56 protein-coding genes and 2 tRNA genes (1 of these 58 only partly in view) are annotated in these 55,539 nt (G+C 70.4%); 25 read left to right on the top strand and 33 right to left on the bottom strand.

Annotation, left to right across the window (positions count from 1 at the left end; translation table 11 throughout):
- Window positions 1–1,547 carry the 3' portion of a glycogen debranching N-terminal domain-containing protein gene (locus D8Y23_RS03840; protein ID WP_128216847.1) on the top strand. It extends 415 nt beyond the left edge of the window, so 1,547 of the gene's 1,962 nt are visible here — the last part of the coding sequence; the start codon falls outside the window, past its left edge; the stop codon is at window positions 1,545–1,547.
- Between the two features lie 93 nt (window positions 1,548–1,640).
- Here D8Y23_RS03840 and D8Y23_RS03835 read toward each other — a convergent pair whose 3' ends face one another.
- Window positions 1,641–2,117, bottom strand: coding sequence for a YbaK/EbsC family protein (locus D8Y23_RS03835; protein ID WP_128216846.1), 477 nt, complete (start codon window positions 2,115–2,117; stop codon window positions 1,641–1,643).
- 118 nt (window positions 2,118–2,235) lie between these two features.
- Between D8Y23_RS03835 and D8Y23_RS03830 the strand changes: the two genes are divergently transcribed.
- Window positions 2,236–3,309: a Glu/Leu/Phe/Val dehydrogenase family protein gene (locus tag D8Y23_RS03830; RefSeq protein ID WP_128216845.1), complete on the top strand. Its 1,074-nt coding sequence runs from the start codon at window positions 2,236–2,238 to the stop codon at window positions 3,307–3,309.
- A gap of 57 nt (window positions 3,310–3,366) precedes the next feature.
- Here D8Y23_RS03830 and D8Y23_RS03825 read toward each other — a convergent pair whose 3' ends face one another.
- From D8Y23_RS03825 to D8Y23_RS03810, 4 genes are all read right to left on the bottom strand, one after another.
- Window positions 3,367–3,705, bottom strand: coding sequence for a histone-like nucleoid-structuring protein Lsr2 (locus D8Y23_RS03825; protein WP_128216844.1), 339 nt, complete (start codon window positions 3,703–3,705; stop codon window positions 3,367–3,369).
- A gap of 90 nt (window positions 3,706–3,795) precedes the next feature.
- Window positions 3,796–4,575: an acetolactate decarboxylase gene (gene budA, locus D8Y23_RS03820; protein WP_128216843.1), complete on the bottom strand. Its 780-nt coding sequence runs from the start codon at window positions 4,573–4,575 to the stop codon at window positions 3,796–3,798.
- Window positions 4,556–4,903: a histone-like nucleoid-structuring protein Lsr2 gene (locus D8Y23_RS03815; RefSeq protein ID WP_128216842.1), complete on the bottom strand. Its 348-nt coding sequence runs from the start codon at window positions 4,901–4,903 to the stop codon at window positions 4,556–4,558. The genes budA and D8Y23_RS03815 overlap by 20 nt, the downstream gene beginning before the upstream one ends.
- 201 nt (window positions 4,904–5,104) lie before the next feature.
- Window positions 5,105–5,950 carry a helix-turn-helix domain-containing protein gene (locus tag D8Y23_RS03810; protein WP_128216841.1) on the bottom strand — a complete coding sequence of 282 codons (846 nt, stop codon included), beginning with the start codon at window positions 5,948–5,950 and terminating at the stop codon, window positions 5,105–5,107.
- Between the two features lie 102 nt (window positions 5,951–6,052).
- Here D8Y23_RS03810 and D8Y23_RS03805 point away from each other — a divergent pair, with 102 nt between their 5' ends.
- From D8Y23_RS03805 to D8Y23_RS03790, 4 genes are all read left to right on the top strand, one after another.
- Complete coding sequence (locus D8Y23_RS03805; protein WP_240663762.1) at window positions 6,053–6,790, top strand: SDR family oxidoreductase; 738 nt, start codon at window positions 6,053–6,055, stop codon at window positions 6,788–6,790.
- Window positions 6,791–6,893: 103 nt separating this feature from the next.
- Window positions 6,894–7,937 carry an efflux RND transporter periplasmic adaptor subunit gene (locus tag D8Y23_RS03800; RefSeq protein WP_128216840.1) on the top strand — a complete coding sequence of 348 codons (1,044 nt, stop codon included), beginning with the start codon at window positions 6,894–6,896 and terminating at the stop codon, window positions 7,935–7,937.
- Window positions 7,934–8,704, top strand: coding sequence for an ABC transporter ATP-binding protein (locus D8Y23_RS03795; protein ID WP_128216839.1), 771 nt, complete (start codon window positions 7,934–7,936; stop codon window positions 8,702–8,704). Before D8Y23_RS03800 ends, D8Y23_RS03795 begins: the two co-directional genes overlap by 4 nt.
- The gene (locus D8Y23_RS03790; RefSeq protein WP_128216838.1) at window positions 8,704–9,990 is read left to right on the top strand and encodes an ABC transporter permease; all 1,287 of its coding nucleotides are present in this window, start codon (window positions 8,704–8,706) and stop codon (window positions 9,988–9,990) included. The genes D8Y23_RS03795 and D8Y23_RS03790 overlap by 1 nt, the downstream gene beginning before the upstream one ends.
- A gap of 78 nt (window positions 9,991–10,068) precedes the next feature.
- On the opposite strand, the gene D8Y23_RS03785 is transcribed toward D8Y23_RS03790, so the two are convergent.
- Entirely contained in the window at window positions 10,069–10,713 is a 645-nt protein-coding gene (locus D8Y23_RS03785) for an FMN-dependent NADH-azoreductase (protein WP_128216837.1), read from the bottom strand.
- Window positions 10,714–10,791: 78 nt separating this feature from the next.
- Between D8Y23_RS03785 and D8Y23_RS03780 the strand changes: the two genes are divergently transcribed.
- A complete protein-coding gene (locus tag D8Y23_RS03780) occupies window positions 10,792–11,142 on the top strand; it encodes a winged helix-turn-helix transcriptional regulator (protein WP_128216836.1) in 351 nt (116 codons plus the stop codon).
- A gap of 69 nt (window positions 11,143–11,211) precedes the next feature.
- Here the strand turns inward: D8Y23_RS03780 and D8Y23_RS03775 are convergent.
- From D8Y23_RS03775 to galU, 4 genes are all read right to left on the bottom strand, one after another.
- Window positions 11,212–11,287 (bottom strand) — tRNA-Ala (locus tag D8Y23_RS03775).
- Window positions 11,288–11,365: 78 nt separating this feature from the next.
- Entirely contained in the window at window positions 11,366–12,412 is a 1,047-nt protein-coding gene (locus D8Y23_RS03770) for a large exoprotein (RefSeq protein ID WP_128216835.1), read from the bottom strand.
- A 166-nt stretch (window positions 12,413–12,578) separates the two neighbouring features.
- On the bottom strand, window positions 12,579–13,202 hold the full coding sequence (locus tag D8Y23_RS03765) for a GNAT family N-acetyltransferase (RefSeq protein ID WP_128216834.1): 624 nt from the start codon (window positions 13,200–13,202) through the stop codon (window positions 12,579–12,581).
- A gap of 14 nt (window positions 13,203–13,216) precedes the next feature.
- Window positions 13,217–14,107: a UTP--glucose-1-phosphate uridylyltransferase GalU gene (gene galU / locus D8Y23_RS03760; protein ID WP_128216833.1), complete on the bottom strand. Its 891-nt coding sequence runs from the start codon at window positions 14,105–14,107 to the stop codon at window positions 13,217–13,219.
- Window positions 14,108–14,173: 66 nt separating this feature from the next.
- Here galU and D8Y23_RS03755 point away from each other — a divergent pair, with 66 nt between their 5' ends.
- Genes D8Y23_RS03755 through mscL form a run of 3 tightly spaced genes read left to right on the top strand, consistent with a single transcriptional unit; the run spans window position 14,174 to window position 15,516 of the window.
- The gene (locus D8Y23_RS03755) at window positions 14,174–14,767 is read left to right on the top strand and encodes a 5-formyltetrahydrofolate cyclo-ligase (protein ID WP_128216832.1); all 594 of its coding nucleotides are present in this window, start codon (window positions 14,174–14,176) and stop codon (window positions 14,765–14,767) included.
- A gap of 19 nt (window positions 14,768–14,786) precedes the next feature.
- On the top strand, window positions 14,787–15,065 hold the full coding sequence (locus D8Y23_RS03750) for an FmdB family zinc ribbon protein (RefSeq protein ID WP_128216831.1): 279 nt from the start codon (window positions 14,787–14,789) through the stop codon (window positions 15,063–15,065).
- A gap of 34 nt (window positions 15,066–15,099) precedes the next feature.
- Window positions 15,100–15,516 carry a large conductance mechanosensitive channel protein MscL gene (gene mscL, locus D8Y23_RS03745; RefSeq protein ID WP_128216830.1) on the top strand — a complete coding sequence of 139 codons (417 nt, stop codon included), beginning with the start codon at window positions 15,100–15,102 and terminating at the stop codon, window positions 15,514–15,516.
- Between the two features lie 82 nt (window positions 15,517–15,598).
- On the opposite strand, the gene D8Y23_RS03740 is transcribed toward mscL, so the two are convergent.
- Together D8Y23_RS03740 and D8Y23_RS03735 are read right to left on the bottom strand one after the other, a co-directional pair.
- Window positions 15,599–15,844, bottom strand: a complete 246-nt coding sequence (locus D8Y23_RS03740; RefSeq protein WP_128216829.1) for a hypothetical protein — start codon at window positions 15,842–15,844, stop codon at window positions 15,599–15,601.
- Window positions 15,841–19,548 carry an AAA family ATPase gene (locus tag D8Y23_RS03735; RefSeq protein WP_128216828.1) on the bottom strand — a complete coding sequence of 1,236 codons (3,708 nt, stop codon included), beginning with the start codon at window positions 19,546–19,548 and terminating at the stop codon, window positions 15,841–15,843. The genes D8Y23_RS03740 and D8Y23_RS03735 overlap by 4 nt, the downstream gene beginning before the upstream one ends.
- Window positions 19,549–19,747: 199 nt before the next feature.
- Between D8Y23_RS03735 and D8Y23_RS03730 the strand changes: the two genes are divergently transcribed.
- The gene (locus D8Y23_RS03730) at window positions 19,748–20,275 is read left to right on the top strand and encodes a methylated-DNA--[protein]-cysteine S-methyltransferase (RefSeq protein WP_128216827.1); all 528 of its coding nucleotides are present in this window, start codon (window positions 19,748–19,750) and stop codon (window positions 20,273–20,275) included.
- Window positions 20,276–20,435: 160 nt separating this feature from the next.
- Here the strand turns inward: D8Y23_RS03730 and D8Y23_RS03725 are convergent, their stop codons facing one another.
- Together D8Y23_RS03725 and D8Y23_RS03720 are read right to left on the bottom strand one after the other, a co-directional pair.
- The gene (locus tag D8Y23_RS03725; RefSeq protein ID WP_164878130.1) at window positions 20,436–22,052 is read right to left on the bottom strand and encodes a solute symporter family protein; all 1,617 of its coding nucleotides are present in this window, start codon (window positions 22,050–22,052) and stop codon (window positions 20,436–20,438) included.
- Window positions 22,049–22,399, bottom strand: a complete 351-nt coding sequence (locus tag D8Y23_RS03720) for a DUF485 domain-containing protein (RefSeq protein ID WP_205796809.1) — start codon at window positions 22,397–22,399, stop codon at window positions 22,049–22,051. The genes D8Y23_RS03725 and D8Y23_RS03720 overlap by 4 nt, the downstream gene beginning before the upstream one ends.
- Window positions 22,400–22,536: 137 nt before the next feature.
- Here D8Y23_RS03720 and D8Y23_RS03715 point away from each other — a divergent pair, with 137 nt between their 5' ends.
- Window positions 22,537–23,388 (top strand): helix-turn-helix transcriptional regulator, encoded by an 852-nt coding sequence (locus D8Y23_RS03715; protein ID WP_128216826.1) that lies wholly within the window; start codon window positions 22,537–22,539, stop codon window positions 23,386–23,388.
- A 126-nt stretch (window positions 23,389–23,514) separates the two neighbouring features.
- Complete coding sequence (locus D8Y23_RS03710) at window positions 23,515–23,796, top strand: Fe-S cluster assembly protein HesB (protein WP_128216825.1); 282 nt, start codon at window positions 23,515–23,517, stop codon at window positions 23,794–23,796.
- 60 nt (window positions 23,797–23,856) lie between these two features.
- Here D8Y23_RS03710 and D8Y23_RS03705 read toward each other — a convergent pair whose 3' ends face one another.
- The 3 genes from D8Y23_RS03705 to D8Y23_RS03695 all read right to left on the bottom strand — a co-directional run bounded on the left by D8Y23_RS03705 (window position 23,857) and on the right by D8Y23_RS03695 (window position 25,584).
- Window positions 23,857–24,723, bottom strand: a complete 867-nt coding sequence (locus tag D8Y23_RS03705) for a DUF4436 family protein (RefSeq protein ID WP_164878129.1) — start codon at window positions 24,721–24,723, stop codon at window positions 23,857–23,859.
- A gap of 34 nt (window positions 24,724–24,757) precedes the next feature.
- Window positions 24,758–24,833: transfer RNA gene (locus D8Y23_RS03700), tRNA-Arg, on the bottom strand.
- A gap of 16 nt (window positions 24,834–24,849) precedes the next feature.
- Window positions 24,850–25,584 (bottom strand): NRDE family protein, encoded by a 735-nt coding sequence (locus tag D8Y23_RS03695; protein ID WP_128216823.1) that lies wholly within the window; start codon window positions 25,582–25,584, stop codon window positions 24,850–24,852.
- 172 nt (window positions 25,585–25,756) lie between these two features.
- Here D8Y23_RS03695 and coaBC point away from each other — a divergent pair, with 172 nt between their 5' ends.
- On the top strand, window positions 25,757–26,959 hold the full coding sequence (gene coaBC, locus D8Y23_RS03690; protein WP_128216822.1) for a bifunctional phosphopantothenoylcysteine decarboxylase/phosphopantothenate--cysteine ligase CoaBC: 1,203 nt from the start codon (window positions 25,757–25,759) through the stop codon (window positions 26,957–26,959).
- 15 nt (window positions 26,960–26,974) lie between these two features.
- On the opposite strand, the gene D8Y23_RS03685 is transcribed toward coaBC, so the two are convergent.
- The 8 genes from D8Y23_RS03685 to D8Y23_RS03650 form a co-directional block, all read right to left on the bottom strand.
- Window positions 26,975–27,880 carry a DUF2510 domain-containing protein gene (locus D8Y23_RS03685; protein ID WP_164878128.1) on the bottom strand — a complete coding sequence of 302 codons (906 nt, stop codon included), beginning with the start codon at window positions 27,878–27,880 and terminating at the stop codon, window positions 26,975–26,977.
- Between the two features lie 64 nt (window positions 27,881–27,944).
- Window positions 27,945–31,379, bottom strand: coding sequence for an error-prone DNA polymerase (locus tag D8Y23_RS03680; RefSeq protein WP_128216820.1), 3,435 nt, complete (start codon window positions 31,377–31,379; stop codon window positions 27,945–27,947).
- Between the two features lie 48 nt (window positions 31,380–31,427).
- On the bottom strand, window positions 31,428–32,972 hold the full coding sequence (locus tag D8Y23_RS03675; RefSeq protein WP_128216871.1) for a DNA polymerase Y family protein: 1,545 nt from the start codon (window positions 32,970–32,972) through the stop codon (window positions 31,428–31,430).
- Window positions 32,972–33,700 (bottom strand): hypothetical protein, encoded by a 729-nt coding sequence (locus D8Y23_RS03670; protein ID WP_240663761.1) that lies wholly within the window; start codon window positions 33,698–33,700, stop codon window positions 32,972–32,974. Before D8Y23_RS03670 ends, D8Y23_RS03675 begins: the two co-directional genes overlap by 1 nt.
- An 85-nt stretch (window positions 33,701–33,785) precedes the next feature.
- Window positions 33,786–34,343, bottom strand: a complete 558-nt coding sequence (locus D8Y23_RS03665) for a cysteine hydrolase family protein (RefSeq protein WP_128216819.1) — start codon at window positions 34,341–34,343, stop codon at window positions 33,786–33,788.
- 58 nt (window positions 34,344–34,401) lie between these two features.
- Entirely contained in the window at window positions 34,402–34,899 is a 498-nt protein-coding gene (locus D8Y23_RS03660; protein ID WP_128216818.1) for an HNH endonuclease, read from the bottom strand.
- A gap of 339 nt (window positions 34,900–35,238) precedes the next feature.
- Entirely contained in the window at window positions 35,239–36,156 is a 918-nt protein-coding gene (locus tag D8Y23_RS03655; protein ID WP_240663760.1) for a M23 family metallopeptidase, read from the bottom strand.
- Between the two features lie 235 nt (window positions 36,157–36,391).
- Window positions 36,392–37,090 carry a metal-dependent transcriptional regulator gene (locus D8Y23_RS03650; protein WP_128216817.1) on the bottom strand — a complete coding sequence of 233 codons (699 nt, stop codon included), beginning with the start codon at window positions 37,088–37,090 and terminating at the stop codon, window positions 36,392–36,394.
- A gap of 96 nt (window positions 37,091–37,186) precedes the next feature.
- On the opposite strand from D8Y23_RS03650, the gene serC reads away from it, so the two are divergent.
- A complete protein-coding gene (serC, locus tag D8Y23_RS03645) occupies window positions 37,187–38,308 on the top strand; it encodes a phosphoserine transaminase (protein WP_128216816.1) in 1,122 nt (373 codons plus the stop codon).
- A gap of 93 nt (window positions 38,309–38,401) precedes the next feature.
- Here serC and D8Y23_RS03640 read toward each other — a convergent pair whose 3' ends face one another.
- Both D8Y23_RS03640 and D8Y23_RS03635 read right to left on the bottom strand, forming a co-directional pair.
- Window positions 38,402–39,019, bottom strand: a complete 618-nt coding sequence (locus D8Y23_RS03640; protein ID WP_128216815.1) for a DUF3027 domain-containing protein — start codon at window positions 39,017–39,019, stop codon at window positions 38,402–38,404.
- Entirely contained in the window at window positions 39,003–39,386 is a 384-nt protein-coding gene (locus D8Y23_RS03635) for a cold-shock protein (protein ID WP_128216814.1), read from the bottom strand. Before D8Y23_RS03635 ends, D8Y23_RS03640 begins: the two co-directional genes overlap by 17 nt.
- A 106-nt stretch (window positions 39,387–39,492) precedes the next feature.
- On the opposite strand from D8Y23_RS03635, the gene D8Y23_RS03630 reads away from it, so the two are divergent.
- The 5 genes from D8Y23_RS03630 to D8Y23_RS03610 all read left to right on the top strand — a co-directional run bounded on the left by D8Y23_RS03630 (window position 39,493) and on the right by D8Y23_RS03610 (window position 45,759).
- The gene (locus D8Y23_RS03630; protein ID WP_128216813.1) at window positions 39,493–39,759 is read left to right on the top strand and encodes a multidrug ABC transporter ATPase; all 267 of its coding nucleotides are present in this window, start codon (window positions 39,493–39,495) and stop codon (window positions 39,757–39,759) included.
- Between the two features lies 1 nt (window position 39,760).
- Window positions 39,761–41,482 carry a helicase-associated domain-containing protein gene (locus tag D8Y23_RS03625; protein ID WP_128216812.1) on the top strand — a complete coding sequence of 574 codons (1,722 nt, stop codon included), beginning with the start codon at window positions 39,761–39,763 and terminating at the stop codon, window positions 41,480–41,482.
- Window positions 41,483–41,530: 48 nt separating this feature from the next.
- Window positions 41,531–43,180 (top strand): DNA repair helicase XPB, encoded by a 1,650-nt coding sequence (locus D8Y23_RS03620; protein ID WP_128216811.1) that lies wholly within the window; start codon window positions 41,531–41,533, stop codon window positions 43,178–43,180.
- A 69-nt stretch (window positions 43,181–43,249) separates the two neighbouring features.
- Window positions 43,250–43,942 (top strand): response regulator transcription factor, encoded by a 693-nt coding sequence (locus tag D8Y23_RS03615; protein ID WP_128216810.1) that lies wholly within the window; start codon window positions 43,250–43,252, stop codon window positions 43,940–43,942.
- 74 nt (window positions 43,943–44,016) lie between these two features.
- Entirely contained in the window at window positions 44,017–45,759 is a 1,743-nt protein-coding gene (locus D8Y23_RS03610) for a sensor histidine kinase (protein WP_240663758.1), read from the top strand.
- A gap of 145 nt (window positions 45,760–45,904) precedes the next feature.
- On the opposite strand, the gene groL is transcribed toward D8Y23_RS03610, so the two are convergent.
- The 5 genes from groL to D8Y23_RS03585 all read right to left on the bottom strand — a co-directional run bounded on the left by groL (window position 45,905) and on the right by D8Y23_RS03585 (window position 49,910).
- Window positions 45,905–47,524: a chaperonin GroEL gene (gene groL / locus D8Y23_RS03605; RefSeq protein WP_128216808.1), complete on the bottom strand. Its 1,620-nt coding sequence runs from the start codon at window positions 47,522–47,524 to the stop codon at window positions 45,905–45,907.
- A gap of 174 nt (window positions 47,525–47,698) precedes the next feature.
- Complete coding sequence (locus D8Y23_RS03600; protein WP_128216807.1) at window positions 47,699–47,902, bottom strand: cold-shock protein; 204 nt, start codon at window positions 47,900–47,902, stop codon at window positions 47,699–47,701.
- A 131-nt stretch (window positions 47,903–48,033) separates the two neighbouring features.
- Entirely contained in the window at window positions 48,034–48,618 is a 585-nt protein-coding gene (locus tag D8Y23_RS03595; protein WP_128216806.1) for a LytR C-terminal domain-containing protein, read from the bottom strand.
- Between the two features lie 35 nt (window positions 48,619–48,653).
- Entirely contained in the window at window positions 48,654–48,908 is a 255-nt protein-coding gene (locus D8Y23_RS03590) for a DUF3263 domain-containing protein (RefSeq protein ID WP_128216805.1), read from the bottom strand.
- A 9-nt stretch (window positions 48,909–48,917) separates the two neighbouring features.
- Window positions 48,918–49,910, bottom strand: coding sequence for a DUF2332 domain-containing protein (locus D8Y23_RS03585; protein WP_128216804.1), 993 nt, complete (start codon window positions 49,908–49,910; stop codon window positions 48,918–48,920).
- A gap of 72 nt (window positions 49,911–49,982) precedes the next feature.
- Here D8Y23_RS03585 and msrB point away from each other — a divergent pair, with 72 nt between their 5' ends.
- Window positions 49,983–50,390, top strand: coding sequence for a peptide-methionine (R)-S-oxide reductase MsrB (gene msrB, locus D8Y23_RS03580; RefSeq protein ID WP_128216803.1), 408 nt, complete (start codon window positions 49,983–49,985; stop codon window positions 50,388–50,390).
- Window positions 50,387–50,956, top strand: coding sequence for a nitroreductase family protein (locus tag D8Y23_RS03575; RefSeq protein WP_164878127.1), 570 nt, complete (start codon window positions 50,387–50,389; stop codon window positions 50,954–50,956). The genes msrB and D8Y23_RS03575 overlap by 4 nt, the downstream gene beginning before the upstream one ends.
- A gap of 22 nt (window positions 50,957–50,978) precedes the next feature.
- On the opposite strand, the gene D8Y23_RS03570 is transcribed toward D8Y23_RS03575, so the two are convergent.
- A complete protein-coding gene (locus D8Y23_RS03570; RefSeq protein WP_128216802.1) occupies window positions 50,979–51,923 on the bottom strand; it encodes a DMT family transporter in 945 nt (314 codons plus the stop codon).
- 85 nt (window positions 51,924–52,008) lie between these two features.
- On the opposite strand from D8Y23_RS03570, the gene D8Y23_RS03565 reads away from it, so the two are divergent.
- From D8Y23_RS03565 to D8Y23_RS03555, 3 genes are all read left to right on the top strand, one after another.
- Entirely contained in the window at window positions 52,009–53,916 is a 1,908-nt protein-coding gene (locus D8Y23_RS03565; protein WP_128216867.1) for an alpha-amylase family protein, read from the top strand.
- 109 nt (window positions 53,917–54,025) lie between these two features.
- Entirely contained in the window at window positions 54,026–54,649 is a 624-nt protein-coding gene (locus tag D8Y23_RS16710) for a hypothetical protein (protein WP_164878126.1), read from the top strand.
- A 515-nt stretch (window positions 54,650–55,164) separates the two neighbouring features.
- Window positions 55,165–55,482 (top strand): hypothetical protein, encoded by a 318-nt coding sequence (locus D8Y23_RS03555; protein ID WP_128216801.1) that lies wholly within the window; start codon window positions 55,165–55,167, stop codon window positions 55,480–55,482.
- Window positions 55,483–55,539 lie beyond the last annotated feature (57 nt).

Here is a 55,539-nt window from a genome sequence, read left to right as displayed (position 1 = left end):
TGCGGCTCGGGCTCCACCCCGAGTTCGCCCTGCTCCACGAGGTGAAGTCCGGGCACGCCCGGCCGCAGCAGACCGAGGTCGAGATCGGCGCGGGGTCGGCGCGCGTGTCCGCCGGTCCGCAGCGCCTCGAACTCATCGCGGCCGGGGCCGACGTGGCATCCGTCCCGGGGGGTATCGAGGCGAGCTGGGAGGTCGAGGTCCCCGCCTTCGGTGAGGCGACGGTGACCTGGGAGCTCGTGCTGCACGACGACACGCTCGTCGTCGGGGGCGCCACCGCGCCTCCCCGGTGGGATGCCGCGGCCGTCGCGGCCCGGGCCTCCGACCCGCGCCTCGCCCGATGGCTCACCACGGCTCTCGGCGACCTCGACGCGCTGCGTCTCATGCTCCCCGACGATCCCGACGACGAGTTCTTCGCCGCCGGCGCGCCGTGGTTCTTCACGCTGTTCGGTCGTGACTCGATCTGGGCCGCGCGGCTCGCCCTTCCGCTCGACCGCGACATCGCGGCATCCACCCTCCGTGTGCTCGCGCGCCTGCAGGGAACGCTCGACGACGCGCAGACGGCGCAGGAGCCGGGCAAGATCCTGCACGAGCTGCGCTCGTCGTCGCTCGAGATCCCGAGCGAGGGCATCTCGCTGCCGCCGCGGTACTACGGCAGCGTCGACTCCACTCCCCTGTGGATCTGCCTGCTCGCCGACGCGCGCCGCGCGGGGATGCCGGCCGGCGAGGTGCGCGCGCTCCTCCCGGCGTTGCGCGCGGCGCTCGGCTGGATCCGCGACAGCGGCGACAGCGACGGCGACGGTTTCCTCGATTACATCGACCGCCTCGGCACGGGCCTGGCGAACCAGGGCTGGAAAGACTCCGGCGATTCGATCCAGTGGCGCGACGGGTCGCTCGCGGACGGTCCGATCGCGCTGTGCGAGGTGCAGGGGTACGCGTACGAGGCGGCTCTGGTCGGCGCGCAGCTGCTCGAGGATCTCGGTGACGAGACGGATGCCGACGACGTCATGTTCTGGCGCGCCTGGGCTGCCGACCTCAAGGAGCGCTTCGCCGCCGCCTACTGGATCGAGACCCCCGAGGGCCGTTACCCGGCCGTCGCCCTCGACCGCGAGAAGCGGCCGGTCGACACCCTCACGAGCAACATCGGTCACCTGATCGGCACCGGAATCCTGGATGCCGACGACGAGGCCCGCATCGCGGAACTGCTGCGCCACGAGTCGATGTCCAGCGGCTACGGCATCCGGACGATGTCCACGGGTGCGGCCGGCTACTGGCCGCTGTCGTACCACGGGGGCAGCGTGTGGGTGCACGACACCGCGATCGCGGTGCACGGGATGCGTCGCGCCGGACTCGACGAGGCCGCTCGCGCGGTCGTCGGCGAACTCCTGGATGCGGCCGAGGGCTTCGCCTACCGCGTGCCCGAGCTGCACTCCGGCGACCCGCGGGCGGAATCCTCGGTCCCGACGCCCTACCCCGCCGCGTGCCGCCCGCAGGCCTGGTCGGCCGCAGCCGCGGTCGTGTGCCTTACGGTGCTGTCGGGCCAGGACTGACCGCCCCTTCGGTGTCCAGGACACGCGGATGCCACAGCGGCGCGTCCGCGTGTCTTGGACACCGAGCCATCACACGCCGGCGTCCACGAGGCCTCAGGCGACCGTCGCGACCGTGCCGTCGGTGAGGCGAACGAGCTCGTCGAAGGTGAGTGGGAACACGGTGTGGGGCGTGCCGCCGGCGGCCCAGATCTGCGGGAACGCCGCGAGGTCCTCGTCGACGACGGTGGTCAGCGGTGCGGGGTGCCCGGTCGGCGCCACACCGCCGATGGGCTGCCCCGTCGCCGCGAGAACCTGTTCCGGACTCGCGCGACGGATGCCACCGCGCCCGAGGCGCGCGGCCAGAGCCGCCGTGTCGACGCGGTGCGCGCCGCTGGTCATCACGAGCAGCGGTTCGTCGTCGCTCCAGAACACGAGGCTGTTCGCGATGGCCCCGACCTCGATACCCAGCGCCTCCGCGGCCAACGCCGCGGTGTGCGCGGCATCCGGGAGGACGACGATCTCGCCCGCGATCCCCGCGCGCTCCAGCGCGGCGGCCACGAGACGGCTACGGGCGGGAAGAGACACGCTCATCGCGCCAGCATAGAGCGCTCGCCCGCACCGCACCGCCGGGTCACAATGGGAGTGGATGCCGCAACGCCGCGGCACCCACGACAGAGCCGCCCACAAGGCGACCGACCAAAGGAACGCGATGACCAACGCCCTCCCCCTGCCCGATTTCGTCCACGAGCGCGTGGAGGTGGTGACGGGACGCCGCAGCGGCCTGTTCATCTCCGTCGCCCTGCACTCCTCCGTGCTCGGCTCCGCTCTCGGCGGCGCGCGCCTGTGGACCTACCCGCACTGGAGCGACGCTCTCGGCGACGCCCTGCGCCTGTCGGCCGCGATGACGCTGAAGAACGCGGCGGCAGGCCTCGACGCCGGGGGCGGCAAGTCCGTCATCGGCCTTCCGCCCGAAACGGTGCTCGACGCCGACCGGCGCCGCGCCGCCTTCCTCGATCTCGGCGACGCCGTCGAGAGCCTGGGCGGGCTCTATCGGACAGCGGAGGACGTGGGTTCCACCACCGAGGACATGCTCGTGGTCAGCGAGCGCACGGCGCACGTGGTGGGCCTTCCCGATGCCGTCGGCGGTTCGGGCGAGCCTGCAGGCCCCACCAGCCTCGGCGTGTACGCGTCGCTCGTGGCGACGCTGGAGCGGGTCGTCGGTTCCGGCGAGGTGCGCGACCGCCGGATCACCGTGGCCGGGCTCGGCCAGGTCGGCGGCCGTTTGGCGGAACGCCTCGCCTCCGAGGGCGCGGTGCTCACGGTCACCGATGTGAACCCGGCCAAGCGGACGCTCGCCGCTCGACTGGGCGCCGCCTGGGTCGAGCCGAGCGAGGTGCATCTCGTGCCCGCCGACGTGTTCGTCCCGGCCGGCATCGGCGGCGTCCTCACGGACGACGTCATCGACGCGCTCGACGCTCGTGCCGTCTGCGGACCCGCGAACAACCCCCTCGCCGAGCGCGCGGGTGCCGAGCGCCTCGCCGCCCGGGGCGTGCTGTACGCCCCGGACTTCGTGGTCAATGCGGGGGGTGTGATCTACCTGGACTTCGTGGCCAAGCAGCTCGGCTCGCGCGAGGCGATCATGGACCGCGTCGCCGGAATCGGCGACACGCTGCGCCAGGTCTTCACCGAGGCCGAGACGCGCGGTGTCACGCCGCTGGCCGCCGCCGAGGGTCTCGCGGCCGACCGCCTGCGCGTCGGGGCCTCATCGACCGCCCTCGTCTAATCGTCGTTCGGACATGAAGAAACCCCGGATGCCACGCATCCGGGGTTCTTCTTCGGCTCAGTGCGCGGCGTCGTACGCTTCGAGGACCGTGGCGGAGATACGGCCGCGAGAGTTGATGGAATAGCCGTTCTCTTCGGCCCACGTACGCACGTCACCGAGATCGCGGCCCGAATCCGAACGCGGCTTGGTCGGGCGACGAGCTCCCGACGGAACGGAACCGAGAGGACGACCGGCCGACACGAAAGGCTCGAACGCCTCGCGGAGCTTCTTCGCATTGTCGGATGAGAGATCGATCTCATAGGCGCGCCCCTCGACCGAGAAATGGATCGTAGTGCCGTCGTCGATGACGGACCCGTCGAGGTCGTCGATGAGTTGCGTGATCTGCTTTTTCGCCATGGTGTGATTGTAGAACGTTCGAACGAAAAGATTACCTAGGAAGTCGACGACTTCACCCGAGAAATAACCCCGCTCGCATCGTCAGTCATTCTACGAAGATCGCTCCGCGCCACCTTCGACCGCGACGATGCGGTGATCCTCGCCGTGAGTGAGTTCGGTCGACAGGAAATGCTCATCCAGCGGAAGTCGAAGCGAGAACTGCGAATATCCGCACACGCGCAGAACGGCCGCGCCGATGTCGAGGTCGAGAACGTGTCCGCCCACTCGACGATCGTCGCTGAGAAAGTGCAGGTGCAGGCCGGCCACAGAGATGCCCTGATAGATCCGCGGCATCCAGAATCCGATCAGTGTTCCCGAACAAGAACGCGTCTCGGTCTCGATCTGCTCCGCCGCGACCTCCGCGAGGGGACGCCCGGGCCCGTGCTGCTTCGCGGTCACGCGCGTGCGGACCCGTGTCAGAACTCCGTCGATCCGCACCGCGTGGAAGAGGTTCCGGCTCGCCAACCGTTGCTCCACCGCCGCCGTGAGGCCGTCCAGACCGAGACCCGCCATCGGCTCGCCCGGAACGTCCCCCATCGGACAGACCTCGACGAACGGCAGCGTCTCGTCGTGACGCATGCGCCGGGGCTCGGCATCCACGGTGCACTCGAAGGCTTCCCCGTCGATGAGGATCACCTCTCCACCGAGGCCCTCGCAGCAGCCGATTCCGGTGTCTCCCCAGGAATCGAGCTCGGAAACAGGAATACCCGAGCTGTAGACGCCGCCCATCAAGGCATCCAGCACCGCGAATTGCCGGACGGCGCCGGGGAGTACGGGAGCCCTGCCATCACTCGACGGCAGGACCGCACCGTCAGGAATTGGCGGCCCCATAGGCCTCGAGAACCGACGCGGGGATACGACCGCGGTCGCTCACGGTGTGCCCGTTCGCGCGTGCCCATTCACGGACGGCGGCCAGGTCGATGTCGCTCGACCGCCGCGGGGAACGGCCACGCCGAGGCGCGGAACCCGACCGATTGACAGCGCGGGCGGCGTCCACGAACGGGGCGACGGCCGCGTAGAACTTGTCGGCGTTCCGATCGGAGAGGTCGATTTCGTACGAGCGGCCTTCGACCGAAAAAGTGATCTGCTTTCCGTCGCCCTCTTCGAGGACGTTTCCGTCGAGATCGTCTACCAGATGCGTGATGTGCTTAATTGCCATGGTGACAGAACTCTACACCTCGGACGTATTCGCTCCGCGGTCGTGAGAGCTGTGATATCGCAGCCTCACAAGGGGCTGGCAATACCCGCCTATACACGCCCGTCAGAAGCAGCAATCCCCGGGACGCCTTCGCCTCGTGCGGCCCCTCCGGGAGAGCTGTCGCGTGAATCTCTCCCGCATTGCGCGTGGCATCCCGCGGTTTCACTCCGGCGAGAAGCGCTGGACGCCCAGGACGCCGAGCAAACGGATCTTCTCCTCCGCCTCGCTCCGCGGTTCAGGAGTCAGCACCAGAAGCGCCTGGCTGCGGTCTTCGGTGAAGAGCACCTGGCAGTCGACCTCGATGGCGCCGAGTTCACGGTGCACGAGGACCTTGTGGTCGGCGAAGCGTTGCGCGACCTCCTGCCGCTCCCACAGGGTGCGGAACTCCTCGCTGCGCGGGAGCAACTCGGAGACGAGCTCGCCCGCCGTGGACGACGCGCCGAGGACGCCGTACGCGGCGCGGAGTCCCGCGACGATCGCGCGGCTCTGACGTTCGCGATCGTCCGCCGGGTAGATCTCGCGATCGACGTGCGGCGTCACGAACCACCGCCACGCCTCGAACCGCGCCCAGCCGCGAGCTCCGACGTGGTCGCCGAGCAGGGCGATGCCGAGGGCGTTCTGCGCCAGCGTCTCGCCGACGTGCGAGATGATCAGCGCCGGCGTGTCCCCCAGGCGCGCGAACACGCGCTGCAACGCCGGCGACACGTGGTCGGCGCGACCGAGCCGATCCGGCACGGCGTGGCCGGCGAGGCGGAAGAGGTAGTCGCGTTCGTCGCTGGTCAGCCGCAGGGCTCGGGCGAGAGCGGCGAGCACGGTGGTGCTGGGCTGCGGACCCCGTTGCTGTTCCAGGCGCGTGTAGTAGTCGACCGACATCGCCGCCGCGGCCGCCACCTCCTCGCGCCGCAGGCCCGTCGTCCGCCGCCGCGGCCCCTCCGTCAATCCGACGTCGCCGGGCCGCAGCGCCTCCCGGCGTGCGCGCAGGAAATCCGCCATTCCGCTTCGGTCCATGCCTCCATCCTGCGGGCGCGGGGTGGGCGGCATCCAGGGATCGCCAGTCCCCCGGACGGACCGGACCTGGATGCCACCTTCCGCACCTCGAAGACTGGCCCCATGAACATCACCGGAAACACCATCTTCATCCCCGGCGCCACGAGTGGGATCGGCCTCGCTCTCGCCGAGCGTCTGGTCGCAGCCGGCAATACCGTCATCGTCGGCGGCCGCCGTCAGGAACTCCTCGACGAGATCGCCGGCACGCACCCAGGTATCGACACCGTCCGCATCGACACCGCCGACGCTGCATCCATCGCGGAGGTGACGCGCGAGGTGGTCTCGCGACACCCTCGGCTGAACGTGCTCGTCACGATGGCGGGGGTCATGCGGGTGGAGGACTGGACCGTCGGCCCCGATGTCCTGGCTACGGCCGAGGAGACGGTGACGACCAACGTCCTCGGACCGCTGCGTCTCATCGCTGCCCTGCTTCCCCATCTCCAGGAGCAGCCGGATGCCACGATCATGACCGTGTCGTCCGGCCTCGCTTTCGTGCCGCTGCGTGCCACCCCGACCTACAACGCCACGAAGGCGGCGATCCACATGTTCAGCGAGTCGCTGCGCCTGCAGTTGGAGGGCACGTCGGTATCCGTGCTCGAGCTCGAACCGCCCTCGGTCGCCACCGACCTGCTCCCGGGCCAGCGCGAGAGCGCGTTCGCGATGCCGCTGGATGACTTCGCCGACGAGGTCATGACGATCCTGCGGGAACAGCCGGATGCCACGGAGATCCAGGTCGAGCGGGTCGGGTTCCTTCGCACGCGGAGGCGCGCGGCGTCTACGCCGAGACGGTCCGCGCGGTGAACGCCGCCGACCCCCACTGACCCCGCAGCGTCCCCCGGGCGGGGAGCGTCGGGCCCATCCCCTAGGGTGAAGGGAGACGACGATCACCGTTCCGGGGGGCTTCATGGGGATCGCACGCACGTGGATCTTTCCGATCCTGCGCATGCTGCTGGTGGCGATCATCGCCGCCGCACTGATCAAGCTGGCGTTCTTTCCCGATCGGCCCGCCGAGGCCGATCCGGCGCAGCCGACCGGGACCATCGTCGAGCCGACGGTCGCGGTGATGACCGGCACGATCACGAACGATGTGGTGATCACAGCCGCGGTGTCGGCCGATCCGGCGGTGCCGCTGAAATCGACCGCGGCCGGCACGGTGAACAGGATCTTCATCGCCCAGGGCGCGACCGTCGCCCAGGGCGACGTGATCTTCGACGTCAAGGTGCCGATCGAGCGCGACCCGGCCGACAGCGTGGATGCCGAGGGCAAGCCGAAGCCGGCGATCTTCCGCTACGAGGACGTCGAGGCGCCCATCGCGGGAACGCTCAGTTCGCTGTCGGTCATCGAGGGGCAGGAGCTCGCGGTCGGGGCCGCGGCCGGTAACGTCGCTCCGCCGTCGTTCTCGGTCTCGGGAAGCCTCGAGCCCGCGCAGCAGTACCGTCTGCTGAACCGCCCCGGCGAGGCATCCGTCACGATCACCGGAGGGCCCGCCGCCTTCACGTGCACGAACCTGCGCATCACGACCCCGCTGGCGGGGGAACAGGCCGACACGGCCCCGACGTCCGGCGACACCGGCTCCGCGGGCGGCGCGGCCGGTTCCGGCACGACCGCGACGTGCGCGGTGCCCGGCGACGTCACCGTCTTCGCCAGGCTCGCCGCCGAGATGACGATCTCGGGAGGCATCGCCGAGAACGTGCTCGTCGTCCCGACGACCGCCGTCCGCGGCGCCGCGCAGAGCGGCACGGTGTGGGTCTCGACCCCGGACGGCGCGGCCGAAGAGCGCGCCGTGGCTCTCGGGCTCACGGACGGCAGCCAGGTCCAGATCACCGAGGGGCTCACCGAAGGTGAGCAGATCCTCGAGTTCGCACCGGGCGCCATGGCCGGCGCGACGGACGGGTGCACCACCTACCCCGACGGCTCCATGTACTGCGAATCGGTCCCGCTGCCGTGAGCCTGCTGGAGCTGCGCGAGGTCACTCGCACGGTCCTCCCGCCGGATCAGCCCGCGCTGACGATCCTCTCGGGAGTGGACCTCACGATCGAGCCGCGCGACCACGTGTCGATCGTCGGCCGGTCCGGTTCGGGCAAGTCGACACTGCTGAACCTCCTTGGCCTGCTCGATCTGCCCACGAGCGGCGAGATCACGTTCGACGGTGACCCGGTGCGCCGGCTGTCGACCGCGCGCCGCGACCGCCTCCGAGGCGCGGCGATCGGATTCGTCTTCCAGCAGTTCAACCTGTTGCAGGGGCGCACAGCCCTCGAGAACGTCACGATGCCGCTGCTCTACTCCAGCGGACGCACGTTCTGGCGACGCACCAGGATCGCCGCCGAGATGCTCGACCTCGTCGGTCTCGGGCACCGCCTGCACAGCCTGCCGGACCGCCTGTCCGGCGGCGAACAGCAACGCGTCGCGATCGCTCGTTCCCTGGTGCGCGGGCCCCGCCTGATCCTCGCCGACGAACCGACCGGCGCGCTCGACCTCGACACGGGGCAGAGCGTCATGGAACTCATCGACGAGGTCGCCGAGCGCACCGATGCGGCCCAGGTGATCATCACGCACGACCCCATGATCGCCCGGCGCGCCCGGCGGCACTTCCGCCTCGATCGCGGCATCCTGACCCCCGTCGACGACCCGACGCTCGAACCGCGCACGCGGCGCGAGGTGCGGGAGATGGCGCCGACCGAGGACGCGGATGCCGACGTCGAGGAGGCCCGCTGATGCGCGCGCTGGCGAGCCTCGTCGGCGCCCTGCTCGAGGCATGGCAGGAGGTGCGGGTCCATCGCACGCGCGTGCTGCTGTCGCTCATCGGGGTCGCCGTCGCGGTGTGCTCGCTGACGACCGTGGTCGCCCTCGGCGCGATCGTGCAGCAGGCGAACCAGGAGATGAGCGAGCGGCAGAGCGGCCGTCCCGCGAGCCTGAACGTGTCGGCCTTCCGTCTGGACGGCGAGATCGACCCGCAGCGGATGGATGCCGCCTGGAACGACGTCGTGCAGCGCTACGACATCGCCTACGCGACGCGCGCGCAGCAGACGTCGCAGATGGTGCCGTTCGTCGGCGGCGTCGCCCAGGTCGCGACCCAGGCGGTCGATCAGCCCTACGGCGAGATGCACCGCGTCCGGATGCTCGAGGGCGAATGGTTCACGCCGATGGATGCCGAACAGCTGGCGCCGCGGCTCATCGTCAACGAGATCTTCTGGGACCGGATGGGTCGCCCCGACCTGTCCACGCACCCGGTCGTGGCACTGGGCGGACAGGCGGTGCCCGGCGCGGCTTCCGGGATCGCCCCGGGGGGAACGACCGCGGTCGTCGTGGGCGTCACACCGTCGCTGACGTGGGAGACCGAGCCCTCGATGTTCATGCTCGCCTCCCAGGCGCAGGCCGTGCAGGACGCCGCGATCGGTCGCGGCGGCGCGGACACCGCCGCGGGCGCGCCGTACGGGGGTGCCCCGCAGTCGCAGTACGAGATGTGGGTGCCGCCCGAGCTCGCCGATCAGCTGACGACGCTCGTGACCCGTGACCTCGCCGCCGCCCTGGGCGAGGGCACGGAGGTGAACATCAGCCGCCAGGACTGGGCGACGTACGGCGAGGATCCGTTCCTGGTCACCAAGATGGTCGTCATCGGCATCGCGGTGCTCGTACTGCTCCTGGGCGCGCTGGGATTGGTCAACATCGCGCTCGTGACCGTGAAACAGCGCGTGCGCGAGATCGGCATTCGCCGGAGCTTCGGCGCGACCGCGAGCCGGGTGTTCTTCGCCGTCATGATGGAGAGCGTCGTGGCCACGGTGGTCGCGGGAGCCGTCGGGGTGATGGCATCCATCCTCATCGTCCAGTCGCCGTGGCTGCGCGACCAGATCGGTCAGGGGATGGTGAGCGACTTCCCACCCTTCCCCGTGGATGCCGCGATCACCGGGCTCGTCGCGGCCACCGCGGTCGGTGCGCTCGCGGGCCTGCTGCCGGCTCTCGTCGCGGTCCGGGTGAAGGTGATCGACGCGATCCGGTACTGACCGGTCGCGTGAGGCGTGAGGGGTCAACAATCGTCGCTTCTGGTGGCTCGAGGCGACACATTTCGACCCCTCACGCGTTCAGGGGCGGGACTTCGCGAGCTCGCGACCGTACGTCACGGCGTCGCTCTCTGCCTTCAGCTTGAGCGCGAGGGCCGTGTCGGTGAAGGCATCCAGCGCCGGGTTGACCCCGACGAGCGTGAACGGCCGCTCGACGACGCGCAGGTCGAGACCCCAGACGTCCTCGAGCACGCGGCGCAGCCAGCCGGTCGAGTGGTCCCAGCCTTCCTTGGGCGTCCCCGGCGCGTAGTTGCCGCCGAGCACGGTCACGAGCGTCGCGGGCTTGCCGCGAAGGGCCGTACCCTGCGGGTCGATGCGCGGGTCGGTGTAGGCGAGGTCGAACCAGGTCTTGAAGTGCTGCGAGACGCCGTAGTTGTACAGCGGGACGGCGAACAGCAGCGCCTCGGCACCGATGAGCTCGTCGGCGAAGGTCGTCGCCAGGGCCTGCGCGGCACGCTGCCCCTCGGAGCGATCCTCTTCAGCGACGAACTTTCCCGTGACGGCGTCAGCCCAGGCGGTGGCGGGGACCGGGTCGGTCGCGAGATCGCGACGCGTGACACCCGCGTCGGGGTGCGCCGCGACCCACTCCTGCTCGACGAGGTCGGCGAGAGAACGGCTCGCGCTCGAGGCGGGGAGGATGCTGGCATCCAAGCGGAACAGCGACATGAGACTCCAATCAGAAAGTGAGAGTCACTCGTAAAAACAGAGCGGCTAGCCAGACTGTAGCACGCGTACGATAGGGGCATGCCCGAGAGCACGGATGACGAGGTGCACCACTGCGATGCCGCGGTGACGCTCGCCTTCTCGGTGCTCGGTAAGCGCTGGAACGGCATGATCCTGTCGTCGCTGGGATCGGGCGCCACGACGTTCGTGGGCCTGCGTCGGGCGGTGTCGGGGATCAGCGACGCGGTGCTCTCCGATCGTCTCGCGGAACTCGCGGCGACCGGTCTCGCCGTCCGCACCGTCGACGCGGGCCCGCCGATCTCGGTGTCGTACGAACTGACCGACGCCGGCCGCCGCGTGCTCCCCGTGCTGGATCAGCTGGGCGCCTGGGCGCGGGAGAACCTGGCTCCCGCCGGCGCCTCGCGCCCCTGACCGAACCGTCCCGGGGCCGAGCGGAAACGACGACGGCGCCTCTCCCGAGGGAGAAGCGCCGTTCCGATGTGGTGGACCTGAGGGGATTCGAACCCCTGACCTCCTCGATGCGAACGAGGCGCGCTACCAACTGCGCCACAGGCCCGGACAACTCGACAACACTATCACGCAGCCCTCGCACACACCGACGCGTGCCACCTCCCGGGCGTGCCGCAACCGGTGCTTACTGACCCGACGCGCGACGCTCGAGGAGCTGGCGCACGTGGTCTTCGATCTCGGCGTCGTCGACGTACCCCATCGCGGTGTACGGCGAGACGGCCGCGGGACGGGCGACCTCGATCGGCGTGGGAGCCTGCGACTCGGCGATCTCGCGCGCGACCTGCTCGCGAGCGGCTGCGCGCAGCGCCTCGCGGGCGAGCTGCTCGTCGACGACGGCCGCGGCACGTGAGCCCGCCGACGCCACGAGGGGCCGCGGCAGCTCCCGGGGAGTCCACGTCGGGCGCGGAGCCGGGGCGGCGGCACCGAAGTCCTGCACCACGACCGGGGCGCGTTCGACCGCGACGGCCACCGGCCGGGCGGTCGCCCGAGCCGCAACACGCGCCAGACGCTGCAGCACGACGAGCGCGAGAACGACGGCCACTCCCCCCGCCACCAGCAGAACGGGTGCCGCACCGAGGAACACCTGGATGCCACCGGCCACCGCGGCCGCGAGCCCCAGGCCCGCGAAGATGGTCGTCGCGAGACGGAACCGGCGACGCGCACGCGCCCGTCGGAGTTCAGGGCGGGCGACGGCGGCCGCGCGTTCGGCGTGAGCCCTTTCCACGGCCGCGGCCTGCTCGGCGCGCGTCTTCTCCAGCGCCGCGGCGCGCTCGGCCTTGGCCACCTCGATGGCAGCCGCGCGTTCGGCGCGGGCGAGTTCGAGGGCGGCGGCGCGCTGCTCATTCACGAGGTCGCGGTCACGGGCGGCCTCCAGACGAGCAACCTCGAGCCGGGCCTTCGCCTCGGCCAGGTCGGTCTGCGCCTTATGCGCCTGCACCTGGCGGGCGAGCTTCTGCTGCTGGTGGGCGGTGCGAGCCGTGAGCTCGAGGTGCACCTCGCGCGGAGTCTCCGCCGTCTCGGCGAGCACACGCAGCGCCTGGTTCAGGCGCACGGCGTTGCGCTCCGCCGACGTGTAGCGATGCCGGCTCTGCCACGACGGCAACAGGTACACCAACCACAGCGCGACCGCGACGAAGACGATCACCCCGCCGCCGAGAACCTGTCCACCCATGGCACCACGGTAGGTCACGGCGGGGTCACACCTCGGCATCCCCCCGCGTGTCGTGCGCGTGGATCGCGAGACTGCACCTGATCGGCGAAACCGCCGCAGTCCGCGGGCATCTCGCCCGCCGGATGCACTCTCGGCGTCGGAGCAGTCTCGAGCTCGGTGGCGCGGACTAGAGCCGATCCGCCGGAGGGATGCGCGCGGCGTCGGGCGGCACCTGGCCGCGCTCCCAGCGGTCGAGGACGCCGTGCGGCACCTCTTCGCGGACGAGGGCGAAGGCGTAATGGTCGCGCCAGTCACCGTCGATGTGGATGTAGCGCCGGCGCAGTCCCTCGTAGCGGAACCCGAGCTTCTCGACCACGCGCAGACTCGCGTGGTTCTCGGGACGGATGCAGATCTCGACGCGGTGCAGATTCAGTTCGGTGAAGCACACGTCGGTGGCGAGAGCGACGCCGATCGTCGTGATGTTGCGACCCGCGTACTCCTCCGCCACCCAGTACCCGATCGTCGCCGAAGCCAACGAGCCGCGCGACACTCCCCATACGTTCAGCTGACCGGCGACCTCGTCGTCCCACTCCATGACGAAGGGAACGCCGAGGCCGTCGCGATACTGCTGAAGGAGACGCCGGATACCCAGGCGCATGTCGAACGAGACGGGCCCGTCGGGGCTCGTCGCCTCCCACGGCCGCAACCACGAGCGGTTGTCGATCAGCTGCTGCTGGAGGACACGCGCGTCACGATTGCGGATGAGACGGATCGACACCTCGCCGCGCCGTCGTGGGACGGAAAGATCCATGGCATCCCGTCGGGTCAGAGACCCGCCGCGAACTCCTTGAACCACGGGCGAAGGGCCGGACCCAGGTCTTCCCGGTCGGACGCGAGCTGCACGATCGCCTTGATGTAGTCGACACGGTCACCGGTGTCGTACCGACGACCGCGGAAGACGACGCCGTAGACGCCGCCACCATCGCCGCCGCCGGTGGCGAGCTCTTCGAGCGCATCGGTCAGCTGGATCTCGCCGCCCTTGCCGGGCTCGGTGTGCTCCAGGATCTCGAACACGTCGGGGCCGAGCACGTACCGGCCGATGATGGCGAGGTTCGAGGGAGCATCCTCGGCCTTGGGCTTCTCGACGAGCTGCGTCACCTTCACGACGCCGTCGTCGTCGGTGGGCTCCACCGCGGCGACACCGTAGAGGTGGATGTGCTCGGGGTCGACCTCCATGAGGGCGATCACCGTTGCGTTGCGCTTGGTGTACTCGTCCATCATCTTCGTCAACAGCGGGTCGCGCTCGTCGATGAGATCGTCGCCGAGCAGCACCGCGAACGGGTGGTCGCCGACGTGGCTGCGGGCGCGGAGCACCGCGTGACCGAGGCCCTTGGGTTCGCCCTGACGCACCATGTGCACGTCGGCGAGGTCGGACGAGTGCTCGACCTTGGCGAGCTTGTCGTGGTCGCCCTTCTCACGCAGCTTCGTCTCTAGCTCGGGCATCGAGTCGAAGTGGTTGGCGATGTTGTTCTTGTTGCGGCCGATGATGATGAGGACGTCCTGGATGCCGGCTCCGGTCGCCTCCTCGACGACGTACTGAATGGCGGGCTTGTCGACGACCGGCAGCATCTCTTTCGGCATGGCCTTGGTGGCCGGGAGGAAGCGAGTACCGAGTCCTGCGGCCGGGATCACGGCCTTGAAGGGCTTGTTAGGCATGCGCATACCCTACTGGTGTCGTGCGACAGCGCTGTTACCCATCCCGCACGCACATACACTTACTGCATGCCCGACAGCATCGAGCAGGCCAAGCGTGCTCTGCGTGCGGATCTGCGTGAACGACGCCAGATCGTGTCGGCGCACGGGCGCGAGGCGGCCGAGGCCGGCATCAAAGAGCAACTCGATGCACTCGTCGACCGGCTCGGCGCGCGCAGCATCTCCTGCTTCCTGTCGACGACCACCGAACCGGGCACGCACGCCTTCGTGGCGGGTGCCGTGGCGCGTGGCATCCGGGTCCTCCTTCCCATCACGCGCGAGGACGGGCTCCTGGACTGGACGGTGGCGACACCGGATGCCGAGATCGCCGAGGGTCTGTTCGGACTGCCCGAACCGGTCGGCGACGTGCTCGGACCGATCGCGGTCAACGACGTCGACCTGCTCGTGATCCCGGCCGCCGCGGTGGACCGCCGCGGCATGCGTCTCGGCTGGGGCCGCGGCTACTTCGACAAGACCATCGGATCCATGGAGAAGTGCCCGCCCGTCTACGCCGTCATCTTCGATTCCGAGTTCCTCGACGACGTGCCGCGCGACGTGCACGACCAGCCCGTCACGGGCGTCGTGACGCCGACACGCACGTTCGCGATCGACTCCGCAGCCTGACCACCCGAAGGACACGCCCATGCCTACCTACGCCTACGCCTGCAAGCAGTGCGGTCACCGTTTCGACGCCGTCCAGGCGTTCTCCGACGCAGCTCTCACCGAGTGCCCCGAATGCGGTGGCGAACTGCGCAAGCAGTACGGGTCGATCGGCGTGACCTTCAACGGCTCGGGCTTCTACCGCACCGACTCCCGCGGGTCGAATGGAGCCGCCTCCGGCGCGGCATCCGGCGACTCGAGCGGATCTTCGACATCATCGAGTTCGGAATCGACGAAGACCGCGTCCGCCCCGGCATCCTGACTCTTCGGCGACGCGGCGGAAAGGGAGCCACGTCGTGATCAAGGGATTCAAGGAGTTCATCCTCCGCGGAAACGTCATCGACCTCGCGGTCGCCGTCGTCATCGGCGCAGCGTTCACGGCGGTGGTCAATGCGATCGTGAGTGCGATCATCAACCCGATCGTCGAGATCTTCTACGTGGCCGACGAGAACGGCGAGTTCGGACCGAGCATCACGGGTCTGTACGGGCAGACCGTGACGTTCCCGCTCGGCTCGCTGCTCACCGCGGTCATCAGCTTCTTCGCGGTCGCCCTCGTGGTGTACTTCGCCTTCGTCTTCCCGATGAACCGCTGGAAGGCGCGCGCGGCGGCCCGGGCGGGCGTCGTCGAGCAGACCGACGAGCCGAAGCTCCCCACCGAGCAGGAGCTTCTCGTGCAGATCCGCGACCTGCTGGAGCGTCAGCCGCGCGCCTGATCGCGAGCCGCGCTGAAGAACGCCCCCGCTTCGAGACACGCCACCATACGGCGCTTCTCGCAGCGGGGGCGTTTCGTGTCGTTCAGTAGTGCGGCGGGACGTCGCGCAGCAACTGGGCGTCGTTCGGGCCGGATGCCACCGGGGCGGCGGGCCGCTCCCGGGTACGGTCGTCGGCGGGTGCGGGCTCCGCGCTGGTCCCCGGCGCCGGCAAGAGGCGTGCGCGCCGCGCTCCACGCACCCGCACCACCGGCTGACGTGCTCCGGCGGGCGCCTCCCGGTCTTCGGCGTCGGGACCGGTGGCATCCGGAGTCGAGGCCACCGCGCTCACCCGGGCAGGTCGAGGGGCTCGGTGCTCGTGCCCGGCGCCGCGGCGTCGTCCGGCGCACGCCCGAGGAGCTCGGCGATCTTGGATGCCACGCCCGCGGGGTCGCTGTAGAGATCGAACGCGTGCACCCGCACGTAGTGCCAGCCGAGCCGGCGGAGGATCTGCGGACGCAGCCGCAGGGTCTCGCGGAGGGACTCGCCGATCGTCTCGGGGTCGCTCTCGGCCACGACCGCCTTGCCGCGGTAACGCGCCACGAGCGGGAGCAGACCGCGGTAGTCGAGGTCGACCTCCACTCCGAGACGGCGGAGTTCGCGGGCGAGCGCACGCGTGAGCGGGTCGGCGAGGTCCTCCAGGCGGGACTCGCGGCCTCGGCCGGCGAGGTTGCCGAGGATGCCCATGAGCGTCGCGGCGCCGTGTTCGAGACGACCGTCGTCGAAGGCCGACGGACGGATCGACGAGACGATGACCATCGACCGGCGAGCCCGGGTCATGCCGACCGTCAGCAGACGCTCTCCGTCGGGGGTCGAGAGGTCGCCGAAGTCGCTGAGCACACGGCCGTGACGGGTGAGACCGAAACCGAGCGAGAACACGACGCGGTCGCGGCTCTCGGCCACGGACTCCTCGAGGGTCAGCACGGCGAAGGGCTCGGCGGCATCCCGCGAGATGAACGCGGCGACGTCGGAGCGTCCCGCGAGCGCCGCCTCCACCGCCGCACGCACGCGCTCGGCGTGCTTGCGACTGGCGGTGACGATCATCAGCGACTCGGTGGCGCGGTTCACCGCGTGCTCGACGACCAGGGTCACGACACGGGCGACCTCGGCATCCGGACTCTCGACCGCGCCGCTGACCGGGTCGGGCGCGCCGACGCCGTTCTCGACGTAGTCGACGCTGAGGCTGCCGCGTCCGAGGTACGAGCCCGCCCAGGGAAGGGACACGATCTCGCCGCCGTAGAACGCGTCGTTGACCAGCTGCGCGAGGTCTTCGCCGCCCGCGCGATAGCTGCGCGTGAGCGTCTCGACGGGGAACAGCTCGGCGATCCGCTCGAAGACGGACACGGTGTCGAAGAGGACGTCGTCCGCGTCATCGGCGGCCGTCGGGGAGAGCGAGGCGCTCACACGGAACGGTGTGGGCTTCTGGACGACGGGATCGCCGAACAGCACGACCTGCCGGGCGCGCAGCAGCGCCGGAACGGCCTCGGTCAGGCACAGCGCAGCCGCGTCGGCGACGATGACCGCGTCGAAGGCGAGGTCGGTCGGAACGTCGGGGACGTCGTACGGGGATGCCAGCCACACCGGTGCGAGCGTGCGCAACAGGGTCGGAGCGGCATCCGCGATCTCCTGCGCGGTGTGCAGACCGTCCTTGAGCGCGGACTTCAGCGCCGCCGCCTCGTCCGGGTGATCGACGATGCCGATGCGCCACTGCTTCGCGAGTTCGGCGGCCAGCAGGGGTCCGGCCGCGGCCGCGTGCGCCTCGTCGACGAGACGGAAATCGCGCTCGAGGCGGTCGACGACGCTCGTGTTGGCCCCGAGGAGCGCCCGATCGGTGCGCAGCAGGTGCTCGAGCGCCGACTGCCACCAGGCGAACTCGAGTTCGTCGCCGACCCGGTCTTCCGGGACGTGCCGCACCGACAGCTCGACGAGGAGCTGCTCGAGACCGAGGCGCGCGAGTTCTCCGCGCAGCTGCGCGCGCTCGACGAGATTGTCGAAGAACGTCGACTCCGCCGCCAACCCCGCGAGCGTGCGGACGAGCACCTGCACCGGCAGCGTCGCGAGGCGCTCGGAGCCCTGCCGCCCCAGGATCTGGTCGAGTTCGCCGAGCATCGCATCGACCCGCTGCCAGCCGACGTGGACGTCGGCCAGGCCCAGCGGCACCTCGGGCGTGACGCCCGCGTCCACGACGCGTTGCCACTCGGTGCGCTGCTGCTGGATCCGCACGAGCGCCTCGTACATGTCGGGCACGTGGACGCCGGGCCGCACGTACTCCTTCGACAGCCGGCGCAGACGCCGACGGTTCGGTCCGCTCATCGCGGACGAGTCCCGCCGCGGCGAGTGCGCGTCGATGAGCTCGCCGAGCGGTCGCTCGAACACGGTCGGGCTGAAGCGATCCAGCGACTCGCGGATGCCCTGCAGCAGCTTCAGGTACGCGCCCAGCTCGGACACCGTCTGGAAGGGCCGCATGCGCGTCTGCGCGATGAGCTCGTATCCGCGTTCGAGGAGGCGCGGAACGTCCTGCGCGTGCAGCTTGCCCGCGAGGTCGTGGGCGGCGCGCGCGTCTTCGGTGCGCGTGAAGCTCACGCCGTACCAGGGCGAGTCGTCGGGGCCGAAACGGAACTCCCCCAGGCGCGCCGCCGTTGCCAGCGCCTTGGCCGCCGCGTCGCGGCGTCCGGCGAGGCGTTCGAGCGTCGCGAGATCGAACCGGGCGGTCGTCGAGGGCGCCGGAGAGATGGATGCCAGTGCGGTGAGCGCCCGCAGCACGTCGAGCGCCGAAACGCCCAGCGCCAGGTGCGGCTCGGTGACGGCGGAGCGGTAGTCGCGCAGCACCGACCGCAGGCGGACGAGAGCGTCGTCGATCTCGGAGACCTTGGGCTGCTCGGCCTTCTCGTTGCGACCGATGGCACGGATGAGATCGCGGCGCACGTGGGTCGGCGACACCGCGAGTCCGGTGAGTCCCACACCGGCGAGGCGGTGGCGGATGCCGTCCAGCGTGGAGCGGCGAGCGCTGACGACGAGGACGCGCTTGCCCGCGTGCACGCACTGACCGATCGCGTTGATGATCGTCTGCGTCCCGCCCGTGCCGGGCAGGGTGTGGACGGCGAGAGAGTGACCGGCCGCGATCCGGGCGAGGACCCGTTCCTGCTCGGCATCCGCGTCCAGGAGAAGGGTGTCGGCGGCGGGCGTGCGCTCGTCGGGGCTCGTGACGACCGGGTCGGACGGACGCACGGTGACGCGCGCGCGATCGTCGGGGTGGCCGGCGAGCGCGTTCAGCAGGGCGACATCGAGGTGCTGCGTGTCGCGCGCCATGCCCGATCCGACGTCGGCGAACGACGAGATGATCAGACGGGGGTGGACGACGAACGTGGGCACGTGCGTGGTGAGGCGACGCAGGTGGTCGATCACCGGTTGCGGCTTGAAGACCCCTTGGTCGTACGCGAGGCTCGCGAGCGCGGTGCTGTCGATGGGGATGCCGAGGTGGGTGCGGAAGGCGCGGGCCAGCTCGGGGTTCATGACGAACGCGCCGTGGAGCTTGAGTTCGAAGTCACCGTTGTGACGGCGGATCGCGAGCGGCCTCAGCAGCACCGGGGCGGACCACTCCACTCCCCCGATCTTCCAGCCGGCCAGGCCCACCGCGAGGTGGACGGGCTCGAGGCCACGGGCCGTGCGCAGCTCGACGTTCTTCGCCGTGATGCGCTCCGCGGCGATGCGGGCGGTGCGCAGGGCGACCTCGTCGCGGAACAGATTCGACAGGAGCGTCGCTCGACCGGTGATGAACTGCGGCAGAGAACCGGGGTGGGCCTTGGTGATGTCGATGCCGGCGTCACGCGCGTCGTCGAATCGCAGCAACGTCGATCGCCCGCCGAGGGCAGCCGCCTCCGCGCGGATCCGGTCGCGTTCGGGGTCGGCGACGTGACGAACCACGATGCCGGGCTCCGACAGTCGCAGCTCGCCCGGATCGATCGACGTCGGAACGTCGCCTTCGGCGCCCGTCACGACGCCGTCCTCAGCTCGCCACACACCTGCCAGACTAAGCCGGGCACCTGCAGAAGGCGTGCAGCGGACCCGAGTTTCGCTCGATTGCGCGACACGCCGGACGATCGGCCCTTCCTCCCCCGAGGCGCGATTGCGGGGACCGTCCACCGATCGGCCGGAAGCCGCCGCGGCGGGCGCGACGCGTGATGAGGATGAAGGAATGAGCACAGTCACCAGCACCGTCTACGACGGCCCCTTCGCCCCGATCCTGCTGACCTTCGTCGACGACGCCCTCGTTCATCTCGATGTCGCGCACGACGGCATCGATCTTGCTCGCGCAGCGATCGCGCAGCGCCTGGGCGTCGTTCCCGACCCCGATCCGGCGCCCGCGAGGGACGCGACGGTGCAGCTCGACGAGTTCTTCGCGGGCCGGCGGCGGGTGTTCGAGATCCCGCTCGACTGGCGCCTGGTCACCGGCTTCACGAGATCGGCGCTGGAGGCGGTGCGACGCATCCCCTACGGCGAGGTCGCCTCGTACGGCGAGGTCGCGATCATGGCGGGGTCCCCCGGGGCGGCGCGCGCGGTCGGAACGGCGTGCGCGATGACGCCGTTCTCCATCGTCGTCCCGGTGCATCGCGTCGTCCGCGCCGACGGGTCGATCGGGGAATACGGCGGGCATCCCGAGGTGAAGCACTTCCTGCTCGACCTCGAGAACGAGGCGGCCGACCGGTTGCGGACTCCGGCGTAGCGGCGTCCGCGGCGGGGCGGGGCGACGGGCGCGGCGGTTCGGGTCGCGGCGGCCGCGGCGGGGCGCGTGCCGGCTCGCCCGCTCGGCGACGACGCACGGCCACCTCACGCACGTCGCCCGACCCGGCTGGGGCCGGATCGGGCGACGACGGTGGGTCAGGTCAGTGACTGGATGCCTTCTCGGCCCCGAACCCGGTGAGCGAGCGCACGTCCATCTCCGCGGCCTTGCGCGGGTCTTCCTTCCGCCGCGACGTGATCGATCCGAGCCACCCGAGCACGAACCCGAGCGGGATGGAGACGATGCCGGGGTTGTTCAGCGGCCAGATCGCCACGCCGGTGTTCGCGAACACGCTCGTGGGTCCGCCCCAGAACACCGGGGAGAGGAGGATGAGCACGAGCGCCGAACCGAGCCCGCCGTACATGCTCCACACGGCACCGCGGGTCGTGAACCGTCGCCAGAAGAGCGAGTACAGGATCGTCGGAAGGTTCGCGGACGCGGCGACCGCGAAGGCGAGCGCCACGAGGAACGCCACGTTCTGCCCCTGCACGCCGATGCCGCCCAGGATGGCGAGCACACCGATCACGATGACCGTGCGCCGCGCGACCTTGACCTCACCGTCGGGCGGCACGTTGCCCTTCTTCACGACGTTCGCGTAGATGTCGTGCGCGAACGACGCCGCCGCCGTGATCGTCAGTCCTGCCACGACCGCGAGGATCGTCGCGAACGCCACCGCCGAGATGAACCCGAGCAGGATCGGTCCGCCGAGGGCGAGGGCCAACAGCGGCGCCGCCGCGTTCACTCCACCGGGAGCGGCCAGGATGGCCTCCGACCCGACCAGGGCGCCGGCTCCGTAGCCGAGCACGAGGGTGAGGAGGTAGAACAGACCGATCAGCCAGATGGCCCACACCACCGACCGGCGTGCTTCCTTGGCCGTGGGCACGGTGTAGAACCGCATCAGCACGTGCGGCAGACCCGCGGTGCCCAGCACCAGCGCGAGCGCCAGCGAGATGAAGTCCCACGGGTTGGCGCCGTACTGCAGCCCCGGGGCGAGAATCGCCTCGCCCTTCGGCGACGCCGCGACGGCCTGCTCGAGCAGGGTGTTGAGGCTGAAGCCATTGATCGCGAGGACCCAGATCGTCATGACCACGGCCCCGCCGATGAGCAGGAACGCCTTGACGATCTGCACCCAGGTGGTGCCCTTCATCCCGCCTATGAGCACGTAGACGATCATGAGGACGCCGACGACCGCCACGACGATCGATTGGCCGAGGCGCTCCGTGATGCCGAGGAGGAGCGAGACCAGACCGCCCGCACCGGCCATCTGCGCGAGCAGATAGAAGAAGCAGACGGCGAGGGTCGTGATCGCCGCAGCCATGCGCACCGGCCGCTCCTTCAACCGGAACGACAGCACGTCGGCCATCGTGAACTTCCCCGTGTTGCGCATCAATTCGGCGACCAGCAGCAGCGCCACCAGCCATGCGACGAGGAACCCGATGGAGTACAGGAACCCGTCGTACCCGTTGATCGCGATCGCGCCGACGATCCCGAGGAACGACGCCGCCGACAGGTAGTCGCCGGCGATCGCGAAACCGTTCTGGGGTCCCGTGAACGACCGGCCCGCGGCGTAGTAGTCCGCGGCAGTCTTGCTGTTGCGACTGGCGCGGATGACGATGAACAGCGTCACCGCGACGAACGCCCCGAAGATGGAGATGTTCAGGACGGGGTTGTTCTCGACCGTCTGCACGGCGGCGTGCACGGTGCCGAAGACCTCGTTCACGACACACCCCCCTCGGCGCGCTCGAGCTCGACGCGCAACTGCTCCGCACCGGGGTCGAGCCGGCGGTTGGCGTACGCCACGTAGCCCATCGTGATCGCGAAGGTCGTCACGAACTGCCCGAGTCCGAACACCAGGCCCACCGTGACCGCCCCGAAGACGGGCTGAGCCATGAAGGCCGGCGCGAACGACGACAGCAGCACGTACACGAAGTACCAGACGAGGAACGCCACGGCCATGGGGAAGACGAAGGTGCGCTGGCGCCTCTTCAGTTCCCGGAACGGGGCGGACTCCTCGACCGCGATGTAGTCGACGCCCCGCGGGGCACCGTCGATCCTTCTATCCGTCATGTGGCCTCCTTGCCTCATGAGACCGGTGCCACGCAGCACCGGAGGAGAAAAACGCCGGGTCGGAGAACCTTCCCGATGGTAGGGTCGACGCTACGAAAGGCGGCGACGCAGCCGTCACCCCCGGAAGTAGGTAGTTCGTGGGAGCACCGTCCGCACTCCGTGACGACGCGACGCTCGTGTCGCGCGCGGTGACCGAGCTCGCCCGCCGTACGCACTTCCCCGTCGCATTCGGCGGACTCGAACACGACGGCGCCGTGCACGTGTCCACGGTGGTCGGCGCCCGCACGCGCAGCATCGACGGGCTCGTCGTCCACGCCGAGCGCGGACTCGGCGGTCGCGCCCTCGTCGAAGGGCGCCCGCGCCTCGCCCTGGACTACCGCACGGCCCGAACGATCACGCACGATTACGACCGCGCCATCCTCGGCGAGGGCATCGCGACGCTGTTCGCCGTGCCCGTCCTCGTCCGCGGCAGCGCGCGCGGCGTGCTGTACTGCGGCTCGTGGGCCCAGGCACCGCTCGGCGAGCGCGAAGCGCGGCCGGCGTTCGACATCGCCGGCGAGCTCGGAACGGAGCTACGCGTTCGCGACGAGGTCGACCGTCGCCTGGCCGCCACCACCGCCGGCGACGACGGCCTGAGCGCGGGAGCCCGCGAAGAGATCCGTCAGAGCTACGCCCAATTGCGCAGCATCGCCGCGACCGTCGACGACGCGAGCGTGCGGCGCCGACTGGAAGAGCTGGAGTCCCGCCTCGCCGCGCTCTCCGGCGACACGGCGACCGAGCCCCAGGGAGCCGGCATCCACCTCTCCCGTCGCGAACTCGACGTCCTCGCGTGCGCGGCCGTCGGGGCGACGAACGGCGAGATCGCGGCATCCCTGCACCTTCGTGAGACCACCGTGAAGTCGTATCTCGCGTCGGCGATGTCGAAGCTGGATGCCTCGACCCGGCACGCCGCCGTGGCGCGGGCCCGTCGAGTCGGTCTGCTGCCGTAAGCCGCGGAGGGGGCGGCCTGAGCGGTCCGTGAGAATCCCCTGGCAATGGCGCCGTGAGGTTGAGACCGCGACGGATTCTCGGAATCGTGGCTGGCCCCTGACGTCGACACAGAAGGAGAGTCACCCATGCTGACGCTCACCGAAGAGGCCACCACCGCCGTCAAGACCATCGCCGCCCAGCTGCCGGACGCCGCCCAGGGCGGTGTGCGCATCGAAGGCGCAGGCTCGCCGGAGTCGCAGTTCCGCCTGTCCGTCGTGGACGGCCCGGAGCCGCAGGATGCCGTCGTGGAGAACTCCGGCGCGCGCGTGTTCCTCGACGCCGACGCCGCCGAGGTGCTCGACGACCGCGTGCTGGACGCCCAGATCGACGGGCAGGGTTCGGTGCAGTTCGCCGTCACCCAGGCCTGATGTTCCCCGACGATGCCCCGGCCGCGCGCCGGGGCATCGTCGTGTGCGGGGGCGAGGAACTCAGACGGGGCCACGCCGCAGCCACGCGACGACGAAGATCACGAGGCCCGCAACCAGAGCGGCGAGCACCCACAGCACGATGAGGTAGTCGATCCACGAGCCGATCGGGGGCGACCCGGGCAGGAAGTTGCGCAGCGGGATCGTCGCGAACAGCATGGCGCCCATCCAGCCCAGAGTCGTCACCTCGACCTTGCGGCGCCCCCGGAGCACGACGATGGCGACGACCAGCACGAGCGCGGGGATGATCACCATCAGCGTGAGCAGCACGATGCCGAAAGCGATGGTCGAGCCCGAGCGCGCGACGGTGATGTCCACCGCGACGAGCCCCTCCCCCAAGGGCGTCTCGGTCACCGCGATATCCCATCCGGGGATGCCGCGCTTCGCCGGCTGCACCGTCGTCGGCAGCGGCATCGAGTCACCGTTGGCATCGTCTTCGAGCGCCGTCATGATCGACCGCACCGCATATCGGTCGAACGGCCAGTTCTCGATCTCGCCGTCCATCACGAGCGACGTCTGGATCGGCGAGATGAGATCCCCGTCACCGTACTCGGTCGCCGTCGATCCGGCGACGGCCGACACGAGCACTCCGAACGGGCGGAGCGCGACGAGGCCGTTCGTCACCGTGCCGTCCTCGCCCTGCGTCGGCACGATCGACACGGTGAAGCGATTGGTCGTGGCATCCATCTTCTCGGGAGTGAGCGAGAGCGCGACCGTATCCCCCGACGTCTCGCCCCCGGTGCTCGCGACGACGTCGCCGCTGCCGGCGTACAGCCCCACGACCGTGGCATACAGGGCCGCGAACAGCACGATGCTCGTGACGGACCACAGGATCGGACGGCGACGAGACGACCTGGGACCACTGCTCACGGGAGTCAGTGTGGCAGAGCGACGGGGGACGCTGTGGTGCCCCCGACAGGATTCGAACCTGCGACGCCCGCGTTAGGAGTGCGGCGCTCTATCCCCTGAGCTACGGAGGCGGGGCTGCCGTCCAGCCTACTGCGGCACCACCGGTGCACTCGCGCGCAAGCGCTCACCCAGGGCCGGGTCCCACTCCCCCGGCTCGGACAGCACGGCCTCGCGCACGTCGACGCCGTCGGCACCGACGGTCGCGGCGCACACGAGCAGGGACTCCAGGACGAGACCGCCGTGCGCGTCGCGCCGGAGCACCGAAGCGGACGGATCCGCCGTAGATGCCGCGACCACCTCGAGCCACGGGCCCCACCACTCATCGTCCTCCGCGATGCCCGCACGGCGGAAGTCCTCGAGCCAGCGGCCGATGCGCGGAGTGCCGAGGTCGTCGGGCGCGTGATGGGCGATCATGTGGGTGCCCGGGGCGAGCCGGGTGCGTCGGGCCGTGAGACCGTCCCATTCGACGACGGTGGCGCCGTCGGCATCCACCTCGACGAGGTTGAATCCGCGGGTCGTCGGTGTCTCCGGAAGAGACCCCGCGACGGACTGGAGGGGGATGCCACCCCGGCTGACGACCTCGTCGTCGGAGCGCTCTGAGAGGTCCTCGCGATTCAGGAGCACGGCGAGTCGTCGCGCGGCCGGGTCGACGGCGAGCCACGCCCCGCCCGCGCGGTCGTCGCGGACTCCGTGGACGCCGGGCTGATCGGGCCACCATCCGCCGAGACCCCGCCAGGGGCGGTTCCGATCCTCGTCGCGCACGGCCAGCATCCGGACGGGTCGGCCGCTCTCACGCGGGACGTCGATGACCACGGTGCACATTTCTCCCACGCTAGCGCCGCTCGAGCCGGGGTGGGGGCGCGGCATCCGGCATCCGTTTCGAGAACAGGGGATGCCACGAAGACAGGCCGATCTGTCGCGAATCACCCTGTTTCGGGCGCGGCGCCTGTTCTCACAACGCCGTCGCGCGGCCCCCACCTGGGAGACTGGGGCCATGTTCGTCGTCGTGGGAGTCACCGGAGGCATCGCCGCCTATAAGACCGTCGGCCTCGTCCGGCTGCTCGTGAAGGCCGGGCACGACGTGCACGTCGTCCCCACCGATGATGCCGTGCGCTTCGTCGGCCTGCCCACGTGGGAGGCGATCAGCCGCAACCCGGTCACGACGTCCGTGCACGACGACGTCGCCCGCGTGCGGCATGTGGCGCTCGGCCAGTCCGCCGACCTCGTCATCGTCGCCCCGGCCACGGCCAACACCCTCGCGGCGATGACCGCGGGGCTCGCCTCCGACCTGCTCGGCACGACGCTCCTCGCCACCACCGCGCCGGTCGTCGTCGCTCCGGCGATGCACACCGAGATGTGGCGGCACCCCGCGACCGTCCACAACATGGAGGTGCTGCGCGCCCGCGGCGTCCACGTCGTCGGCCCGGCCGACGGCGCACTCACCGGCGGCGACAGCGGACCCGGGCGAATGTCGGAGCCCGACGAGATCGTCGCGGCCGCCCTCGCGCTCGTCGAACGCCCGCGCGACCTCGCGGGCCTCTCGGTGCTCGTCAGTGCGGGCGGTACCCGCGAACCGATCGACCCGGTCCGATTCCTCGGCAACCGATCGAGCGGGCGGCAGGGCGTCGCCATCGCCCGCGCTGCGGCCGACCGAGGTGCGACCGTCACGCTCGTCGCCGCGCACCTCGATGCCGATGTCCGGCCCGATCCGCGGGTCGAGGTCATCTCGGTCGGGACGGCCGACGACCTCGGACGGGCGATGGATGCCACCTCCCCCGCCGCCGACGTCGTCGTCATGGCCGCGGCGGTGGCGGACTACTCCGTCGCCGCGGTGTCGGAGCACAAGATGCGCAAGCAGGATGCTCCCGGTGGCCTGACCCTGGAACTCGTCGAGAACCGTGACATCGTCGCGGGGCTCGTCGCCGCGCGCCGCGTCGGCCAGACGATCGTGGCGTTCGCCGCCGAAACCGTCGACGACGACGAGGAACTGCTCCAGCGCGCCCGCGCCAAAGCCGCGCGCAAGGGCGTCGACGTGCTGGCGGCGAACGCCGTCGGATGGACGCGAGGGTTCGAAACCGTCGACAACGCCCTCACGATCGTCGGACGTGACGGAGACGTCGTGGCGGTGGCATCCGGGTCGAAGGACGACACCGCGCACGCGTTGCTGGACGCGATCCTCGCGGTGCGCTCCCGCTGAGCGAGAGCCTCTGGGTCAGTACCCGTAGGACTGCAGTTCCTCGATCACCGGGATCATCGCGGTGAACAGCATGACCACCCAGATGGAGACGGCGACGATCGTGATGATCGTGACCGCGATCCATCCCCACACCGGGCCGAGGCCCTTTCCGGTCTGGCGACGCAGGACGACGGCGCGGCCGATGATGTAGACCGCGCCGCTGGAGAGCAGCAGCACGAAGAAGCCGAACGCCCAGTGGAAGGGATTCTGGATGCCACGGGCCCGCAGCTGACGCCAGTCGAGATACGAGAACAGGACGATGAGGCCCGCGAGGACGAAACTGGCGATGGAAGCACCGGCCGTCACCGCGAGCGACGACGACGCGGCGTAGGGCGCCGCCTCGGGGAATGCGGAGGCGTAGAGCGACTCCTGGACGTAGGTGTTCCAGTCGAAGAGGAACAGCACGGCGAGCGACAGCAGCGGAAGCGCGACGACCAGCCAGATCCACACGGTGCCGGTCGGGATGTCGCGGCGAACGGGGGCGGCCGTCGGCGCGGCAGGGGCCGTCGGGTAGGCGGTTCCGCCGGGGTACGCGGCGGCCGGTGCCGGGGTGCCGGGGTAGGCGGGTGCCCCCGGGGAGGCGGGAGCGGCGGGCGCGGCGGAGGCACCGAGGCTGGGCTCGGCACCGAAGGAAGCCGGGGCCTCGGGCACCTCGGGCAAGTCGGGAGCGGCGGGCGCAGCGGACGCCTCGGGCGCGGCGGAGGCCTCGGGCACGGCGGGAGCGGCGGGGGCCTCGGGCACGGCAGGGGCCTCGGGAGCGGCGGGAGCGTCGACGCGCGCGCGCACCTCGTCAGTCCACGCGGTGCCGTTCCAGCGGCGGAGCCCGCCGGTTCCGGCGGGGTCGGGGTACCAGCCCTCGGGCGGCGTGGGCGTATCGGTCATGTCGTTCCCCCTGTGATGCGTCGGCATAACGTGTGTGCCCCGAGTCTAGTGACGGCCACCGACGTCACCGGAAGTCCCGCGAGGCGTGCGCCACCCCCACGCGCAGATCGGTGAACCCGTCCGCGACGACGTTCGTGACCCCCTCGACCGACCTTTCGAGCATGCCGCGGACGATGAGCGCGGGCGACTCCCGCACGATCCGTCGATACCGGTTCCACACCCCCACCGAGCACACGATGTTCATGAGGCCGTGCTCGTCCTCGAGGTTGAGGAACGTGATCCCGGATGCCGTGGCCGGCCGCTGCCGATGCGTGACGAGTCCCGCCACCTCGACGCGACGGTCGCTTTCGGCCGTGCGCAGCTCGTGCGAGGTCAGCACGCCCCGCGCATCGAGAGCCGAGCGGAAATGGGTGAGCGGGTGGTCGTCGGCGGAAAGGCCCGTCGCCCACAGGTCGGCGGCGAGTACCTCGTAACTCGACGGGTCGGTGAACAGCGGCGGCTGCACGAACGCCACGGAGTCGGGAAGGAACTCGGGCCGGTCCAGCGCCGCCGACCCCGACAGCCAGATCGCTTCGCGTCGCGAGTGCCCGAGGCACTCGAACGCCCCGGCCGTCGCGAGCGCCTCGAGTTGAGCGGTCACGAGACCGGTGCGGCGGACGAGGTCGCGCAGATCGCGGTAGGCGCCCCCGCGCTCGCGCTCCGCGACGATGCGGTCGGCGACCTTCACGCCGATGCCGGTGACGCCCGCGAGCCCCATTCGCACCGCGAACGCCCCGTCGCGGCGGTGGGCCTCGGTCTCGTCGGGGGCCGAGCGGTCGAAGTCCCCCGTCGGGGGCTGGTCGGCGCACGCGCACGCGTCGAGCCCGGTCGCGGGGCGCCGGCGGTCGGCATCCGGCTCCCCGGTCTCATCGTCGAGCGGCTCGAGCCCGGCCTCGACGCCCGAGCGCCGGAGGTCGGGGCGTCGCACACGCACCCCGTGTCGACGAGCATCGGCGGTGAGCGTTGCGGGCGAGTAGAACCCCATCGGCTGCGCGCGGAGCAACCCCGCGAGGAACGCGGCCGGGTAGTGGAGCTTGATCCACGAGCTGGCGTAGACGAGCAGCGCGAACGACAGCGAGTGCGACTCGGCGAATCCGAAGTTCGCGAACGCCTGGATCTTCGCGTACAGCTCGTCGGCCACCGCCCCCACGAGCCCGTTCTCGGCCATGCCGGCGTAGAGCTTCTCGCGCAGCGAGTCGATGCGCTCGAGCCCGCGCTTCGATCCCATCGCGCGTCGGAGCAGGTCGGCGTCCTCGGCGGTGCAGTTGCCCACCGCGACGGCCATCTGCATGAGCTGCTCCTGGAACACCGGCACGCCCATCGTGCGCTCGAGCACGGGCCGCAGCCGCTCGTGCACGTACGTGATGGGCTCCTGCCCGAGCTTCCGCCGCACGAAAGGGTGCACGGCGCCGCCCTGGATCGGCCCCGGTCGGATCAACGCGATCTGCACCACGAGGTCGTAGAAGCGCCGGGGCTGCAGGCGCGGCAGGAGTCCCATCTGGGCGCGCGACTCCACCTGGAACACGCCGATCGAGTCGGCGCGGCAGAGCATGTCGTACACCGCCTTCTCTTCCTTGGGCAGGGTGGACAGCTCCCACCGCTCGCCCGTGGCATCCCGGATCAGGTCGAAGCAGTACTGCAGCGCCGCGAGCATGCCGAGCCCCAGCAGGTCGAACTTCACCAGCCCCATCCAGGCGGCGTCGTCCTTGTCCCACTGGATCACGGTGCGCTTGTCCATCCGTGCGTGCTCGATCGGCACGACCTCGCCCACGGGACGATCGGTGAGCACCATGCCGCCGGAGTGGATGCCGAGATGCCGCGGAGCTTTCAACAGCTCGGAGGCGAACTCGATGACCTCGTCGGGGATGTCGTGGTCGGCACCCGTCTCGAGCGTCGCGCCCCACCGTTCGACCTGCTTCGACCACGCGTCCTGCTGACCGGGCGAGTGCCCCAGGGCGCGGGCTATGTCGCGCACGGCGTTCTTGGGGCGGTACTGGATGACGTTCGCGACCTGCGCCGCGCGGTCGCGGCCATAGGTCTCGTACACCCACTGGATGATCTCTTCGCGGCGATCGGAGTCGAAGTCGACGTCGATGTCGGGCTCTTCGTCGCGCAGGCTCGACAGGAACCGCTCGAAGGGCAGCCGGTAGAAGATCGAGTCGACCGCGGTGATGTTGAGCAGGTAGCAGACGGCGCTGTTCGCGGCCGAGCCGCGCCCCTGGCACAGGATGCCGCGCCGCCGCGCCTCGGCGACGATCCCGTAGACGATGAGGAAGTAGCCCGGGAAGTCCTTCATCTCGATCACCTCGAGCTCGCGCTCGATACGCCGCCGGTCGTCGTCGGAGAGGTTCGGATACTTCCGCGGCACGGCCTCCCACACCAGGTGCCGGAGCCACGACATCGGCGTATGCCCCTCGGGAACGGTCTGCTTCGGAAGCGCGGGCTTGGCCCGGCGCAACGGGAACGCGAGCTCGTCGGCCAGCGAGACGGTCCGCGCGACCGCGCCCGGATACCGGGCGAACCGCGCTGCCATCTCGGCCCCCGAGCGCAGGTGGGCGCCGGCGTGCGCGGGGAGCCAGCCGTCGAGCTCATCGAGGCTGCGGTTCGCGCGGACCGCGGCGACGGCCGCGGCCAGCAACTCCTTCTTCGGCGCCGCGTAGTGGACGTTGTTCGTGGCGAGCACGGGAAGGCTCCGCTCGGCGGCGAGAGAAGCGAGCAGGTCGTTGTGGGCCGAGTCCAACGGACTCCCGTGGTCGATGAGCTCCACCTGCACGGACTCGGGTCCGAACAGATCGACCAGGCGGTCGAGCGCGCGAGCGGCTCCCGCCGGACCCTCGGATGCCAGAGCCTGACGCACCGCCCCCTTCCGGCATCCCGTGAGCACCGCCCACTGCGGATCGGTGCGACCACCGGCGCGCTCGGCCAGGTCGGCGAGATCGTAGACCGGTCGCCCCTTCTCGCCACCCGCGAGCTGGGCGTGGGTGATCGCAGCGGCGAGCCGGTGGTACCCCTCTTCGCCGCGGGCGAGCACGAGCAGGTGGGAGCCGGCGGGATCGGGCTGACCGTTCTGCGGCCCCGGGAGCCCGAGCGAGAGTTCGGCGCCGAAGACGGTGCGCACGGCGCGGGCCTCGGCCGCCTCAGCGAACCGGACGATGCCGTAGAACCCGTCGTGGTCGGTGAGGGCGAGCGCGTGAAGGCCCAGCTTCTCGGCCTCTTCGACGAGCTCTTCGGGCGAGGAGGCCCCGTCGAGGAAGGAGTACGAGGAATGGGCGTGCAGCTCGGCGTACGGGACAGCGTCGGCGGGACGCGCGATCGTGGGAGGAACGTAGGGTCCGCGTTTGTGCGACCAGGCGGGGCTGTCGCCGCCGTCACCGTTCGCCGGAGCGGAGACAGGCCTGCGCGTATCGCTCAGCGCCCGTTCGAGTTCCGACCACTTCACCGGCGGGTTGTGGAAGCCCATCAGCGCTCCCCCATCCGCCGCGTCGCGGGAGTCGAGGCCGGGCGCCCGTCAGTCATAACGCCCCTCCGCTCGCCACTCCCCCTCTTCGACGACGAGCAACCACGCACCGCCGTCGGCGTCGACCACCTGGAAGCGGTGGGCGCTGCGCCGTCGCAGCGGATCCCACCCCCGTTCGCTGATCGGCCAGGGACCTGCCCATTCGCTGATCCGCACCCGCCGCCCCCCGGCCTCGAGGATCGCCGGCGGGGCGCTCAGCGCATCGCGCTCCCCCACCGTCACCGACGCCCCCGCGATGTCGGTGACCTCCACCAGCCGCGGCTCGGGATACACCGTCGCCGGCAGCGGGTCGGGGAGGCTTCCCGGCCATGGCCGGGCTCGGTCTTTCGCCGTGACAGCCCGATCTCCCCACGGCACCAGCACCTGCCGCTCGGCCAGCCACCGCCCGCCGCCCACGACCGGGGTGACGACGGCGCGATGGCCGAGCATGGCCTGCACACGAGAGAGCGCGTGATGCACTCTCTCGTCGGGGCCGGCACCGAAGAGCCCCTTGGCGTGATGCGCGGCGTCATCGACCGCCTCGGGTTCGATGGTCACCCCGGCGACCCCGCTGCCGAAGATGCCGCGCCCGTCCTCAGCCAGCTGCCACCGCACGCGGTCGACCACGGCGCCCGCGTCGAACGACCCGGGGTGCAGCCACACGCGTTCGCTGCGCTCTCCGCGTTCGCCCGAGAGCACCACGCGCAGCTCGGTGCACACCAGGTTCTGCTCTCCCAGGCGCGCGATGAACTCCTCGGCGGCGATGCGCATGCCGAAGGCGATCTGGTCGGCGAGCTCGAGCGGCGGCTCGAAAGCGACCTCGCGGCGCAGCTCGGGCGGGGGCGTGCGGGGCTGCACCGGCTGGGAGTCGCGACCGGATGCCAGAGCGTGCAGCCGGGCCCCGCGCTCGGCGAAGCGCTCGCGGACGCGCTCGACCGGCATCGCGGCGAACTCACCCAGCGTGTGCACCCCGAGACGGGCCAGCAGACTCGCGAGGTCGGAGTCGTCGAGCGTGGTGACCGGAAGCGGGGCGAGGAACGCGGCGGACTGCCCCCCGGGCACCACCCGCACAGGGTCGTCGGCACGGGTGACGCGGGCGGCGTGCTCGGCGGTGAAGACGCCGTCGGCGACGCTCGCGCGGGCGTCGGCGAAGCCCTTGTCCGCAAGGAGCCGCACGAGCATGCGCGCCGCGTCCTCTTCGCCGCCGTAGTACCGCGCGGGCCCACGCGCCCGAAGGGCACAGAGTCCGGGGCGGACGATCTGCACCCCCGGGGCCCGTTCTTCCACCACCGCCACGACCGGCGCGAAGACGCGCGCATCGCGCACGGGATCGGCAGCGACGACGATGACGGACGGGCACAGCGCCTGCGCGTCACGACGCCGCTGACCTCTGCGCACACCCTGGGCGCGTGCCGCGGCAGAGCAGGCCACGACGGTGTTGTTCTCGAACACCGCCACAGGCGCGTCGGCCCGCGGTGGGCGCGCGGCCTCGCGGCGATACGCCAGCACCGGCCAGTCGGGAAGCCACAGCATGAGGCTGCGCGTGGGTTCGCCCATCATCCGGCCGCCCTCTGCCGGTACGGCGTCCCTTCGCGCGGGACGAGCCTCTCGGTGGGCGCACCGAGCAACTCGATCGACCCGTCGGCCGCGGGGAGCAGCATGCGGGCTCGACGCGCCGTGGGGGTGCGCTTGCTGCTGACCGACACCGTGAGCTCGCGCCCGGCCAGATACCCGTGACCGTATCCGAGACCCGCCCACCGCGGGTCGGCGACGTCGATCACCGCCTCGGCCTGCGGCCAGGGGCCCTGCACCAGCAGAACCGAGCCGCGATCGCGGAGCCGCGCCGCGAGCCGGGTCGCTTCGGTACCCCCGCGCGCGGTGTTCGCTCCCGCCGGTGGTCGCACAGCCACGACAGGCAGCACTTCGGCGATCGTCGCCGTCACCGCCAGCCAGCGGGGCCCGGGATCGGGGATGAAGACCAGCCGGTCGAGGTCGAGACCGTACTTCTCGGCGGCTTCGGCGCCGAGCTCGGGCATGCCGACGACCCCGCACCATGCCCCATCCTGAGACGGGCGGGCCATGAGAGCCAGCAGCAGCGACATGGACCGGGCGATCGCGTACGCCGATCCCGACCGTAGACCGCCGCCGGGGAGGAGCGAGGTGAAGGCGGGGTGCGTCGGCAACACCGGTGCGTCCATGCGACGCCCCTGCATCCGCTCGAGACGATCGCGGAGCGCGTGGATGTCCGGAACGGCCTCCGCCTGGTCTCGCACGATCGCCCTCACTCCCACAGGTTAGAACATGTGTTCTACACTCTCAATCCCTGTGGTTCGAAGATACGATCACCCTCCGACATCGCCCCCGGGGGCCTCACACGAGGTCGACGGTCCGCGCGATCCGGGCGAATCCACCCTGTTGCAGCACGAGCGCGGTATCGGCCATCAGCTCGGCAGCCGAGCGCGTCACGGTTCCCAGCCCCGCGACCTCGGCCGACAGATCGAAGGTGCGGGTGGCATCCCACACGACCGTCACGTCGTAGCCGAGGTTCCCACCCATTCGCGCCGTGGTCTCGACGCACATGTTCGTCTGGATGCCGCAGATCGCCAATTCCCGGATGCCACGCTCCCCCAGCCACGCGTGCAGGTCGGGAGTGCCGTAGAACGCCGAGTTGACGTCCTTGGTGATGAGGAGCGCCGGCTCGACCGCCGCGACCACGTCGACCAGGGCGTTGCCCGGCGACGAAGGATGCAGCGGCGACCCCTCCGATCGGGAGTCATGGCGGACGACGACGACCGGCTCCCCGTCGGCCACCCACCGGCCCACGAGCGCGGCGACGTTGGCCTCGCACTCCGGGTTGGCGGTCGGACCCCAGAAATCGAGGTCGTCGAAACCACGCTGCATGTCGATCACCAAGAGAGCACGAGTCATGTCTCCATCACACCACCGACCGGGATGCCACGCACCGCCGACCGCGAACCGTGCGGTTCTACGCCGCCAGCGCCAGGTACGGCTCCCACCGCGGGTCGGACTTGTCGACCCCGCGCACCGTCCAGGAGGATCCGCGCGGCGGGCCCGGGATCACCCGCAGCTCCCACATCATCTCCTGGGGCGTGCGATCCCCCTTGACGTTGTTGCAACGCAGGCAGCACGCGACGAGGTTCTCCCATGTGTCCTTCCCACCGCGCGAGCGGGGAAGCACGTGATCGATCGTCGACGCCGCTTTGCCGCAGTACCCGCAACGGTGCGCGTCGCGACGCAGCACCCCCCGGCGGGTCACCGGCACGCGCCGCGCCCCGGGAACCCGCACATACCGGGTGAGGATGATCACCGCGGGGCGATCGTACGTCCCTGCCGCCGCCCAGACCGGATCACCGTCCACGTGTTCGACGACGGTGGCCTTCTCGTTCATCACGAGCACCAGGGCTCGCTTGAACGACACGACGGCGAGCGGCTCGTAGCCCGCATTCAGCACCAGTGTGCGCATTCCGTTTCCTCTCGAATGGCCGAGACGGCTTCTCGGATGTTCGACTCGTGACGAGGGAAGAGACGCAGGGGCATGAAAAAAGGCGCCGTCTATACAGACAGCGCCTCAGAATTCGCGGCGAGACCGCGGCATCCGCTCACACGATGCCGAAGGACGAGCAGCCCGAGCGCATCCATGGTGCGGATGCGAGGCATGGTGTCCATCAGCGTTCCCTTCGGTTCTCCGAACGTCGCGAACAGGCTAACCCACGACGACACGCCCGGGGTCGGCTGCACAGGGAAACGACAGACGGCGTGTCGGAGAACGAACGTCACCGGCACGCCGTCCGAGCGGATGCGATCAGCCCGCGTTCTGCTGAAGCCAGGCGTAGGGGTCGACCACGGAGTTGTTGATGTGCACCTCGAAGTGCAGGTGGTTGGCGGTCGAGCTGCCGGTCGAGCCGACGAGCCCGATCAGCTGACCCGCGGCGACGGTCTGACCGGCCTGGACCTGCCGCGTGCCATAGGTCATGTGCCCGTACGTGGTGCGGACCTTCTGGCCGTTGATGACGTGCTCGATCATGACGCCCACGCCGTAGCCGCCGAAGCTCTCGGACGAGACGCTCACGACGCCGGCGGCGGCGGCGAAGATCGGCTGCCCCTGCGGCGCGAGGAGGTCGACGCCCTGGTGGTAGCCCGAGTCCCACAGGCCGCGACCGAGGATGTAGTTGGTCAGCGGCCACCGCACCTCGCCGGAACCGGGCGCGGTCATGTTGAGGTCGACCGGGGACACCGCGACGTTCGCGCTCGCGCTCACGCTGGCGGCGAGCTGACGCGCACGCTCGGCAGCGGCGGCGGCAGCGGCTTCCTGATCCTTCTTCTTCTGGATCTCCTCGGCGGTGGTGGCCGAGTAGCTGCTGCGGTCGAGGGTCTCGGCGTTCGCGTTGGAGGCGACGACGAGCGACTGGTTGTCGGGAGCCGACATCTCCTGCAGCGTCATCGTCTCGGCCGCCGGCAGAGACGCCGCGTACGCCGGGATCGCGACCGTCGCGACGAGGCCCGCGACCATCGACAGGATCACCGCACTGCGCAACGGCTTCGCGCCGCGTCGGAACGACGACCCGCGGGGAGCGGGACGGGCCGCGGCGGACGATGCGACGGCGGGGATGCGTGAGGGGCGGCGAGCGGGTCGGGTGACCGCGGCGCGCGCGCTCTTTCGAGTCTGACCCGTTGCGGGGACCTCGGGCAGGCCCGCGACGGGATCGGTGTGTTCAGCCAAGTTTCCTCCGGCGCCTCTGCGTTTCCACGCTGGCTCGTCAGCACTCGATTTTGGGGGCACGATGTGCGGGCTTCACCCTCTGCGGACGACGAGCCGGTGAGGCAAACCGCGAGGGGTCCGACGGCGGGCTTCTCGCCTGTGGACCTTCAGAGGCTACCCGAAGATAACGAAACTGTCACGCCTGGAGACGTGCCGTACAGAGGATGTCCCGGATACGACGACGCACGAGCGGGCATCACGCCTCGGCGACGAGGAAGATGTGCGAGGCGACCTCGACGGGCAGCTCGAGCCCCTCGTCGACCCCGTCCATCTCGACGAGGACGTAGCCCTCGTTGAAGCGATAGCTGCCCCGCGCACCGGGAAGAACGCCCGCCGCCTTCAGCTGCTGCAGGAGCTCGGGGTCGACCTGCGCCGGTTCGGCGAGACGTCGAACGGTGCCCGAGATCGGACCCCCGGCATCCGTGAGCTTGCGGACCAGCCCAACGACGCCCTCTTCGAAAGTGACGCTCGCGACGTCGCCGAGCTGATCGAGCCCCGGGATGGGGTTGCCGTAGGGCGACTCGGTGGGGTGTCCGAGCAGTTCGACCAGGCGACGCTCGACCTGCTCGCTCATGACGTGCTCCCAGCGGCAGGCCTCGTCGTGCACGTACGCCCAGTCGAGACCGATGACGTCGCTCAACAGGCGTTCCGCGAGACGATGCTTCCGCATGACGTCGACGGCCTTCTGCCGGCCGTCATCGGTGAGCTCGAGGCGGCGGTCTTCGGAGACGACGACGAGGCCGTCTCGCTCCATACGGCCCACCGTCTGCGAGACGGTCGGGCCGGAGTGACCGAGGCGCTCCGAGATGCGGGCGCGAAGAGGAACGATGTTCTCTTCCTCGAGCTCGAGGATCGTGCGCAGGTACATCTCGGTGGTGTCGATGAGATCGGTCATTCAGCAGTCCTCGGGCTCTGTGGCGGTGCTTCCAGCCTACCGACCCCCTCCGACACACGCGCCGGGCGCATCCGACCCCCGCCCTAGAATCGACGCATGCCGCACGTGGACCTTCCCGCCGACCTCCTGCCCACCGACGGCCGCTTCGGATGCGGCCCCTCGAAGGTGCGCGGTGCGCAGCTCGAGGCGCTCGTGACCCGCGGGGCCACCATTCTCGGAACATCCCACCGCCAGGCCCCCGTGAAGAACCTCGTCGCCAGCACGCGCGAGCGGCTCGCCGAACTCTTCCGTCTGCCCGAGGGCTACGAGATCGTCCTGGGCAACGGCGGCTCGACCGCCTTCTGGGATGCCGCGGCCTTCGGCCTCATCGAGAACCGTAGCCAGAACCTGGTCTCGGGCGAGTTCGGCGGCAAGTTCGCGGCGGCCGCGGCCGCCCCGTGGCTGCAGGCGCCCGACGTGCGCCGCGCCGAGCCGGGCACCCGTGCCGCCTTCGAGGCCGTCGAAGGCGTCGACGTCTACGCGTGGCCGCACAACGAGACGTCGACCGGCGTCGCGGCCCCCGTCACGCGCGTCCACGGGGATGCCGGCGCCCTCACGGTCATCGATGCCACCAGCGCCGCCGGCGGCATCGATTTCGACGTCGCCGAGAGCGACGTCTACTACTTCGCTCCGCAGAAGAACCTCGGCTCGGACGGCGGGCTCTGGTACGCCGCCGTCTCACCCGCGGCGATCGAGCGGATCGAACGCATCGAGGCATCCGGACGCTACATCCCGGAGTTCCTGAGCCTGAAGAACGCCATCGACAACTCGCGGTTGCAGCAGACGCTGAACACGCCGGCGCTCGCGACGCTGCTGCTCCTCGACGAGCAACTCGGGTGGATCCTCGACAACGGCGGCCTGAGCTGGGCGGGTGCCCGGACGGCGGAGTCCTCCTCCGCCCTCTACGAGTGGGCCGAGGCGAGCACCGTCGCCACGCCCTTCGTCACCGACCCCGCCGACCGCTCCCCCGTCGTCGTCACCATCGACTTCGACGAGTCGATCGACGCCGCGGCGGTCGCGAAGAGCCTTCGCGCGAACGGCATCGTCGACACCGAGCCCTACCGCAAGCTCGGCCGCAACCAGTTGCGGATCGCGACGTTCGTCTCGATCGAGCCCGACGACGTCCGTCGCCTCATCGCCGCCATCGACTACACGATCGAGCGGATGCCTCGGGCCTAGGTCCCGCGCCGATCGGAAGCCGTCCCACCGCGAGCGGGGCGGCTTCCGTCGTTCGCGGGGCGTCGAAGGAGGCCTGCACCGGAGCCGGGTCGCTCAGTAACTGCGCTCGTGCTCGTCGTCGTCGGCCGCGGCACCCTCGTCGTCCGCGTCATCTCCGTCATCGTCCGCGTCATCGTCGTCGTCGTCGGAATCCTCAGCGGATTCGTCCAGCTCGTCGATGTCGACGCCGTCGAGGTCGCCGGCGTGCAGCCGCGCCTTCGGCTCGTCGTCGTCATCGTCGTCGAGGTCGTCCTCGGCGTCGTCGTCCTCGTCGAGATCGTCGTCGCGATCGTCGTCATCGTCGAGATCGTCCTCGTCGTCCGGCGCATCGCCCGCCGCGGCGGCGGCCTGACCGGCCTGGTACTCGGCGAGGCGCTTCGCCCACGGGACCCAGTCCGGTGCCAGCAGCGCGCCGTCACCCGGCAGCAGCTCGGTCTCGAGCACGGTCGGCTCGGCGTCGGCGACGACCGCGACGGTCACCGTCCAGTGCCACCCGGGGTAGCCGGCCAGGCGCGTATGGAACCGCAGCGAGACCACGTCGTCCGCCTCGACGACGTGACCGGCCGCGGGGCCGACCGTGTCGGCCGGGGTGATCTCGTGCAGCGCCGCCAGCGCGAGGTCGTGAGCGTGGAGCAGGCGCTCGTCGGCGACGGGCTCAGGCTTCGAAGTCATCGGCGACCTTGCGCAGGACCGCGGCGATCTTCTTCGCGTGGGGTCCGCTGGGGTAGCGGCCGCGGCGCAGGTCGCCACCGATGCCGTCGAGGAGCTTGACGAGGTCTTCGACGATGATGGCCATGTCGTCGGCGGGCTTGCGAGAACGCTTGGCCATGCTTACGGGGGCCTCGACGACGCGCACCGAGAGAGCCTGCAGACCGCGCTTGCCATCGGCCACACCGAACTCCAGACGTGTACCGGCCTTGGGCCCGGGGGTCCCGGCGGGCAGGGCTGTGGCGTGCAGGAACACGTCCTGGCCGTCATCGGTCGTGATGAAGCCGAAGCCCTTCTCGTCGTCGTAGAACCTGACCTTGCCGGTGGGCATGGACACCTCGCTGGATGAGTGCGCGATTGCGCGGCGGAACGCGGGACCCGATCGGATCCCGGCCCCTCAGCCTACGCCACGGCCGGCAGGCAGTAGGCTGACGACGATGAGCACGCGCACCCCCGACGGCGACGTCCCGATCCGTCGCATCGACCGGATCCTCGCCTTCATGTCGATCGGTCTGCTGGTCCTGTCGGTCGTCTGCTTCTTCGCGATCATCATCGGGTCCACCGCCGGAGCCGACATGGGCGCGGGCGTGTGGCCGACGATCGGGGTCCTCGTCTACATCGCGCCTCCCGTGGCCTTCGCGTGCCTCGTCGCGGTGCTCATCATGAGCTTCGTGCGAAGGGCACGCGCGAACAAGGGACGCTGACGTGCCCGAGACCTCCGACCAACGTGCGCTGGCGGTCTCGCTGAGCGCGTTCGACGACGAGTCGCTGGCCCGCCTCCTCTCCGAGCGCCATGTGTCGGCCTCGGCGACCTGGCGCGACATGTTCGACGCCGCCGATGCCCTCCTCGACCCCGCGTCGATCGCCCGCGCGCTGCCGCTCCTCGACCGCGCCGAAGCCGAGGCCCTCGTCGCGGCCACGGCCGACGGCATCCCCGCCACCGGTGGCATCCGCGATGCGCTTCACACTCGCGGCCTCGTGGGCGACGACGGTCGGGCGTACGCGGCCGTCGCGGCCGTCGTCCGCGACGCGATGCCCGATGGTCTCGCACCGACGCCGACGGAGCCCGCGCCGAGGGCATCGGATGACGCGGCGGCGGCCGAATCAGCGTTCACGAGCGCCGCGGCTCTCGCCGACGTCCTTCTTCTGACCCTGGATTCGCCGCTCGGTCGGATCGGTTCGGGGTCGCTCGGAGCGAGTGAGCGACGCCGCCTCGTCGAGGCCGGGGCCACCCCCACCCCCGAGGAAGCCGACTTGTTGGTCGGTCTGGGTGCCCGGACCGGTCTGCTCGGCTCCACCGGCCGCGCCTGGCTCGTGACCGCCGCCGGACGCACGTGGTTGCGGCTGCCCACCCTGGAACGCTGGGCCACGACCGCCCGGGCGCTGCGCGACGCACTCCCTCGCGCCTACCGCACCCCCGCGGGTGGATGGATGCCGCAGCCCACCTGGGCCGGGGCCACGCCGTTCGATCCCGCCGGGCCCGAGCGTGCCGCCCGCTGGACGCATCGCCTGCGCGCGTGGGGCCTGCTCGACGCGCACGGTGCGGTGCCCGCCTGGGGTCGCGGGCTCGCGGAGGGCGGCGATGTGGACACCTCGGCGCTGCGCGACCTGCTTCCCCCCGAGGTCGACAAGGTGTACCTGCAGAACGACCTCACCGCGATCGCCCCCGGACCGTTGGCGCCGCACCTCGACGTGCGCCTCCGCGGCATGGCGGCACGCGAGTCGCGCGCGCAGGCGTCGAGCTATCGCTTCAGCGCGGCCACCATCGGCGCGTCCATCACGGCCGGCGAGACCGCCGACAGCCTGCGGGAGTTCCTCAGCGGCATCTCTCTCACGGGCCTTCCGCAACCCCTCGCCTACGTCATCGAGCGCACCTCGGCGGAGCACGGGCGCGTCCGCGTCACCGCCGACACGGCATCCGGTCTCACCACCGTCCGCACGGACGACCAGACGCTGCGCCGCGCGATGGAAGTCGACACGTCCCTGCGATCGGTCGCACTCAGCCGCTCCGGGGACGAACTGATCACCCACGTCGCCGCCGATGTCGTGTTCTGGGCGCTGACCGACGCCCGCTACCCGGCGGTGGCCGTCGACGAGGACGGACGCCCGCGCACGGTCGAACGTGCGCGGATGGCTACGACCGAGACCCTCGACTCTCCCGACGACGTCTACGCGCCGCTCATCGCGCGCCTGCGGGCCGGAGGCGAGGATTCGGATGCCGCCTGGCTCGAACGCGAGCTCGACCAGGCGGTGCGGGCCCGCGCGCTGGTGGACGTGACCGTGCGCCTTCCGGACGGCTCGGCCCGCGTGTTCCGGCTGGAGGCGACCGGTCTCGGGGGGGGACGCCTACGCGGGCGCGATCGTGCGGCGGACGTCGAGCGGACGCTGCCGCTGTCGCACATCGATTCGGTCAGCCCTGCTTCCTGAGCACCGACCGACGACGCCCGCCTCGACGCACCGGTAGAATCGAACGCTATGGCTGACGGCCCCCTCATCGTCCAGAGCGACCGCACGGTGCTCCTCGAAGTCGCGCATCCCGATGCGGAGACGGCGCGGCACGAGCTCGCGGTCTTCGCCGAGCTCGAACGCGCGCCGGAGCACATCCACACGTACCGCATCACGCGGCTCGGGCTCTGGAACGCCCGCGCCGCCGGTCACGACGCCGACGCGATGCTGCAGACCCTCGACACCTGGTCGCGCTTCCCCGTCCCGGCGTCGGTGAGCACCGACATCCGCGAGACGGTCGGCCGATACGGTCGTCTGGTCATCGAGCGCGACGACGAGGGTGCGCTCGTGCTGCGCTCGACCGACCCCGCCGTCCTCGGCGAGGTCTCGCGCAACAAGCGCATCTCGCCGCTGCTGATCGGCCACCCCACCCCCGACAGCTTCACGGTCGACGCGTGGGCGCGCGGGCACATCAAGCAGGAGCTGCTGAAGATCGGATGGCCGGCCGAGGATCTCGCCGGCTACACGCCCGGGACGCCCCACCCCATCGATCTCGCGGAGGACGACTGGCAGCTGCGTCCGTACCAGCGGCAAGCGGTGGAGTCCTTCTCCGAGGGCGGCTCGGGTGTGGTGGTGCTTCCGTGCGGCGCGGGGAAGACCCTCGTCGGGGCGGGGGCCATGGCCCAGACGCGCACGACGACCCTCATCCTGGTGACCAACACCGTCAGCGCTCGTCAGTGGCGTGACGAGCTGCTCCGCCGCACGAGCCTGACTCCCGAGGAGATCGGCGAGTACTCCGGTCAGTCCAAGGAGATCAAGCCGGTCACGATCGCGACGTACCAGATCCTGACCGCCAAGCGCGGCGGCACCTATGCCCACCTGGCTCTCCTCGACGCGCTCGACTGGGGACTCGTCCTCTATGACGAGGTCCACCTGCTTCCCGCGCCGGTGTTCAAGCTCACCGCCGACCTGCAGGCGCGTCGCCGCCTCGGGCTCACCGCGACCCTCGTACGCGAGGACGGCCGAGAGGGCGACGTCTTCAGCCTCATCGGACCCAAGCGGTTCGATGCGCCGTGGAAGGAGATCGAGGCCCAGGGCTTCATCTCCCCAGCTGCGTGCTACGAGGTGCGCATCGATCTCCCCGCCGACGAACGCCTCGAGTACGCCGCCGCCGCCGACGAGGAACGCTATCGTCTCGCCGCCACCGCGCCGGCCAAGATCGACGTCGTCAAGCGCCTGGTCGATCGGCATCCGGGCGAACGCGTCCTGGTGATCGGGCAGTACCTCGATCAGATCGACGAGCTCGCCGAGGCACTCCACGCTCCGAAGATCACCGGAGCGACCCCGGTCGCCGAGCGCGAGGAATTGTTCCAGGCGTTCCGCGAGGGCGCGATCACGCTGCTGGTGGTCTCCAAGGTCGCCAACTTCTCGGTCGACCTTCCCGAGGCCTCGGTCGCCGTCCAGGTGTCGGGTTCGTTCGGGTCGCGCCAGGAGGAGGCGCAGCGACTCGGGCGTCTGCTGCGGCCGAAGCAGTCGGGCCACACCGCGAGCTTCTATACGCTCATCGCGCGCGACACGGTCGACCAGGATTTCGCGCAGAACCGCCAGCGCTTCCTCGCCGAGCAGGGCTACGCGTACACGATCCTGGATGCCGAGGGGATCGGCGCCGCGGCCGCCTGAGTCGTATCAGCACGCGGCGTTTCTCGCGATATCCAGCGGTTCCTTGAGTGGAGTCACGATAATGGGCGCATGACAGCACCGCGCATCCTCGTCGTGGACGACGAACCCAACATCCGCGACCTGCTCATCACGAGCCTGCGATTCGCCGGATTCCAGGTCCGAGCCGTCGCAAATGGCGCCCAGACCATCTCGGCGGTCCTCGAGGAGGAACCCGACCTGATCGTGCTGGACGTGATGCTGCCCGACATGAACGGGTTCAGCGTGACCAAGCGTCTGCGCGGGGCGGGGTACACCGCCCCGATCCTCTTCCTCACCGCGAAGGACGAGACGGAGGACAAGATCACCGGCCTGAACGCCGGCGGCGACGACTACGTCACGAAGCCTTTCAGCCTCGATGAGATCGTCGCGCGCATCCAGGCGATCCTTCGCCGCACGATGCAGGCCGACGAGGAGTCGGTCATCCGCACGGGCGAGCTCACGATGGACCAGGACACGCACGACGTCAGCGTCGGCGACGTCTCGATCGACCTCAGCCCCACCGAGTTCAAGCTCCTGCGCTACCTGATGCTCAACCCGAACCGTGTGCTGTCGAAGGCGCAGATCCTGGATCACGTCTGGGAGTACGACTTCAACGGGGATGCCGGCATCGTCGAGAGCTACATCTCGTACCTGCGTCGGAAGATCGACCCGCACTCGTCCGAGCCCCTGATCCAGACCAAGCGAGGCTTCGGCTACATGCTGAAGTCCGGCAAGACCGCCTGAGCGGGAGAGCCATCCTGGAGAACACCGACGATGCCCTGACGCACTGGTGGCGCCGGCTCAGCCTCCGCACGAAGGTGACCGGCGTCACGGTGACGCTGCTCGCCGTCGGACTCATCGCTGCCGGCATCGGCACGCTGGTGTTCCTGCGCACGACGCTCATCAACAACCTCGATGAGCAGCTCGGCCAGCAGGCGGCGGGCAACATCGCCAACAGCATCTTCGTGACGAACGACGTCGACGGTCAGCTGACCTTCACGCAGGTCGACAACGCCCCGCAGATCGGGTCGATGGTGGTGGTGTACGGACCCGACGGCCAGCGCGTGGCCTTCTACAACGGCACGTCCATGAAGACCGTGCCCGAGCTGCCCGAGGCCTTCACGGTCGAGCAGACCTACAGCCAGGTCGATCGCCGCATCGAACTCGACGACCCGGTCTCGGGTCAGCACTTCCTCGCACGCGTGGGGCTGCTCCAGGTGCCGGGGAACAACGGCATCTACACGCAGATGGTCGTGCAACCTCTCGCCCCGACCGACCGGATCGTCGCGGCCTACGTCGGCATCTACGGTTTCGTCGCGCTGCTGATCCTCATCGCCAGCGCCCTACTGACCCGCGCCCTGGTGACACTGACCTTCCGCAGCCTCGGCCAGGTCGAGACGACGGCGATGGACATCGCCGCGGGCGACTTCAGTCAGCGCCTGACCGATATCGTCCCCGACACCGAGGTGGGCCGGCTCAAGGCGGCCATCAACGCCATGCTCGCCCGCATCGACGGCGCCCTCAATCAACGGGATGCCACGGTGCGGCAGATGCGCCGCTTCATCGGTGACGCGAGCCACGAACTGCGCACTCCGCTCGTGACGATGCGCGGGTACGCCGAGCTCTACCGCATGGGAGCGATCCGCTCCGATGAAGACGTCGCCCAGGCGATGGAGCGCATCGAGAAAGAAGCGATCCGGATGGGCGCGCTGGTGGAGGACCTCCTCGCCCTCGCACGCCTCGACGAGCGACGCGACGTGGCGATCACCGCCCTCGATCTGCGTCCGATCGCGAGGGATGCCGCGCTCGACCTGCGTGTCACGTCCCCGCAGCGCGAGGTGACGGTCGACGACACCACGAGCCGCGCCGCCATCGTGCTGCCGGTGATGACGCTCGACGCGGAGCCCACTGCCGAGGACCCCTCGTCCTCGTCGGGCCGGCGACGGAGCGCCCCGACCACCTCCGCGATGGCGATCGCCGGTGCAACGCTGTCACGGCTGCGCCGCAGGCGGGAGACGGCCGCCGACCCCGCCTCGGGCGAGGTGGGGAATGCCTCCGGAACCGCCGCTGAGACCACGACGCGCCCCCGCCGGGCCGCCCGCCTCGCTCCGATCGTCCTCGGCGACGAGAACCGCGTCCGGCAGGTGGTCGCCAATCTGCTCGGCAACGCCCGACGATTCACTCCGGACGACTCCCCGATCGACCTGCGGGTCGGAGTGGATGCCGGAAGCGACATGGGCTGGATCGAAGTCATCGACCACGGCGAGGGCGTGCCCGAGCAGATCCGCGAGCAGATCTTCCAGCGCTTCTGGCGCGCCGATACCTCGCGCACGCGCGAGACCGGCGGGTCCGGACTCGGCCTGTCGATCGTGGCATCCATCGTCGACCTTCTGCACGGAACCGTCGAGGTGTTCGACACACCCGGCGGTGGTGCCACGTTCCGTGTGTCCTTGCCGCTCGCCGAGCGACGGGATGCCAGCGAACACGCGCTCATCACGACGCAGCCGCTCGAGCGGCTTCCCGACGAAGTCCGCGCCGACGTCGACACCGCAACGTCCTGACCGTCGCCCGCGCTCGTCGACCGGAGCCATCTGACCGCCCCGGCCCCGCCCACACGGACCTTCGTCCGAAGTCAGCCCCTCCCGGTGACGCGAGAACGCCCCCTCCCGAAGGAGGGGGCGTTCTGACGTGTTGCCTCGGCGTGGATCAGAAGTCCATGCCACCGGTGGGGTCGGCGGGCGCAGCCGCGGCCTTCTCGGGCTTGTCGGCGACGACGGCCTCGGTGGTGAGGAAGAGACCGGCGATCGACGCGGCGTTCTGCAGCGCCGAGCGGGTCACCTTGGCGGGGTCGATGATGCCCTGCGCGAACAGGTCACCGTACTCGCCCGTCGCCGCGTTGAGGCCGTGGCCCACGGGGAGCTCCGAGACCTTGTTCGCGACGACACCGGGCTCGAGACCGGCGTTGAGCGCGATCTGCTTGAGCGGGGCCTCGATGGCGACGCGGACGATGTTCGCACCCGTGGCCTCGTCACCCACGAGCTCGAGGTTCGCCAGAGCGGTCTTGCCGGCCTGGATCAGCGCGACACCACCACCGGCGACGACACCCTCTTCGACGGCCGCCTTGGCGTTGCGCACGGCGTCCTCGATGCGGTGCTTGCGCTCCTTGAGCTCGACCTCGGTGGCTGCACCGGCCTTGATGACGGCGACGCCACCGGCGAGCTTGGCGAGGCGCTCCTGGAGCTTCTCGCGGTCGTAGTCGCTGTCGGTGTTCTCGATCTCGCGGCGGATCTGGGTCACGCGACCCTCGATCAGCGCGGAGTCACCGGCACCCTCGACGATGGTCGTCTCGTCCTTGGTGATGATGACCTTGCGCGCACGGCCGAGCAGGTCGACCGTGGCGTTCTCGAGCTTGAGGCCGACCTCTTCGGTGATGACCTGGCCGCCGGTGAGGATCGCGATGTCCTGCAGCTGCGCCTTGCGACGGTCGCCGAAGCCGGGAGCCTTGACGGCAACCGACTTGAAGATGCCGCGGATCTTGTTGAGCACGAGCGTCGCGAGAGCCTCGCCCTCGACGTCCTCGGCGATGATGAGGAGCTCCTTGCCCTCCTGGATCACCTTGTCGACGATGGGCAGAAGGTCCTTGATGTTGGAGATCTTCTGGTTCGCGATCAGGATGTAGGGGTCTTCGAAGACCGCCTCCTGGCGCTCCGGGTCGGTGACGAAGTAGGGGTTGATGTATCCCTTGTCGAACCGCATGCCCTCGGTGAGCTCGAGCTCGGTGCCGAAGGTGTTGGACTCCTCGACGGTGACCACACCCTCCTTGCCGACCTTGTCGATGGCCTCGGCGATGAGCTCGCCGATCGCCGGGTCGGCGGCGGAGATGGACGCGGTCGCAGCGATCTGCTCCTTCGACTCGACCTCCTTGGCCGAGGCGAGCAGCTCGTCGGTGACGGCCTTGACGGCCTTCTCGATGCCCTTCTTGAGCGAGATCGGGTCGGCGCCGGCGGCGACGTTGCGCAGGCCCTCGCGAACGAGCGCCTGAGCGAGGACGGTCGCGGTGGTGGTTCCGTCACCGGCCACGTCGTCGGTCTTCTTGGCGACTTCCTTGACCAGCTCGGCGCCGATCTTCTCGAACGGGTCGTCGAGCTCGATCTCCTTGGCGATCGAGACACCGTCGTTCGTGATGGTGGGAGCGCCCCACTTCTTCTCGAGCACGACGTTGCGACCGCGAGGGCCCAGGGTCACCTTGACGGCGTCGGCCAGCGTGTTGAGGCCGCGCTCGAGACCGCGCCGGGCCTCTTCGTCGAAAGCGATGATCTTTGCCATAAGTGTGTCGTCCCTCCCGGACGGGTGACTTCCAGATTTGGCACTCGACGAAAGCGAGTGCTAACTCATTCTGGCACTCGCCCCTGGTGAGTGCAAGCCACACGAACGGCGTGACACGACGACGCCGCGGCCTCCGAGAACGGAGGGCCGCGGCGCGCGTGAAGGCGACGGGACTCAGGCGATCAGGCGGACCGATTCGGCCTGCGGACCTTTCTGTCCGGAACCGACGGTGAACTCGACGGACTGCCCCTCTTCGAGGACGCGGAAACCCGACATCTCGATGTTCGAGTAGTGGACGAAGACGTCCTGCCCGTCCGTCACGGTGATGAAGCCGTAACCCTTCTCGGCGTTGAACCATTTGACGGTGCCCTGCGTCATGCGAATCTCCTGTTGCTGAACGACGAGGTCATCGTAAGCACGCGCACCCCCGCCGTTCCGGCCGCGGAAAGCATTGTTGACACGGCGGCATCCAACTTTTTACGCCGCGGAAACACGGGGGGCGCCGGGGGTCAGGACGAAGGTTGACCGGCCGCACGGTCGAGCCCGATCACCACGATCAGGCGCTTCTCGGCGCCCTCGTCGTCGGCGGTGTCCGGGTCGTCGGTGGGTTGGAGGAAGTCGCTCTCGGCGACACTCGCCCCGCCGATGGCCTCGGCGAGACCGCGTGCGGCCGCCTCGTCCTCCGGAGCTCGGTAGTACACCGTGGTGGTGGCGAAGTCGGTGGTGTCGGAGTCACCGGTCTGAACGCTGTCGCCCGGCCACCCGAGAGCGACGATCCGGTCGCGCAGGTTGCCCGCGAGCCCCTCCTCGGCGGTGCCGTTCAGGACGACGACCGTGTACGAGGTGTCGATGGCGGCCGGGGTCGTCTCCGCGACGGTGGGCGTCGGCGCGGGGTCGGAGGCGGGCGAGATCCGACCGGATGCCAGGAGCACGCCGAAGATGCCGACGATGACGAGCACGACGGTGGCGAGCGCCGCCCAGAGGAAGACCAGCCAGCTGCGGGATCGCGGCCGCTCGGCCCGATGGGCGCCGACGCGGCCCGTACCGGCCGGGATCTCGTCGAAGCGATCCCGCGGGAAGGTCGTTCTGGGCATTGGACGATGCTATCCGGCGACGGCTGAGCGACCCGTCAGCGCGACGCCGCGCGCCCGAGGCGGGCACGGTGCTGGGCGGCCGCGTCGTCACGGCGGCGTCGCAGGCGCCGCACGAGCATCGGTTCGTGCGCCAGAGCGTCCGGATCGTCGAGCAGCCGGCCGAGGAGCTGGTAGTAGCGGGCTGGCGCGAGATCGAACTCGGCCCGGATCGCCTCTTCCTTCGCCCCACCGTGGCGACGCCACTCGCCCTCGAAAGCGAGGAAGGCGCGGTCGCGGTCGGAGAGAGGCACGCGAGAACGTTACTGCGCGCGGTACGCGGATCCCGGATGCCACGCCACCCACGCACCGAGCGGATCGACGCTGGCGAGAACGTCGCCGTCGAGCGCGAGGGCGAAGCCGCCCGGGCGCAACGCCGGCGTCGCGTTCCACGCGTCGTGGAGGCCGATGGCATCCAGGGTCACCCACCGCCCGGCGGCGCGGGCCGCGGCGACGATGTCTCCGCGATGCCGTCGCGGGACATGGGCGAGCACGCCCGGTGTCGTCACCACGACTGTGGCGTCGCGCGGCGCGCGGGCGACGAGGTCGGGCAGGGCCGCGGCCCCGTCGCCGGCGACGAGCAGGGGCGGGTCGTCCGCGGCGATGTCCAGGGACGCGGAGATCCGCTCGCGCCGCCCCTCCTCCCCCGGCCACACCAGGCCGGTGAGCCAGGCGCGGTCGCGGTCGTCGCGGGCATCGAGCGGATGCAGGTCGATGCCCGCCCGCCACACGATCTCGGGCAGCCGCAGCGGAGGCTCGCCCTCCACCTCGGACTCGAGGACGACGGCGCTCGCCCCCTCCGCCGGGTCGAGGCGCGTGACGGCGCCGTGCGGCGTGCGGAACCGGTACGAATAGCGGTCCGGGTACAGGCACAGGCCCGCGCTCGCGCCGATCTCGATCAGCGCGATCGGACCGTCGACGAGCGACAGCGCGGGAAGCAGCGCCGCGCAGCGCAACGGCTCGTTGGTCTGCACGGTCCGCCGACCGCACTCGGCGACGATGGCATCCGCGTGTGACGCGACCCAGTCGGCCCAGAGATCGCCGGTCGCCGGGGGCGCCCCGAGCAGGCGCAGGACGGCGAAGACGAGCGGGGGCTGGCGGTGCGTGTCCGGAATCCGGGCCAGGACCCCAGCGATGTCCGGATCGACGGCGACCCGCCGCGCCCACTCCTCGTAAAGAGGAGAACGCCCCGGCGCCTCCTCGCGGGCGAACCGCCCGTAGCGGGCGACGACGGCGGTCACGGCATCCTGGTCCACCCGGTGATTATGCCGTCCGGGCCGCCGCTGTCTCCGGAGGCGAGACAATGGAGGGGAAGAAGGAGACGATTCATGACCTACGCCGTCGAGAAGTCCGACGACCAGTGGCGGGCCGAGCTCAGCCCCGAGCAGTACGCGGTCCTGCGCCAGGCCGGCACCGAACGAGCCTGGACCGGCGAGCTGCTCGACGAGAGCCGCGCCGGCCTCTATGAGTGCGCCGCCTGCGGCGCCGAGCTGTTCCAGAGCGGAACCAAGTTCGACTCGCACTGCGGATGGCCGAGCTTCTACGAGTCGGTGCGACCCGAGGCGGTCGAGCTTCTCGAGGACGACAGCCACGGCATGAAGCGCACCGAGGTCCGGTGCGCCAACTGCGGTTCGCACCTGGGCCACGTCTTCCCCGACGGATTCGGTACGCCCACCGGTGACCGCTACTGCATGAACTCGCTGTCGCTGAACTTCACCCCCGCCGACGAGGCATGAGCGCGCTGGAGGCGATGCGCGACCGCCGGTCGTGGTCGAAGGTCACCGACCTCGCCCCGACCGGGCCCGAGCTCGAGGCGTTCGTCGCGGCGGCCGGCCGCGTCGCTGATCACAAGTCGCTGCGGCCGTGGCGACTGATCGAGATCCGTGGCGACGACCGCGATGTCCTCGCGCGGGCGCTTAACAAGGCGGACGGCAAGAAGGGCCTGTCGTCAAAGCCCCGACGCGCGCCGCTTATCATCGCGGTGGTGGCAGATCTTCGCTCCAAGAAGATCCCGGCCTGGGAGCAGGAGGCCGTCGCCTCCGGTGTCGCCCACATGCTCAGTCTCGCGCTCGACGAAGCCGGTTTCGGCGTCTTCTGGCGCACGGATGACAACACCCGCAGCAGGGTGCTCGCGAAGGCGCACGGCCTGTCGAAGGGCGAGGTGCTCCTCGGGTGGCTGTACGTCGGGGGCAAGCCGATCCGCTCACGCGAGACCCGGCGCAAGACCGTGGATGCCGCGAAACACCTCTCGCGCATGCCGAGCGGCAAGAAGCGGCGGAAGGTCGACGAGACGCGACTCTGACCCGGACGTGGCGGCGGTGCCCTCAGCGTGATCGCCGGCGGCGCCAGGGCACCGCCGCGACGACGACCCCGGCGATCGCCACCGCCGCGGCGAGGATGGCGAGCGGCGTCGGCGGAGCCGCGGGCGCGGGCCACAGGGCGTCGAGCACCACCGAGGTGGTGAGCAGTCCCACGACCGAGCCGAGGCCCAGGACCAGGACGCCCGTGCGCTGCACGATCACCGACGACAAGAAGATGTAGACGACGCCGATCGGGCCGCCGAGGTACAGCCAGGGATCGGCGGGGAGCGCGCGGGGCGCGCCGACGATGGCGCCGTGCACGAGCGCGGCGACGACGAGCACCGCCGTGCCACCGGCGAAGTTGACCACGGTGGCCGCGAGCGGGCTCTGCACCCGCAGACGCAGTCGCCCGTTCGTGCCCTGTTGCCACGCGACGCCCGCGCCGGCGATCACGGGGACGACGAGCATCCACACCGGGATGCCACCCACCCGGTCGCCCAGGAGCGAGACGGCCACCCCGGCGAGCGCGAGCAGCGCGCCGATGACGCGGCGCACGGTCACCGGGACGACTCCGGCAGGACCCTGTCCGAAACGGTCGAGGAGCAGCCCGCCGGTGGTCTGGCCCGCGACGAAGCCGACCGTGAACAGTGCGACGCCGATGGTGGCGACGGCGAGCCCCTGGCTGGCGACCGTGAACGCCCCGGCGACACCACCGAGCAGCATCCAGCCCGGGACGGAACGCTCGCGCACCGCCGCGACGAGACGCCGCAGGCCGGCACGGCCGGCCGGGAGAACGGCCGCGAGGATCAGCACCACGACGAGTCCCGACCCGAACGAGATGCCGCCCGCGAGCACGCCGTCGCCGAGCTCCGCCCCGAGCGATCCGTTCACGCGCGCCTGCACTGCCGTGAGCGCGCCGATCGGCACGGCCCCGAGAACGGCGATCCCGGGGAATCGTCGCTGAGACATGGATCCTCTTCTCCGGGCACCGCTCGCGTCGCGCGCCGTCGTCGATCGTACGTGCCCGCGTGCCGGTGTGGACCGGACGGCTCGCATGCGCGAGGCTTTCCGCGTGCCCCACCTCAGCGCCGGTCCCGATGACGTCTCCGGAATCCTGTCCCAGCTCACCGCCACGCGAGCCGACCGCGAGTTCCTCGCCGGTGTCGAGCTGCACCTCCCCCGGCTGCACGACCTGTTCCGCCGGCTCTACGGCGACCGACCCGACGGCCTCGAGCGTCTGGCATCCGTCGTCGATCTTGCGCGCCGATCGTGGGCCGAGCGTCCCGCGGGCCTCAAGGAAGTGGATCGCGAGCGCGCGAGCACTCCGGACTGGTTCGAGAGCGAGCGGATGCTCGGCGGGGTCTGCTACGCCGATCGGTACGCCGGCGGGCTCCGCGGCATCCGGGAGTCCATCCCGTACTTCCGCGAACTGGGGCTGACGTACCTCCACCTCATGCCGCTGTTCGAGAGCCCCGAGGGAAACAGCGACGGCGGCTACGCGGTGTCGAGCTACCGGCGCGTGAACGCGGCCGTGGGCACGATGGAGGAGCTCGCCGACCTCGCCGCGGATCTGCGGCGCGCGGGTATCTCGCTCGTGGTCGACTTCATCTTCAATCACACGAGCAACGAGCACGCGTGGGCGCAGAAGGCGGTGGCGGGCGACGCGGGCTACGAGGACTTCTACCTCATCTATCCCGACCGCGAGATGCCCGACGCCTACGAGCGGACGACGCGCGAGATCTTCCCCGACGACCACTCCGGCTCGTTCGTGCAGCTCCCGGACGGCCGGTGGATCTGGGCGACGTTCTACCACTTCCAGTGGGACTTGAACTATGCCAACCCCGCGGTGTTCGAGGCGATGGCGGGCGAGATGCTGTTCCTCGCGAATCAGGGCGTCGAGATCCTGCGGATGGATGCCGTGGCTTTCATCTGGAAGCGCCTCGGTACGTCGTGCGAGTCCCTGCCGGAGGCGCACCTCCTCCTGCAGGCGTTCAACGCGGTGCTGCGCATGGCGGCGCCGAGCCTGCTGTTCAAGTCCGAGGCGATCGTGCACCCCGACGAGGTCATCTCGTACATCTCCCCCGAGGAGTGCCAGCTGTCGTACAACCCGCTGCAGATGGCTCTCACCTGGGAGGCGCTCGCGACCCGCGACGGGCGCCTGCTGCAGCAGGCTCTCGAGCACCGACACGCCCTGCCCGAGGGGACCGCATGGGTGAACTATGTACGCAGTCACGACGACATCGGCTGGACGTTCGCCGACGAGGATGCCGAAGAGCTCGGCATCCAGGGGTATCCCCACCGGCGGTTCCTCAACGACTTCTACGTCGGACGCGTCGAGGGGTCGTTCTCGCGCGGCGTGCCGTTCCAGGAGAACGAGCGGACCGGCGACGCCCGCATCGCGGGCACGACGGCCTCGCTCGCCGGGATCGAGGCCGGTGACGCGGGCGGCGAGGACCGCGTGATCCTCGCGCATGCCCTGGCCCTGTCCACGGGCGGCATCCCCCTGCTCTATCTGGGCGACGAGGTGGCGCAGCTCAACGACTACTCCTTTCGCCGCATCCCCGCCGAGGCCGGCGACAGCCGGTGGGTGCACCGCCCGCACCGCCCCGCACAGAACTACGCCGATCGGATGGATGCCACCACCCCCGCGGGCCGCGTGTTCTCGCGGCTGACGCGGCTCATCGACGTCCGCCGGTCGACACCGGAGCTCGCCGGGAACGAGCTCATCGCGTTCGACGCGCACATCGACTCGGTGGTCGCGTTCCTGCGCCCGGGCGACGCCGGCGCGGCGGTCCTCGTGCTTACCAACGTCGCCGACCACGCGATCGAGATCGACGCGCTGACCCTGTCGGGACTGGAACCGGATGCCGTCGACCTCATCGCCGACGAGCCCGTCGCACTCGCGGGCGGGCTGACGGTGCCGGCGCACGGGGTGCTGTGGCTGCGTGTGGGGGTGCGCTGACCGCCTTCGCCCTGGCGGGGACTCGTAGCGGAGCGGGCCACCCCCGGCAAGCGCTGGGCACGACCAGCGGGGCGCCTTAGCGTGCAGAGAGCTTTTTCGAAAGGACTCCATGCACCCTCGTCTCCTCGCCGGCCTCGCCGCTCTCGTCCTCGCGGTCGCTCCTCTCGGCCCCCCGGGAGCGGCGTTCGCGGCGGAGGCACCCGACTGCCTGGCTGTTCCAGGAAAAGCGGGGTCCGCGATCGATGTCACCATCGCCGGCTATCCCACGCGGACGCCCGACGCCTATCGCACCGTGGACGGCCAACGCGAGCCGGTCTACCGCGTCTCCGTCGGCGACACCCTGCGGATCCCGACCCGCATCACGAACTCCGGCACGTGCCACTACTGGACGTTCGGCGGCGACTTCACCGCTCTCGGGTACGACGCCTTCGACGCACCCGGCAGCAGCGCGTACGTCGAGGGTATCGGTGATCGCCCCTGGGCCACCGCGATCGGCGTTCCGACCTGGGACCCCGACCCGGATCGCACGCATCCGTACACCCGTAGGTCCGAGCGGCTCTACGTCGAGATCCAGCCCGGAGACACCGCGAAACGGCTGTGGCCGGTGACGGTCGACGATCTGCCGCCGAAAGGGGCTTACGCAGCCGTCCGCTTCCGCTACGACGGGACCGTGTCGGACCCGCCCCTCGCGGACAAAGCCGTGAGCAAACGCATCTGGCTCATGCGCAAATAGGAACGGCCCGGGTGCCGGCTACAGGACGTGAACCTGCAACCCCCGTTCGGGCTACTTCATGCCCCGCCGCATCCCGGAATGTCCCTCTGGCCTGGATATCGAGCCCGCAGAGACCTCGGAGGATCCCGCGGCAGAGTCGGGCACGATGCCCTCTCGCATCTGCCCGAGGCGCTCGGCCAAAATGCGAAAGCCGTCACTCGGCCGGCACGCTCCTCGTGCATACTCGGCCTCACGGGGTGGCGATGTAGCTGACGCACCAGGGGGGTGCAGTCGGCTGCCGGTTGGGCATGTCTCCGCTATCACGGGAAAATCACACGACTGAGCTCTCACCTGTCGTCGATCTCGCGCGCAACGGCGTCGACCATCGCACCCTCATCAAAGGGGCGGCATGGACACTGCCTGTCATTGCGCTTGCTGTCGCCGCACCGGCCGCAGCCGCCTCCACAGTGGATGCCGGTCCCTATATGCTCAACGGCTCGTGCGGCGCGACAGGCGTGCTCGGACCAGGGTTCACTTTGACTGCTAGCCCCGAGGCTCCCCTCCCGGTCGGCACCACCCTCGCCATCTCCGGCACGGGGGTCGCGAATATCGGTGTGTTCTCGGCCACACCCTCGGGCTACGCCACACAGACCCGCCTCAGCAGCACCAGCACCCTGTTCACGCTCACGACAGAGCTCCCGGCCGGGGCGACGATCGCGTTTCGCACGACCCTGTCGACCACCGTGCGGTGGACACTGCGCGCCACCACCACCCTTCCAGACGGATACACCGGCACCGGCGCCAAGTTCGATGCCACCGTCACATCTGCGCTCACTGGCTGCACCGCCGCCTGAGCCCAACCCGCGAATGCCCCTCCCGCACGCGCTGTGGGGGGGGGGGGGGGGGGGGGG

The organism is Microbacterium enclense (assembly GCF_004022425.1).
Taxonomy (GTDB): domain Bacteria; phylum Actinomycetota; class Actinomycetes; order Actinomycetales; family Microbacteriaceae; genus Microbacterium; species Microbacterium enclense_A.
Note: the sequence above shows the minus strand (reverse complement) of the source record. Positions and strands in the feature narration are given on the sequence as shown.

Coding starts and splice junctions, on each gene's coding strand:
- D8Y23_RS03675 (WP_128216871.1), bottom strand. CDS start 32,972: ATGGGCGAACCCACGCGCAGCCTCATGCTGTGGCTTCCCGACTGGCCG.
- D8Y23_RS03835 (WP_128216846.1), bottom strand. CDS start 2,117: ATGAGCGTGTCTCTTCCCGCCCGTAGCCGTCTCGTGGCCGCCGCGCTG.
- D8Y23_RS03825 (WP_128216844.1), bottom strand. CDS start 3,705: ATGGCGAAAAAGCAGATCACGCAACTCATCGACGACCTCGACGGGTCC.
- D8Y23_RS03650 (WP_128216817.1), bottom strand. CDS start 37,090: ATGACCGATCTCATCGACACCACCGAGATGTACCTGCGCACGATCCTC.
- D8Y23_RS03635 (WP_128216814.1), bottom strand. CDS start 39,386: ATGCCCACCGGCAAGGTCAGGTTCTACGACGACGAGAAGGGCTTCGGC.
- galU (WP_128216833.1), bottom strand. CDS start 14,107: ATGCCTAACAAGCCCTTCAAGGCCGTGATCCCGGCCGCAGGACTCGGT.
- D8Y23_RS03770 (WP_128216835.1), bottom strand. CDS start 12,412: ATGGGTGGACAGGTTCTCGGCGGCGGGGTGATCGTCTTCGTCGCGGTC.
- D8Y23_RS16710 (WP_164878126.1), top strand. CDS start 54,026: ATGCACCCTCGTCTCCTCGCCGGCCTCGCCGCTCTCGTCCTCGCGGTC.
- D8Y23_RS03575 (WP_164878127.1), top strand. CDS start 50,387: ATGAGCGCGCTGGAGGCGATGCGCGACCGCCGGTCGTGGTCGAAGGTC.
- D8Y23_RS03730 (WP_128216827.1), top strand. CDS start 19,748: ATGAGCACAGTCACCAGCACCGTCTACGACGGCCCCTTCGCCCCGATC.
- D8Y23_RS03570 (WP_128216802.1), bottom strand. CDS start 51,923: ATGTCTCAGCGACGATTCCCCGGGATCGCCGTTCTCGGGGCCGTGCCG.
- D8Y23_RS03660 (WP_128216818.1), bottom strand. CDS start 34,899: ATGCGCACACTGGTGCTGAATGCGGGCTACGAGCCGCTCGCCGTCGTG.
- serC (WP_128216816.1), top strand. CDS start 37,187: ATGCCGCACGTGGACCTTCCCGCCGACCTCCTGCCCACCGACGGCCGC.
- D8Y23_RS03780 (WP_128216836.1), top strand. CDS start 10,792: ATGCCCGAGAGCACGGATGACGAGGTGCACCACTGCGATGCCGCGGTG.
- D8Y23_RS03640 (WP_128216815.1), bottom strand. CDS start 39,019: ATGACTTCGAAGCCTGAGCCCGTCGCCGACGAGCGCCTGCTCCACGCT.
- D8Y23_RS03630 (WP_128216813.1), top strand. CDS start 39,493: ATGAGCACGCGCACCCCCGACGGCGACGTCCCGATCCGTCGCATCGAC.
- groL (WP_128216808.1), bottom strand. CDS start 47,524: ATGGCAAAGATCATCGCTTTCGACGAAGAGGCCCGGCGCGGTCTCGAG.
- D8Y23_RS03830 (WP_128216845.1), top strand. CDS start 2,236: ATGACCAACGCCCTCCCCCTGCCCGATTTCGTCCACGAGCGCGTGGAG.
- D8Y23_RS03810 (WP_128216841.1), bottom strand. CDS start 5,950: ATGGACCGAAGCGGAATGGCGGATTTCCTGCGCGCACGCCGGGAGGCG.
- coaBC (WP_128216822.1), top strand. CDS start 25,757: ATGTTCGTCGTCGTGGGAGTCACCGGAGGCATCGCCGCCTATAAGACC.
- msrB (WP_128216803.1), top strand. CDS start 49,983: ATGACCTACGCCGTCGAGAAGTCCGACGACCAGTGGCGGGCCGAGCTC.
- D8Y23_RS03815 (WP_128216842.1), bottom strand. CDS start 4,903: ATGGCAATTAAGCACATCACGCATCTGGTAGACGATCTCGACGGAAAC.
- D8Y23_RS03800 (WP_128216840.1), top strand. CDS start 6,894: ATGGGGATCGCACGCACGTGGATCTTTCCGATCCTGCGCATGCTGCTG.
- D8Y23_RS03710 (WP_128216825.1), top strand. CDS start 23,515: ATGCTGACGCTCACCGAAGAGGCCACCACCGCCGTCAAGACCATCGCC.
- D8Y23_RS03750 (WP_128216831.1), top strand. CDS start 14,787: ATGCCTACCTACGCCTACGCCTGCAAGCAGTGCGGTCACCGTTTCGAC.
- D8Y23_RS03790 (WP_128216838.1), top strand. CDS start 8,704: ATGCGCGCGCTGGCGAGCCTCGTCGGCGCCCTGCTCGAGGCATGGCAG.
- D8Y23_RS03615 (WP_128216810.1), top strand. CDS start 43,250: ATGACAGCACCGCGCATCCTCGTCGTGGACGACGAACCCAACATCCGC.
- D8Y23_RS03785 (WP_128216837.1), bottom strand. CDS start 10,713: ATGTCGCTGTTCCGCTTGGATGCCAGCATCCTCCCCGCCTCGAGCGCG.
- D8Y23_RS03620 (WP_128216811.1), top strand. CDS start 41,531: ATGGCTGACGGCCCCCTCATCGTCCAGAGCGACCGCACGGTGCTCCTC.
- D8Y23_RS03680 (WP_128216820.1), bottom strand. CDS start 31,379: ATGGGCTTCCACAACCCGCCGGTGAAGTGGTCGGAACTCGAACGGGCG.
- D8Y23_RS03765 (WP_128216834.1), bottom strand. CDS start 13,202: ATGGATCTTTCCGTCCCACGACGGCGCGGCGAGGTGTCGATCCGTCTC.
- D8Y23_RS03695 (WP_128216823.1), bottom strand. CDS start 25,584: ATGTGCACCGTGGTCATCGACGTCCCGCGTGAGAGCGGCCGACCCGTC.
- D8Y23_RS03665 (WP_128216819.1), bottom strand. CDS start 34,343: ATGACTCGTGCTCTCTTGGTGATCGACATGCAGCGTGGTTTCGACGAC.
- D8Y23_RS03685 (WP_164878128.1), bottom strand. CDS start 27,880: ATGACCGATACGCCCACGCCGCCCGAGGGCTGGTACCCCGACCCCGCC.
- D8Y23_RS03565 (WP_128216867.1), top strand. CDS start 52,009: ATGCGCGAGGCTTTCCGCGTGCCCCACCTCAGCGCCGGTCCCGATGAC.
- D8Y23_RS03755 (WP_128216832.1), top strand. CDS start 14,174: ATGCCCGACAGCATCGAGCAGGCCAAGCGTGCTCTGCGTGCGGATCTG.
- D8Y23_RS03805 (WP_240663762.1), top strand. CDS start 6,053: ATGAACATCACCGGAAACACCATCTTCATCCCCGGCGCCACGAGTGGG.
- D8Y23_RS03595 (WP_128216806.1), bottom strand. CDS start 48,618: ATGCCCAGAACGACCTTCCCGCGGGATCGCTTCGACGAGATCCCGGCC.
- D8Y23_RS03600 (WP_128216807.1), bottom strand. CDS start 47,902: ATGACGCAGGGCACCGTCAAATGGTTCAACGCCGAGAAGGGTTACGGC.
- budA (WP_128216843.1), bottom strand. CDS start 4,575: ATGGGGCCGCCAATTCCTGACGGTGCGGTCCTGCCGTCGAGTGATGGC.
- D8Y23_RS03720 (WP_205796809.1), bottom strand. CDS start 22,399: ATGACGGATAGAAGGATCGACGGTGCCCCGCGGGGCGTCGACTACATC.